Below are 57,671 nucleotides of genomic sequence, written 5' to 3' on the forward strand. Positions count from 1 at the left end.
AAGGGGTCGACATAATAATGGGCGACCAATACTGCATTATGCGCTTTTAATAGCTGTTTAATGTTTTCCTCGACTATGAGACGTTCAGCACGCGGCAAGTCTGCTGGCATTTTAGCTTTGGCATATTCAATATTCATTTGAGTGGCAATGCGATTGTCATTACTCATGATGGGCGCGTCGTAAGGATAAGTTTTCATAGATGCAAACCTTTTAGGCAGTAACGACAAGCAATATGCCGCTAAAAATAAGTCAATTAATACCGCTGGCTAATCAGAAGTTTTAATTATGCTCATTTTGAGCATAAATACAAGTATTTTTTATACATTTATGATTTGTACATTTATGATTTATAAAGACTCATTTTATATAATTACAACCACGAACTATGATAATCGTTGATTCAAGCTATACTGAGCAAATGGTTAACAGCTTAGCAGTTGAGCTTTATTTAATAATTAAAATAAAAGGTAATCACTAAAGTCATGACGTTGTCTTATTCACACGCGCATCAGCAAGGTAGTGGCACCACAGAAGTCGTGGCCGTGCTAGTCGCCATTACTGAGCATACCGCTAGGGTCTTAACCGTTGATCAAGGAAAGCTGTTACCCAATGGTCCATTGATGCCGTTGCATCGTTCCTTGCAAGCTGGCGTGCGCCAATGGGTTGAGGAGCAAACACAGCAACCACTTGGTTATTTGGAGCAGCTCTATACCTTTGTCGATACCAATAGGCGCAACGTTGATGGTCATGCACTGGTCTACGTGAGCTATTTGGGACTGGTGCAAGAGACACAAACGCCGCAGCTACAAAGCCAAGCATTGTGGCGCGATTGGTATGATTACTTTCCTTGGGAAAATCATTTGGATGGCATACCTAGCATCATTATGAATAATATTGTGCCAGCATTATTGAGCTGGGCAGATAGCGCTAAAGATTCAGGCATTCAGCAGCGCCGCCGTCAGCGTATTGGTTTATGTTGGGGTGTAAGTGAAGCGCTCTTAGTGGGTGATATGCCCACAAGTGAAAATCCGGATAATGAGTACACAGCCTATGAGCATTATGAAAATAGAGAGTGGGTCGCTGAGCATGTGTTACTGCGCTATGAGATGCTGTATGAAGCGGGACTGATACCGGAAGCGCCAAACTATCCACCCAGCTATTCAATGAATCATCAAAGCGTTCATCAAAGTGCTCACCAACCGAGCCATCAGAATAAGCTACCTGAAAACTGGTCACAGCTCATTGGTGTGCCGATGTATTATGATCATCGCCGAGTGATTGCAACGGCTATTTCACGGCTGCGTGCCAAGATTGAATACCGACCGCTTATTTTTGGCTTGATGCCAGATGTATTTACCTTGTCACAATTACAACAAAGCGTAGAAGCGCTTTCAGGAGTGCGATTGCACAAGCAAAATTTCCGTCGTTTGCTAGATTCACAAAAACTTGTGATGGAAACAGGACAGAGTAGTAGCGCTCAACGTGGTCGTCCTGCCAAGCTTTATCGCTTTCGTCATGATATTGAACTACAAAGCTTATTGATGGATAGTAAGTTGCCTAAGCGTAAATAGGCGTTAATAGACTACCTTGCCATCTTTATTTTGATGATTATAAAACCCTATCAGCTGCACAAAATGATTATGGTTCCTTGCGAGGCTGTTAACTTTACGCTATATTTATGCTCATTTTGAGTTTAATTGCATAAGCATATATGAACGCCACGTTTATTTAAGGGTTAAAAATGACAGTTAAAAAAGAACCAGCATTGGATGATGTATTGCTTAAACCTTTGGTCGAAGCTGCGCTAACTGAGGATTTGGGCAGACGCGGAGATGTCACATCACAAGCCACCATTCCAGCCGATATGCAAGCGAAGTTAGAGATTAAAGCGCGGCAAGCAGGCGTGATATGTGGTATGGATTTGGCACGTTTATCGTTTGCCATGGTTGATCCTCAGATTGAGTTTGTGGCTCAAGTTGCTGATGGTGAATGGGTTGACGCGGGTACAGTCTTGGCTAGTGTGCGTGGTAATGCGTGCCATTTACTGACAGCAGAACGTACCGCGCTCAATTTTATGACCCACTTGAGTGGCATTGCGACAGATACCAGAAAAATTGTAGATAGTGTGGCAGAGTATCCTGCGCAAATTACTTGTACACGTAAGACTATTCCAGGCTTGCGCATTGTACAAAAGTACGCGGTACGCTGCGGCGGCGGGCGCAACCATCGTCTGGGACTGGATGATGCTATTTTAATCAAAGACAATCATATTGCCATCGCTGGTGATATAAAGACTGCGATTAAACAAGCCCAAGATTTCGCTGGGCATTTAATTCCTATCGAAGTAGAAGTCGATACTTTAGCGCAATTAGCGCAGGCACTAGACGCTGGCGTGAGCTTGGTGCTATTAGATAATATGTCCCCTGAAATACTAGCGCAGGCAGTAACGATGTGTAAAGGTCGCGCTAGAACAGAAGCTTCAGGTGGTATTACTCCTGAAACGGTGCAAGCAGCAGCAAAAACGGGTGTTGATTTTATTGCCATGGGTTATTTGACGCACAGTACCACGGCATTAGATATCGGTCTTGATTTTAGCGCATGATTTTCAACATGCCTGTCTCCACATACCTGTTTTAGCGATTAGGCTTGATGAGGTTATTTACCCGCTAAATAGTGGCTGATAGGTCAATGTTTAGCCTCTATTTTCGTTGATAGTCTGCTGCCAGAGAGGTAAGCAAAGTTAATGATTTAATTAGCTTATCTGCCTATGATACAATATAAGCTACAAAGTTATTGTTAACCATCTATTGGGTCATCGTTGCACTCGCACGATGACCTTATCTTTTTGCCCGATTTGACTAATAGACAAGCGAGCGCTCAGTGAATACTGAAATCATCAAGATAATCTTAGCCTTTATGGTACTGATTAATCCCTTTAGCGCTTTGACGTTATTTTTGGATTTGACCCGTGGTTATTCGATGAATAATCGACGCAAAGTGGCGCGTGTTGCTTGTTTGACGATTTTTATCACTATTAGTTTCTTTACGGTAGCAGGCGAGACATTGCTAAAGGCACTTGGTATTTCTATCGGCTCGTTTCAGCTGGCAGGTGGTATCTTGGTGTTTTTGATTGCTCTTAATATGATGAATGGCGACGGTAATCCCGTGAAGCCGGATCAAGAAAACTTCGATGTTGACCATGTACAAGACGCGCCGCCCACCATGGCAGCAGCGGTTGTGCCTATCGCTATTCCAATGATGATTGGACCGGGCGGTATCTCGACGGTGATTATTTATTCTTCACAAGTCTCTGGTATTTTGCAAGTATCTGCCATATTGATTGCTGGTTTATTTATCAGTCTGTTTTGTTATCTAGCACTGATGGCGGCAGGTCGTATCAGTCGCTTGCTGGGTGATACTGGATTGAACATCATGAGCCGAATTATGGGGATGTTATTGGCGGCAGTTTCTATCGAAATTATCGTTAATGGCTTACGCACTTTATTTCCTGATTTAGTGTAATGACTCTGCTACCTTATGTTTGTCCGTCAATTTTTTGATTTATTCCTCAAAGGACGTGTTGAGTATTCAACCCTAGCACTGACAGTGCCGATTTATGCATGTTTAATACGCCCTAATGAAAAGCATGTGCCAACTCATATCAAATTTAAAAACCAAAGATTCGGTTAGAAGCCCTTTTTGGAGAATAGTCATGTCTTAAGCTATGGCTAATTAATCACCAAAAGTATTCGAAAAAACACCATTCATAAAAATATGTTACAGTGGACAGACAACTATTATCATAGGAGTTAGTCTTGAGTAATAAAAGAATTGCTATTTTAGGTGCAGGTCCAAGTGGTTTAGCACAATTACGCGCTTTTGAAGCAGCTCGTTTGGCTGGCGCAAAAAACTTACCTGAGATAGTTTGTTATGAAAAGCAAAACGCTATTGGTGGCATGTGGAACTATAGCTGGCGCACAGGGTTAGACAGAAATGGTGAGCCTGTTCACGGTAGTATGTACCGTTATTTGTGGTCTAATGGTCCCAAAGAGTGCTTAGAATTTGCTGATTATTCGTTTGACGAGCATTTTGGTGAAGCGATCCCCTCATACCCACCGCGTGAAGTCCTAAAAGACTACATTATGGGGCGTATCGATAAACAAGATATCCAAAAATACATTCGCTTTGAATGCCCAGTACGTTGGGTTTCATTTGATGATGACACGCAAAAATTCACTGTGACGGTGATGAATCATAAAACCAATGAGCAAGAAGTGGAAGAATTTGATTATGTCGTGGTAGCGACGGGTCATTTTTCCACGCCCAACATGCCTTACTTTGAAGGGTTAGAAGCTTTCCCCGGTCGTATTCTGCACGCGCATGATTTTCGTGACGCCTTAGAGTTCAAAGACGAAGATATTTTGCTCATCGGCAGTAGTTATTCAGCCGAAGACATTGGCACGCAGTGCTATAAGTATGGCACCAAATCAGTCACTATCAGCTATCGCACGCAAGCACTCGGCTATGACTGGCCAGAGGGTATCAAAGAAGTGCCTTTGGTCACCCATTTTGAAGAAGATGTGGCGCATTTTGCCGATGGTAGCAGCCAAAAATTTGATGCCATTATTATGTGTACTGGTTATCTGTTTCATTTCCCCTTTATGCCCGATGAGTTACGTCTGCAAACGCATAACTGCTTATATCCAGCCAACTTGCACAAAGGGATTTTCTGGCAGCCAAACCCAAAGCTCATTTATTTAGGTATGCAGGATCAGTACTTCACCTTTAATATGTTTGACGCTCAAGCCTGGTATGCACGTGATGTGATGATGGGCGATATCGAATTGCCTGAATTGGTACACCGTGAAGCAGATGAGAAAAAGTGGTTGGCAACTTATGCGAAGTGCGTGACGGTCAGTGATTCAATCGACTTTCAAGCCGCTTATATTCGTGATTTAACCAATGCGACCGATTATCCAGAATTTGCAGTTGAAAAACAGGGTGAAATCTTAAAAGAGTGGCAAAAAGACAAAGCCGATAATATTATGACCTTTAGAGAAAAGGCGTATCGCTCTACGTTAACAGGCACGCTATCGCCTGAGTTGCCAGAGCCTTGGTTGGACGTCCTTGATGACTCGCTTGAGCATTTTTTGAACTTAACCTTCGTTAAGCCTAAAAAGCGTAAAAAAGTATCGTAAATAGTAAAAGTTCAGATTCCAAAAAGCCAAACGCATTTATACAATGTGTTTGGCTTTTTTATACTTATACTTATACTTATACTTATACTTATACTTATACTTATACTTATATGTAGAAGCTGTGTTAACGGTTTAGCCTATCACCTATTTTTGCCTTTATCGCTGTTTTTAACTTCGGTAAAGGTGCCAAGCCAAATACAACATGAGTATCCCTACCAAAGCATCGAGTATATTCCACGCTTTTGGTTTGGCAAATAATGGTTTGAGTAATCGAGCCCCATAACCTAACGCAAAAAAGAAAAAGAATGAGGCGCTGACTGCACCGACTGCAAATGCCAGCTTACTACTAGCACCCGTTGAAACCATGCCAACGAGTACCAATGTATCTAAGTAAACGTGTGGGTTGAGCCAAGTAAAGCCAAAACATAATAGCAGGGCTTTTTTTAAGCTGGTGACGACTTGTCCCTCGACGGTGAGTGCATGTGTGACGCGCACACTGGCATATAAGCTCTGCAATCCATAGCCTAGCAAGAATACGACGCCAGCGAATTTTGCGATATTGACCACTTGCGGATATTGCGCCGTAACCGCGCCAAAACCGCCAACGCCAGCAGAGATTAACAGCGCATCACTGACCGCGCAAAATAAGCAGACAAAAAATATGTGCTCGCGTTTGAGTCCTTGTTTGAGTACAAAGGCGTTTTGTGAGCCAATCGCGATGATGAGCGATAGCCCAAGTAAGAATCCAGAGGTGTAGTCGGTCGCATTCATAATAGTGTGCTTAGCAGGGGGCGGATGAGAGGTGTTGACATTTTGCTTACTGGCAGAGCGGTAAAAAGCTGTTAAGATACGCTATTGGATAAATCTATGCAATACGAGCGCAATAAGCGTGCACGGGACGAGGGGCAAGGTAGGTCATGGTGGTAAGTCTGACAAGAATGCTAAAGTCATTTGGGCAAGCTCAAGATGACCTGCCAACGCTAGCAGCCAAAAATGCTCAGGAGATGGCTATCAGTCAAGATATAGAGGTGACTGATAACAATGATGAGAACGATCAAACTGTCAATCAGCGTTCTGTGCTGACGCCTCCTGAGCGTGCAGGTCGTATTTGTGATGCTTTAGCACAAGTGAGTGATATCAGAACGCCGACGCCATTGACTGATCGCTATCTGTCCAATCGTGCTCAGATGCGCCCGACCAATAGACCGCCTTTTGACCCCGATACCTTGTGGTATCTCAAACATGGACGCTGCCCGATTATGACTGAGCTTGTTGATGTGGTTGATGAAGCCACCCTAAATGCCATGCCCATTGAGGCGGTTGCGATACTAGACCGTATCAATGGTAAGTTAAAACGCTATCGTGAGTGGAGCAGTGAGCTCAATGAGCAGCAACAACAGCAGCATAATGAACGCCAATTTGTCATCGATAAGCTGGTGTCAGAGAGCATTCCAGAAGCCCTACATCATTACGAGCAATTACAGCGTTTTAGCCCGCACCGTACCAAAAACAGTATGGTGCAAGGAAAAATGACGGCAGGTGACATGCTGACGGATTTGTTTTTAGAGATTGATTATGAGCTTGATGAATTGTTAGATGAGCTGCACCAAACAGTGATGAATCGTTTGGCTTCAACGCACCGTTATGTCAAAAGCCGGACAAAAAGTTAATTACTAATAGATAATAGCTGTTAATTGGCATTATAAAATTAACATAATCCAGAGCTTTGATTAAATTGGGGACACGCCCTAACATGGTTTTCACACAAGCGACGCAATGCATAACAATATAGGGCTTTAATAGAGCCTTATTTTTTTGTTTAATAATAACTATCTATCTTATTTAGAATAATAAGAAATTTAAAATAACAAGAAGTTTACCAAGCCATTTTATTCAAAAATTAGGATACTCTAATGACTCAAGTTACTGCGATGTTTGTCATGTTCATTTTATATGGAGTGTTACCAGTCGCTGGGCTATATCTGGGGTATCGTGGTGTCAAAAAAATGACTGCGCCTAAAATGCTTGAGTACAAAGCGATGCCGCAATTGGGTTATATCCCAGAAAAAAGCTTGCCTGTTGAAGTCAAAACAGCACTTGACCAAATCAATGAAAAAGGGGAGAAGCTGCGGGTCATTTATGGCGATACCAATAATGATGGCAAGATAGACGATAAAGACACGGTCAATGAAACCTATATCATAATTCAAAATTTAATGGACAGGCATGTGCCACTTGCTGTGACTGACTATCGCCGCTTGCACGACTTAGATGTGGGGGATGGCGCGCGCGCTGACACGACCAAAATTAAGCACTCTAATGTGACTGGAAAAGAAGCGCTATTAGATGTATTACGTACCATTAATACTCAGTTTGATGATTTACTGAATGCCTCTTATCATCAAGATGGTCAAAAGCTGCTGGCGACCAACCGCTATCTACAAAAACGCTTTAATAATCCTGCTACTACGACAGATATGCAAAAGCTCGATAGCAATGTTAGTAGTGCTAATGCTAATACCGATATAGAAATTAAAGCGATTGAAAATCCAACTGGCGCAACTGGTAAGAATGTGAGTGCTGAGAATATTAAACTGTAAAGGCAAAGTGGTGTGATTAAACGATGAAGAGTAAGGGTATATGAGCATCTTAATAGGCATTGGCATTGTAACGACCGTCACCACCTTTTATTTGGGTAAAAAAGGCTGGCATGCGCTACACAAAGCGGTCGGTATTTCGCCAGGTGTACTCACTTATCAGGATTATGATACACCGTTGTCATTGTCCAAACTCAGTTGGCAGCAACTAAATTTAAATAAAAAATACCTGAAAGATTTGTCAGAGCCACAGCTGCGCCAATTAAAACGTATCGATGAAAAAGTAACCCGCTATCAAGCGTATCAAAAATCACTACAAGCTCAGCATAAAACGCCTGCCGTAACCGAGCAGCAGTTTGTATTGAATAAGATGTTGCACACTAGGCTGCCTGAAATGCTTGCCAGTCATCATCATCTAGCGAATGTCAATATAAGCGCTGACAATGCAGATAATGAAAAAAAGGCGGAAGCCAATCAGTTATTACAGCAGGTATTTAATAATATTGAGCAGCGTCTAGATAGATTATTAGAACAAATGGAAAGTCAGCAGTTGCAAGAGCTACGAGTAATGAAGAATTATATTAATAGCCACGATAGCTAAATATAAGTCGTCAGGTTGACAGCTACTTTTTATATTATTTCTATAAAAAAAGCTGCCAATGATAAATAATCATTGGCAGCTTTTTTGTGGTCTACTTTAAAACTATTGAAGATTCAAAGTCACACTACATTTTACATTCAGGCGATTAACGCTTGTCGTTGCGGTCACGAGTATTGCGCGTACCACTGCTGGCAGGGCTAGCACTACTTTTAGGCTTTGCGCTGCTGTTGCGATTGTCGCTACCACTGCGGCTATCGCTACGACTGTCAGTAGCGCGACGCGCTTTAAGCGGTTTGCTTCTGATACGCTCTTGCTTCTCTTTCGCTGCACCATGCAGACCAGTACCATAACGAGGACGCAAGCTCACTAGATCGGTCAACGTATTGATGTCTTTTCTGTCGAGTTCTAAGAAACGACCAGTACGTAGCTCTTTTGGTAGGGCAATCGTACCGTAACGCGTGCGTAGTAGACGGCTTACTTTCAGGCCTTGTGATTCAAACAAACGACGCACTTCGCGATTACGACCTTCTTTTAGTTGGACGTGATACCACTTGTTGACGCCTTCACCACCGCCTTCTTTGATATCTTCAAACTTTGCAAGGCCATCTTCTAGCATAACGCCAGCCGTTAGCGCACGAGCGATCTCAGGCGTGACTTCACCCAATACACGTACCGCATATTCGCGCGTGACTTCGCCAGATGGATGCATCAAGCGATGCGCCATCTCACCATCATTGGTAAACAATAATAGCCCAGTTGAATTGATGTCCAAGCGACCAACCATCACCCAGCGATCATGAGTCAATTTTGGTAAACGCTCAAAAACGGTTGGACGGCCTTCTGGATCTTTAGCAGAGCAGACTTCGCCTTCAGGTTTGTAGTAAGCGATAACACGGCGACGCTTCTCGTTTTCAGAGGTGTATTTAATCTGACGACCATCAACGCGAATCTCATCGCCTTGCTCGACGCGATCACCAATGGTCGCAGGTCCGTTATTAACAGTAACACGCCCTGATTTTATGACTTCTTCCATTTGACGACGTGAGCCAAGACCCATACGGGCGAGGGCTTTCTGTAATTTTTCATCTTTCATAATCATGTCCTTGAGTCGGTGGGTTTACATTTCTCAATGTAAAAAATTGGATTGACTATTCTACGCTATTTTGATGACTTTAGCACGCAAACCAGTATCTACAAACGGTATTAATTTATCGTTTTATATTAATAAAATAAAGTTTGCTAAATTAAAAGAGATTTCTAAAATAAAAGTTGATTAAGTTGTGATAAAAGTAGGGTATTTGCACACAAATGCTTATATTTATTTTTTAATAAAACAGTAAGTTCTCTAAGTATTATTAAGATAAGTTAAGCAACATAACCAATACTAAATTTCTATTTTCGACAGCATGAACCCTAAAAAATACTGCTAACTCCTTTGAATATGTCTTTAGATTTAGATTTTTCTGTCTTTTTGTTTTTATCGATATATGTTATATGCCTTTTGTGAAAAGGGTTTACGTAAAATACATTAACTAAGAAAATTGTTCTTACATCAATGTTTATAAATATTGCGTTATGTATAGTTTAGGTGTATATTCAATAAATACATCCTTTTTTATGAATATATTGATAGCAGCAAGACACTTATTTTTGATTCACGAATATAAATATGAGTAACTGTTATGGTTTATAAATATTTCATTTCTGTACAAAAGCGCTCCTTAATAATAAGTGCGTCTTGCTTATTGCTGACAGTATTGCTCAGCAGTTGCACAATAAATTCAGGACTTCAGTCTGGAAAATTACCCGAGTCAGGGACATTCACTGCAGAAAACGGTCTACAATTCTATATTCAACCTTTGAGTTTGGCTAATCTACCAGCTAAAGAAGCCGTCATCCTTGATCGAGATTTATATCATTTAGTAAAAACATCTGGGCGTGTCAGCTATGGCATTGCTAAAGGGGATGTTCTCAATATTATCCTGACCAGTTATCCAGATATTAATGCCTCAACGTCTAGTCTGACCGTTGACCAGCAAGGGTTTATACAATTTCCCTTAGTAGGGAGAGTCAAAGCCAGCGGTCTCAGTGTGCCGCAGTTCACTGCCACTTTGCAAAGTAAGCTTCAACGCTATCTCAAATACTCAGATCCTCAGGTCAAAATCATCAACTACCGTGGTAGTAAGTTTTTTGTGGATGGTGAGGTCAAGCAGTCTGGTGAGTTTGTTATCGCAGATGTGCCCATCTCAGTATATGGTGCTATTTCTATGGCGGGTGGTACGACTGATACGGGTGATTCAAACCATATCGTATTAAATCGTCAAGGCAAAATTTACAAGCTCGGTATCCAATCATTGAATCAAGTGGGGCTGTCTGCCAATCAAATATACTTACAAGACGGCGATGCTATTCATGTCAATAGCCAAAGCCGCAATAAGGTCTATGTATTGGGAGAATTTGGCAAAATTGAGCCCGTTGCTATTCCTGAGCAAGGGCTGAGCCTAGCGCATGTATTAGGTGAGTCAAATGGATTGAATTCTAATACGGCCAATGCGGCCAAAGTATATATCGTTCGGGATAATCCAAAGTATCAATACACCAATATTTATTATGTCGACATGCAGAGCATCACAAGTTTTGCCTTGGCCAGTCGTTTTGACATGCAAGCCAATGACATTCTTTATGTTGATCCAACTGGCTTGGCGCGCTGGAATCGTATTATCAGCGCCATACTGCCTTCAACATCAGCAATCAATGTGATTTCAGGGATATAGGAGTCAGTGATGGGAGCGTTTGATCAGATCTTGGTTGTTTGTGTTGGCAATATATGCCGCAGCCCGATGGCCGCTGCCATATTAACGGCATATTACCCAGAAAAACACATCGACTCTGCTGGTTTGTCAGCGCTCGTAGGTCACGCAGCTGATGCCAAAGCGGTTGCATTGATGGCCACTCATAATATAGACATCAGTGCTCATATCGCCAAGCAAATTGATGAAGCATTAGTCAGTCAGTCAGATTTAATTTTGACGATGACAACCAGCCAAACCAAATGGATTGAAAATCAGTGGCCGCACTGTCGCGGAAAAACCTTTCGAATAGGGCATTGGCTTGATAAAGATATTGCTGACCCTTATCAGCAGGATGACTCAGCATTTGAGAAGAGTAGACAAGATATTATCGATAGTCTTGAACAATGGACTGACAAGATTAGCGACGCGACATCGATTAGAGCGTTGAAGTTCAGCGAATGCTATTAAACGATCAACATTGAGCGATGAGTATATGGTTATGAATAATATGGATTCAAAAGACCTATCAACGTCTACGGGCGAAAAAAACAATGACGACATCGATTTAATGGCGCTGGTTTTAGTATTGTTACGCGGTTGGAAAATCATTGCTCTCATGGCGATATTGGGGCTTTTACTAGGGCTTTTGTATACCCGCTATGTGAATCCCATCTATAAATCAGATGCGCTGATACAGATTGAAGAAAATACTCAAGGAATAGAGGCGCTTGGTGAGAGTATCTCAGAGTTGGTTGGTGCAGAAGTCAGCAAAGCGGAGACAGAAGCAGAGCTGATACGATCACGTATGATATTGGAGCCAGTGGTTGAGCTATTGCACCTGCGCATTAAGCTAACAGATACCAATATTGGTCATCTTGATAGAATAAAAAGCAATCGTACTTACACGCAATTAAACACACCGGATGATGTGTCACTTGATACCAAAAATGGCATAGTGAAAGTCCGCCAATTTGATGTATCACCAGCGTACTTAAACCAACCTTTCACACTAAAAAAATCTGCTACAGGGTTTGTTTTGAGCAATGGTTTTGATGAATTCAAAGGTCAGCTTGGTCAGGCGCATCAGTTCAAAGGGTTGGACGGTCAGATTAATATCACTGTCACAGAGTTACCTGCTGATGGTTACCCAATTAATATTAGTAAGCAGACGATAAAGGCCACGACTGACGCTATCAACAGCGCCTTATCCGTTGAAGAAAAAGGTCAAAAAACGGGTATTATTCAGCTGTCGATGACGGGTCCCAACCAAGAGCAAATCACGACTATACTCAATCAGATCGTCCGATCTTACGTCGATCAAAACCAATCTCGCGGTTCTGAAGAAACGACCAAAACACTTGCCTTTATGGAAACGCAGATCCCTCTATTAAAAGAAAAATTAGAGACTTCTGAGGCACTGTTTAATGACTTTCGTAAAAAATATGGCACGATTGATGTGGGTAAAGAAGCCGAGTTGTTATTGAATGAGAAGTCCCGCATCGATGAGCAGCTCAATGAGCTTAAACTCAAAAAAGCAGACCTAACCACTTATTATACCGAAGAACATCCACTGGTCATCCAAATTAATGAACAGCTCAAAGTGCTCAATAATAGAACAAGAGAGATAGATAATACCATTGCAGGTCTACCTGAAATACAGCGAGAGTTTCTAAAGCTATCAGAAGATACGGCAATCAATCGAGAAATCTATCTGACGCTGCTCAAAAATTATGAGCAACTTAAAATCGTCAAGGCTGGTCAAATCGGCTATGCCCGTATTATCGATTCACCGACCAGTACCTTTAATGCCATTGCACCAAATAAACTACAAATCCTGATGCTGATCACATTGATAGGCATGATGTTTGGGGTGATGCTGGTGCTCTTGAAGAACCTTATTAGAAATGTCGTAAAAGATCCAGAGCATTTAGAGGTCACAACGGGCATCCCTGTCATTGCAACGATTCCACGCTCACCCTTACTGTCGAGGTTGAGTAAAAAGAAGAATACCACCCCTCGCATGCTCGCTCATGTTGATCACAGTAGTTTGAGTTATGAGGCGATCAAAAGTTTAAGAACCAATTTGATGTTTGGTATGCCAATGGGGACAGCGGTCGGACAGCCCGCGCAAGTCATATTGATTACTGGGGAGAGCCCTGGTGTGGGCAAGTCGTTTATCGCTGCTAATTTATCAGAGGTATTTGCCCAGCTCAACAAAAAAGTCTTGGTCATCGATGGTGACATGCGTTTAGGTGAGCTGCATAAAATGTTTAATATGAGCCAACATGATGGTCTTGCCGATTATTTGTTGCAGGATAAAAAGCATTTTTCTCCGATTGATGGTACTCGATCAGACAGTGAAGTTTCTAGCCTAGGGGTCGAAAGCTTTATTCATCCCACTGGTATGGAATTGATTGATTTCATACCGCGCGGACGGCAGCCGCATAATCCTACCTCCTTATTGATGGGCGAAAAATTCAATCATTTGATGGCAGTATTAAAAACTCAATACGATTATATTGTCATCGACTCACCCCCGATATTGGCGGCGTCAGATGCTATGGTACTTGCGCAACATGCAGACAAAGTGCTTATCGTTACGAAGTTTAATCATTCAATAGAAGGGCAGCTGGTTTATGCGATCAAGCAAATGAATAAAGCCAATGTACAAGTAGATGGCATTATTCTCAATGATGTACAGCAGGGTCTTATGGATAAATATAGCTACCATTATCATTATGCCTATGGAGATAACCGCTAGTTTGCGTGGTTGTCGCTCATAAGCAAACCAACTTAATTGGGTGGATATTATGTTTATAAAAACAGAGTCAAACAATGCTTATCAATCGTCCAGTGGTTTTAATCAATGGTCGAAGCGTGTGGCTCTGTATTTATTGTCATTACCACGCCTGACGAAAAGCACCCTCTTATTTAGTATAGATTTTGCCATGTCGATCTTTTGCCTATTATTGGCATTGATGCTACGACAAGGGTATGTGGCCTCTCATATCAGTCTTGCAGCATTGGCTTTTTATGCATTCGTGCCGGTTGCTAGCTTATATCTTATTGGTTTTTATCGAAGCGCCTCTCGAGGGTTTTTTGATGCAGTGATGGGTCGTGTGCTGCAACTGTTTTTTTTACTTATTATTGTTTATCAAGTCATCATTTATTTGAGTCCATCAGCGACGATACCGCGCTCAGCCCCCGTTATATTTTTATTTCTATTTTTTATTTGGCTGTGGAATAGTAGGCTCATGATCCGTGCGTTACTGAAACGTCTACAGGGTGCAGGTCAAAGCCGTCGTCCAGATGCCTGTTGTGACAACGTGATTATCTATGGTGCAGGAGAAGCTGGTAGAGAGTTGCTAGAAAGTTTGAGGCATTCTTATCAGTACAATGTGGTGGCGTATATCGATGACGACCCGCAGCTTACTGGGGCTTATTTGCATGGCAAACAAATATATGCAGCTCACGCGCTTCCGTGGTTGATAGAAAAACTCAATGTGGCGCAGGTGATTTTAGCCATGCCCTCTATGAGCCGTGGTCGTAAAAAACAAATTATGGACAGTCTGTCAGGTATCTCCGTTAAGATAAAAGACTTGCCAAGCTTACGTGAGCTTGCTGATGAGATAGTAACTGTCAGTCATATACGACCCGTTGACATATTAGATGTGCTCGAACGAGAAACAGTCGAACCTGTTGCGGAGTTGCTACAAAAAAACATCACGGGTAAAAACGTTCTCGTTACAGGGGCAGGTGGCTCAATCGGTAGTGAGCTGTGTCGGCAAATCATCAAAAATAAGCCTAAATGCTTAGTGCTATATGAACAGTCTGAGTATGCTTTATACACCATAGATCAAGAACTTAGTAACCTCAAAAAAGCGGATGCTGATTATCAAAATATTGAGATTATTAGCATTATCGGCAGTGTCAGTAACGAAAAAAAATTAATCAATATATTCGAAAAAAACCATATAAAAACGATTTATCACGCTGCAGCCTATAAGCATGTGCCTATTGTTGAGTCCAATCCCTTTGAGGGCACCATCAATAATACCAAAGGCACCTACCATTGTGCCCGTGCTGCGATACAGGCGCGCGTTGAGACTTTTGTGCTGATTTCTACTGACAAAGCCGTGCGACCTACCAATGTCATGGGGGCGTCCAAACGCTTGGCTGAGCTGGTCTGCCAAGGATTGAGCCAAAGTAACAGTCAGACTTGTTTTAGCATGGTGCGTTTTGGCAATGTTTTAGGGTCATCAGGCTCTGTGGTGCCGTTATTTACCAAACAGATTGAGCAAGGCGGTCCGATCACCATCACCCATCCAGACATCACACGCTATTTTATGACGATTCCAGAAGCGGCCAGTTTGGTTATTCAGGCAGGTGCGATGGCATTCGGTGGTGAAGTGTTTGTGCTTGATATGGGCGCACCCGTCAAAATTGTTGATCTGGCAAAACGTATGATTCGTTTGACAGGTTGTGAGCTAAAAGATGATAGCAATCCCAATGGCGATATCGAAATCGTATTTACTGGCTTGAGACCGGGTGAAAAGCTCTACGAGGAGTTAATCATTGGTGAAGACAATATCGAACCTACTTTTCATCCATTGATTATGCAAGCAATGGAGCACAGCTTTCCTTTACAAGATATCGAAAATATTTTATTTGAATTTGCAGAAAAAGCAAAGCAGCAGGATGTGGTCTGGCTGAAAACCCAGTTTAAGTTTTTTGTCGAAGGTTACCGAGAAGGATCTGATAAAGATGTCGAGGTAGAGAAAGTAGATACCACACTGACCAATGAAATGGGTTAATAGAGAGAGGCGCGCTGTCATAAATTCCTTACAAGTTCTGTGAGTCACTAAATTGGACAATATGTCATGAGCTCTGGAGTATTTTCATCGATACAGAGCACAATAAGCAGGTTGAAAACCAGTCATTTTGTGCGAGATGTGGTCATGGTCGGTGGCGGGATTGCTGCTGGACAGGCCATCGCCATGATTTTTATGCCATTTCTCACCAGACTGTACAGACCTGAGGATTTCGGTATTGCTGCTGCCTTTACTGCTATCGTCAGCATTATTACCCCGATTGCCACTATGGGCTATGCAAATGCAATCGTGATGCCAGACAGTGACGAGGATGCTGCGGCCATTGCCCGATTGTCTATATTGCTCAGTGTGGTTATAGCTGTCTTCTCATTCATTGTTGTCTATGTCGGTAAGTTTCATTTGGCAAGTTGGATGGGTATGGAAAGCACGCCAAACATGTTATATCTCATACCATTAACGCTATTAGTCGGTGCTTTTCTTTCTGTCGCTGATCAGTCTGCTATTAGGGTGGGCTTATTTAAAGCGAAAGCTCGAGCTTATGTGGAAAGCAAGCTTGTGACAGATAGCAGTAAGCTGATAGGCGGTATGCTAGCACCTTCAGGGATGTTACTTATTTTATTGACGATAGCAGGGCAGCTCACAAACTTTATCATGCAGATGCTTCGTGTACCTAGAGTAGGTGTATTAAATGTCCGTCATTGGTTTGGTACTAAGGGTGTTCGACATGCCGCCATATCGCAGCGTGATTTTGCGATATATCGTATGCCACAAAGTATCCTGAATGCGGCTTCAGTGGGGTTGCCAACTATCTTGTTAGCGTCATTATTTAGTGCCTCTTCTGCAGGGCAGTATTCATTAGCTGTTCTTGTGCTTGGTGCACCCGCGATGCTGTTAGGTCAGGCGGTTGGAGAGGTCTTCTATCCTAAAATTACGCGTGCCATCACAGCAAATTCATCTGAGGCTTATCAATTTTTATTAAAAGTGACGTTGATTCTATTGGTAGTTGGTATTGTGCCATTCGGTACGGTGTTCGTTTTTGGCGATTATCTTTTTTCTTTAGTGTTCGGTGCAGAGTGGGCATTAGCAGGTAGTTATTCGCAGTGGCTGTCTATTTGGCTTTTGACCAGCTTAGTGTCTGGTGCGAGTACTGCGGCATTGCCAGCATTACGTTTACAGCGATTCCTTTTGATTAGAGAAGTGTTTGCAGTGGTATTTCGTGCTGCAGCGCTGTATGTAGGTTTTTACGTTTTTGAGTCAGATATGATAGCCATTGCCCTTTTCTCATTTGTTGGGGTTTTGCTCAGTTTATCTATCATTTATGTCGCTTTTCGGCGTCTTGTTCATATCGATGAAGTGGAGCAGTAGGTATGTTTTTTGACTGCTTTGAATGTCACAAAGGATATGTATGAGAAGTCTCAACTTGAGAGGCTCACTATGATTTCAGTTATTATCGCCGCATTTAATGCCGCTGCTATTATTGATCGTTGCATCAACAGTATTGACGTTGCGAAAAAGAGTCACGACATTGAGCTGATAGTCATTGACGATGGCTCTAAAGATCATACTGCTAGCCTATTGCATAGCTGGTCAAATGCTAGGTCATGGATTACGGTGAAATATCAAAAAAATGCAGGCGTGGCAGAGGCTCGTAATACTGGGCTCGATATAGCAACCGGCAATTACATCGTTTTTATAGACGCGGATGACACCATTGATGATTGGTATTTTGATTTTGTCTTTGATCAAGCTGTAGATCGAAATGTCGAGATGTTGGCATTTGGTCATAAACGCATGATGCTGGATGGCTCTGTTATTGAGCGTCCTAATAGTGCGGCAGAATACTCACGGCAAGATATTGAAACGCTACAACTGAGAGTGACAGAGAATAGACATATATATTGGTACGCCTGCACCAAGGTGTATAGCAAAAACTTAATCGCAGAGCTGCGTTTCGATAGCGACGTCAAATTTGGTGAGGATGGTATTTTTAATATCGCATGTCTAAGCAAAGCGAATCGTTTGTCGGTGCTGCCAGACTGTCCATACAACTACTATGAAAATGCGACCTCTATAACAAGCTCACAATACAAATCAGGGCTTTTGGAGTCCATTGAAGCGGACTATACAGCCAGAGTCAGGATACATGATTGGTCGATCAGTGCTACTGAGAAGCAAGTGCTATTATCGGACTTTGCTCGTAGTTATGTCGAGCATATGCTGCCATATTTACTTAACAATTTGGCACATATCGATATGAAAAAGCGTCGTGCAGAGCTGGTTAAAATACGCCAGTCTTTTGTTTATCAGAACTGTTTGCCGCATTATTATCAACGACATCCAGCACGCGGCATTCGTGTATTGATTTTATGTTTTTCACGGCGTTGGTATGTTATGACGCTGGTTTTTCTTCAACTGTCTTGGTCTAAAGAAAAGGTGAAAAAATATGCTTAATATTGATTTGTTGCCTCAGCCTTTACGCAGTGATGAAAAGGGTCAAAAGCGCTGTTGTTTGCTGCAACAGACAACAGCTAGCGGGCAAATGACTGAGAAGGCATTGTGGTTTGTATATCCAGCGAACTTGCCAATGCCAGAAGACGATGATTGTGATGCTTATTTACTGGCCACATTGTTGCCCGCGATGCAGATGCGAGCAGCCATTCATGTGCATGGTAGCGTGTCGCATGAGCTATTAGCCAACCTGACAGAGCTACAGTATGTTTGGAATAAGTGGTTACCAGAGCGTTATTTTTTGATTGATATACAAGTTGATCGTATTAGAGAGAGCGACGTACAAGTAGATGGTGCGATTGCTGCATTTTCTGGTGGCGTTGATGCTCAGTTTACCGCTTATCGTCATGCGACAGGCAGAGCAGGATACGCCACACGAAATATTAAAGCAGGGGTTTTTGTGCATGGCTTTGATATACCTTTAGAGGATACAAAAGGCTTTGCCAGTGCAGCAAAAATAGCGGCAAACACACTCGCAGATATCAATATCGAGCTATTGCCAGTTGAGACAAATATTCGCACGCTTTGGTCTATCAACTGGGAAGACTATCATGCTGCTGCTATTGCCTCAGTATTATGCGGCTTGAAACGATATGCAGGAATTGGGCTCATTGGTAGTGGTGATTCTTATGATGTATTAATTAGTCCTTGGGGCTCACACCCAATCACTGACCCGCTGCTAAGTTCTGGCGACTTTAGACTCATTCATGATGGTGCAGGTTTTAGTCGGTCAGAGAAGCTCCAAGCACTTGCAGAATGGCCATTGGGTATAGAGAATTTACGTGTCTGTTGGGCTGGAGATAAGCATGATAGCAACTGCGGTCGCTGTGAAAAATGTGTTAGGACGCGTCTCAATTTTTTGGTTGCAGGTATAGATAACCCTCAATGTTTTAGCGAGCCCATGGACTCATCACTTTTTAAATCAATGGCTCTAAAGGGCAGGGCTGTCAGCATAGATTGGAAGTTAATTCGTCATGAGATGATTAAAACGGGTAGAGGTCTTGAATGGCTGCCATACATTGAAAAAGCACTCAAACGTAAACCGCCTCCTAACTTGAATAGATTGTTTCCTGTTGGCTCAAGGCGTCGTATGTGGGTGAAGAAGCTGTTAATGAGAAACAAATAAGGGAGCATTAAAAATGAATATTGCTGCTATAAAAAAGCTCATACCACTCAAACTAAAGAAACATTTAGCCGCTTATATGGGGGCGAGAGGTTTACCGTTACCAACTGGTAAACGGTGCTTTATTTTTCTTGCCGCCGACTATGGCAATATTGGTGATATTGCTATTTCTCACGCGCAAAAGCAGTATTTGCAACGTGTGCTGACGGATTATGATGTTGTTAGTGTTGCTATCAGTCAAACCAGATTTGTACTCAATTCCATTAAACAGCAAATAAAAGAGACGGATATCGTCACTATCATCGGCGGCGGTAATATGGGTGGCACGTATCCTGATATTGAGGAGCTGCGCCAATTAGTCATCAAGTCATTTCCTGCCAATCGTATCGTTTGTTTTCCTCAGACACTAGATTGGAATGATTATATTCAATCTAAACGTGCCTTGCAGCGTATTGTAAACGTCTACGCCAAGCATCCAGATATACATGTTTTTGCCAGAGAGTCGATAACAGCGGCAAAACTCATCGAGCTTTTTGCTGAGTACAGTAATGTGCATATTGGTCTCGTACCAGATATTGTGATGAGCGCTAATGCAACAGTGCTGGGTACGACAGATTGCTTAGCGCCTTCAGGTATTTTGCGCTGCTTACGAGATGACAAAGAAGCCGCACTATCAGCTGAGCAATACGCCATGATAGACAAAGCCTTGGCAGATACTGGCTATCAGATTGAAAAGACCGATACACATGCTGGTGGTTCGCAACTCGATGAGGCACATTGCACAAAATTACTGACTGACAAGCTTAGTCAGTTTCGTGCTGCAAAATTGGTCGTGACTGACCGGCTGCATGGCATGATTTTATGTCTGCTATCGGGTACGCCGTGCTTGGTACTCCCGAACTCCAATCATAAAATAAGACAGACGCAGTTGGACTGGTTAGGCAGTCATCCAAGGCTGGTGTTTTTAGAATTGGAAGAGATTGCTGATATTGCAACATTCATCGATAGCCTTTTGTCCCTGCCTCACGGTACGATGGATGAGTCTCCAGTTAATATAGCTGAGTACGATGACCTAAAAAAAGCGCTAGTAGCGATATGACGACTATCGAAACGCCATTAGTAAGTATCATCGTACCAGTGTATAACGTTGCGTCATATATCGATGCTTGCTTGGCATCCATTAAGCAGCAGACTTATCAGAATATTGAAATTATCGTTGTAGAAGATTGCTCCACTGATGATTCAAAACAAGCACTTGCGTCACATCTCATAGATGAGCGCATCAAAGTCATTCCGCATCATGAAAACAGCGGTCTTTCTGCGGCTCGCAATACTGGTATCAAGTCTGCGATAGGCAAATACATGATGTTCGTTGATTCTGATGACATTATAGACACTCGCTTGGTGGCAGCGTGTGTGGATTGTGCGCTCACCACGAATGCAGAGGTTGTAACATATGGCTTTACACCGTTCAAAGATGGCATCACAAAGACAGATCTGCCGTATCCCGCTAGAAATTTAGCATTTGAGGCAACCAAAATAGACGGCTCATATTTTAGCTTACCGCATTTTGCATGGCTCAAATTTATTAAATCTAGCGTAGTGCGGTCGGCCTCGTTACAGTTCCCAGTGGGTCTGTACTACGAAGACTGGCCTTTTCATTGGCATCTTGGCTTAGCTACTAATATTAAGTATCACCTGCCCATTGATTTTTATCTATACAGACAGCGTGGCACGTCGATCACAGGGTCAACAGATAAAAAACTATTAGACCTTTTCGTTATCCACGCAGAAGTCATGAGTTTAGTAGAGGACTATCAAGCGGATGAGGTTAAAAAAACACTCGCCAATAAAATTAAACAAAGTCATTGGAGTATCCTTACTCGTATAGATAATGACTATTTAGCAGCTGCAGTAGCACAAGCTAAAAAAGCAGATAAAACGTTACGACTAAAGGGTTATAAGAGCGATTTGACTGTAAGAAATATAATGATTAGTAATATATTACGTATGCCGACGCAAGTTGCCTTGCTGATGTTACAGGTGCTTCGTCAAGCGCTAGGCAAAAGAGCAAGGGTTAAAGATTAAGAGCAAACAGACTCAGAATAGTTTTGAAAAATACGTTTGGTTTTATGGCTTCTTAATAGGTAAAGAGATGACTGTTCAGAGAGTGCTACACATCGTGGGGAAAATGGATCGGGCTGGGGCAGAGACCATGCTCATGAATCTATATCGTCATATAGATCATAGCCAGATTCAGTTTGATTTTATCACTTTTACCGACGAGGTCGGTGACTATGATGCTGAAATAATAGCGCTGGGCGGTAGGATTATACCGATTTTAGCGGATCATTCATTAGCGCGTATGTGGAAGCTTAAAAACTTCCTTAAACAACATCCTGACTATCAAATCATTCATGCTCATATGCTATTAAACAATGCTTTTCATCTGCTGGCTGCTAAAGGTGCTGGCGTGCCGCATCGCATTTCACATTCTCATAGCACCAGTAATGGTAAAACCAATATTGTTAAAAAAATATATGAACAGTGGGCATTAATCAGCAATCGTAAATTGGCCACGGATAAAATGAGTTGCGGTGAACAAGCGGCAAATTACCTATTTGGCAGCATAAAAGATGTGTGGCTATTGCCCAATGCTGTTGACATACAGCAGATGATGACAGTCGCTAACCAATCAAGACAGTATATCGACCAAGAATTTGGCGATGAGGGGCTAAAAATCATCCAAGTTGGTCGTCTAAATGAGGTTAAAAACCATCAGTTTTCTTTAGAGGTCGCTGAGCAGTTAAAAAAACGTCAAATCGCTTTTACCTTATATATTGTTGGGCAAGGTTCATTGGATATGAGGCTCAGGCAACAAGTAGCAGATAAGTCACTCCTAGATACGGTCAAGTTTTTGGGGATGCGTACGGATATCACAGAATTAATGGCCAGCGCCGACTATATGATCATGCCTTCGTTACACGAGGGTTTCCCTGTCGTCTTGGTCGAGAGCCAAACAGTGGGGTTAAAGGCGTTGGTTTCTGACCAAGTATCACCTGAGGTAGATTTAGGACTTGGATTAGTACAGTTTTTACCGATTCACTCAGCCAAGGATTGGGTTGATTGCTTATTAGCGCCTAAACAGCCAAAGCCCAATGAAAAAGACATAACCACAGCGCTGAATTTATATGGATTTAGTGCTGCTACCAACGCGCAAATACTAATGCAAAAGTACTTGAGTATGTGACGGAGTGGTTGCTTCTTATTTATAGTCGTTTCAAGGTAGTTTGGACGGAATTAGAAAAAAAGCGAGGTGGCTAGGAAGGCTATAGTTATATAGGTACTGGACGGTACAAAAGATACTAGACGGTGTAAACCTGCCACCATATCCGATTTATATAGGATTGACGACATCTACTTTTATAGAGGGTTAAATGCTTCCATACCTGCTGGTTCTTAGCCTTGTTATTTTTTGGATCGTACTGGAGAAAAAATCTCTCAATCGTACGTCTTTTTGGCTGCCTCTAATTATATTGACATTGTTTGCAGGCCTTCGTAGCTACCGAGTCGGTACGGATACAGGAAACTATACGAGAAATTTCAACAGTCAATTGAATGCCGAGTACTTTAGGTTCAATGAAGATATTGAGTTCGGTTATCAGTTATTAGAGTATGCGTTGTTACGTATGACCACTCATTATTTTTGGCTGCTTGTCATTACCAGTTTAATTATTGTCTATTGCTATCTTAGAGTGATTAAAAAGTACAGCGTAAATTATTGGTTTTCCGTATTTTTATTTATTACGTTGGGCGTTTATACTTTTTCTTTTAATGGACTGCGTCAAGGATTGGCAATGGCGATCTTTACCTTGGCCATTCCTTATCTGTTAGAAAAACGATTTATTCCATACCTGCTGATTTGTGCAATTGCTTCATTGTTCCATGTAACCGCATTATTTATGATTCCATTTTATTTCATCGTTAATTTAAGAGTAAAGCCCTTATATAAAATTTTGGCAACATTCTTAGGGTCGCTATTAGTGAGTGGGGTGTTGGTCGCTTATATATCTTCTACTAATGATAGATATGAGGGTTATGCGAAAGCATCCGATGAAGCAGGCGGATTTTTAACGCTTGGTTTTTATACAGCTATCATGGTTTTAATTATCTTGGTCAGTTATCTGTATAAAATTAAAGACAAAGATTTTCAAAAATTAATAACATTTTATGCATCAGGCGTGGTTTTTATCATACCGTTAGCGATGTTGGGCACCAGTCCTTCAGGTCCTCAAAGGCTGCTTGCGTATTTTACATGGATATTGGTTTTGATACTGCCTATAGTTTTAAAAAGAATTAATAATATTTATTTATATATAGCGAGTATCGTTATTTTTCTCATGTATTTTGTCTTGACGACATCGAGATTTAGTAACTTGAGTCCGTATATTATCAATCCGATATTTGAGGTTTTCTAATGAAAAATCAGACATATATATCCATTGGTATTCCCATTTATAATGCTGAAGCGTACTTGGAAGATGCTATCAAATCCATATTGGCTCAAACGCATGAGTTATGGGAGCTTATATTGATCGACGATGGTTCTACTGATGCGTCGTTGGCCATCGCCAAGCGTTTTGAAGAGTCTGACCATAGAATAAAGGTCATTGCTGATGGCATAAACAAAAAACTGCCTGCTCGATTAAATCAGCTTATTGAAGAAGCGAACTATGATTATATAGCGCGCATGGATGCCGATGATCTCATTCATCCAGATAGACTAGCGATTCAATTAAGTTTTTTAGAAAAAAATCCAGATTATGATTTGGTTTCTACAGGTGTCGTGTCTATTGATAATTTTAATAAAGTTTATGGTTGCCGTCATGTCGATCAAATTTATACAGAATTTAAAGAAATAGCCGCGGCTTATCCTATTGTACATGCTGCTGTTTTAGCAAAAAAGAGTTGGTACGAACGAAATAAATACAATGAAAATTATCCAAGGTCTGAAGATTACGATTTGTGGTGTAGAGCTATCTCAAATCAAGATTTAAATTTAGCGGTATTGCCTGATTTATTATACTATTATAGAGAAGAAGGGAATTTATCATTATCTAAAATAACCAGATCATACAAAGACAGTTTTAAAACGTACTGTGAATATAAAGGAAACAGTTATTTAGGTTCTTTGAAATTATCAGCAAAACTGATAACAGTTACTTTTTTAGATTCGATAGGATTATTACAAAAAATAGCCAATAAAAGAAATAAATTAACAATATCTGACACGCTAAGAAATCGTCATCAGTCAGTGGTAAATAGTATTTGTGCTAAATGACATTGTTTATAAAACGTCACTGATAAAATAATATATAAAAAATACTGAGGTGCTGAAATGACATTAAAGATATGCTTTCTAATGACAGATGCGGTGTCATTTAATGTGCTATATCGTGATCAGCTTGAATACATTAGAGATCACGCGGATGTTGAGATCACCTTAATCTGCGGTGGCGATAAACAGCAGTTAGATATTTTACGTGAGCGCAAAATAGGCAAGGTGATTAATTTAAATTTTCAGCGTAAGCCTTCTTTGTTTAAAGATGCTCAGTCACTCGCGCTTTTAACCCGTTATATGCTATCGAATCGTTTTGATGTGGTGGTTTATTTAACGCCTAAAGCCTTGTTGTTAGGGAGTATCGCAAGTGCTGTTACATTGCAAAAGAGACGAATTGCTTTTAGCGTGGGTAGAGCCTATGAGAATTTCTCAGGTTTAAAAAAGAGGGTGTTTCAGGGTCTGGATATATTAAGCTTTGGCTTATCTCACGAGGTTTTATTTGTTTCTGAGTCTTTGCTCAGCGTATGCTTAGCAGAAAATATCCTCAAAAAAAGCAAGGCAACTGTCATTGATAATGGCTCATTTAACGGCATCGATACTGATTTGCTGCAACCTGTAGTTCAGCTAGAACAAGAAGCATTAAAAAAGAAGTACAAGATACCTGATAATACCTTTGTGATTTGCGTGGTAGGACGAGTTTGTGATGATAAAGGCTTCAAAGATATTGAGTATATATCCGAAAAACTAAGAGAAGAAAACGTCTACTTTATGTTCATAGGAGACTGTGAAGACGACGTAGGAAAAGTAGTTGTTGAGAAAGTTGTCAAAGATAATAGAGGTGTGTATATACCAGCCAATCCAAATGTACACGAGGTTTTTCAGTGTGCTGATTTACATTTATTTTTGAGCTATCGTGAAGGGTTTGGCAGTGTTGCTATTGAAGCCGCAAGTTGCGCCGTTCCAACCTTTGCCTATGATGTCGTTGGTGTAAAAGATAGTGTCAAAGAAGGTGTCAGTGGTAGAAAATTCAATTTTAAGGATATGTCGTCTGTCGCCGAATCAATCCGCGATGCCGTTACTGATAAGGAATTTGAAAAGAGATATCCTGATGCAAGAGACTGGGCCATTGCAAATTTTGAACGCAAGCAATTGTGGCAAAGTTATTTAAGTTTTTATTTACGTAATAGGGATGACCGCGTAAACGACAAAAGGCGGGCTACAAAATGATAAAGCGACTATTTGACATTACGGCGGCCACGGCGGCCTTGGTAATATTATCTCCTGTTTATGCTATTACGGCTTATAAAGTCAAAAAAAACTTAGGATCACCAGTGATATTTAAACAAACTCGCCCTGGTCTAAATGGCAAGCCGTTTGAGATGATTAAGTTTCGCTCGATGAAAGATGCTATCGATACAGAGGGTAATCCTTTAGAAGATGATGAGCGTTTGACGGCATTTGGTAAGACCTTGCGTAATAGCAGTCTCGATGAGCTGCCTGAACTATGGAATGTGATTAAAGGCGATATGAGTTTGGTGGGGCCGCGACCACTATTAATGGAATATCTGCCCCTATATAATGATGAGCAAGCGCGTCGCCACCGTGTACGTCCGGGTATTACGGGATACGCACAAGTTAATGGTCGCAATGCGATTGGTTGGCATGAAAAATTTACGCTCGACACATGGTATGTCGATCATCAGTCATTATGGTTAGACATTATGATCTTGGTTAAAACAGTAAAAAAAGTCATTATCAAAGATGGCATTAGTGCTGATGGTGAAGCGACCATGAGCAAATTCACAGGTAATAGCGTCGATAAAAACACGCTTTGATGAGGAACGCATGCTAAATACTCCTTTTTCACCTTGGCCTAGTTTTACTCAGCAAGAAGCGGATGCGGTCAGTCAAGTATTGTTATCCAACAAGGTCAATTATTGGACAGGGCAAGAATGCCGTCAGTTTGAAGGGGAATTCGCTGATTGGGCGGGTAGCAAATACGCGATTGCATTGGGCAACGGAACTTTGGCATTGGACGCGGCATTGCAGGCACTTGGTATAGGTGTGGGTGATGAAGTTATCGTGACGCCACGTACTTTTATTGCCAGTATCTCCTCAGTGATTAATGCAGGCGCGACGCCCATTTTTGCGGATGTTGATGAGGCGACAGGGAATATCACTCCAGAGTCGATAGCGGCGGTATTGACGGACAAAACCAAAGGCATCGTCTGTGTGCATTTGGCAGGTTGGCCCTGTGATATGGATGGCATCATGGCACTGGCAGATCGGCATAACTTATATGTCATTGAAGACTGTGCCCAAGCGCATGGTGCACGCTACAAAGGTCGTAGCGTTGGCAGTATAGGTCATATTGGCGCGTGGAGTTTTTGCCAAGATAAGATTATGACCACAGGCGGCGAGGGCGGCATGGTCACCACCGATGACGAGCAGCTATGGCGAAAAATGTGGGCGTATAAAGATCATGGCAAAAGCTATGCGGCGGTCTATGAGACCGAGCAGCAGCCCGGCTATAACTGGCTACATGAGAGCTTTGGCACCAACTGGCGTATGACCGAGATTCAAGGCGTGATTGGGCGTATTCAATTGGCACATATGAGTGATTGGATAGCGAAGCGCCGTGCTAATGCTCAAGCGATATTAGAGGCATGTGCTAAATGGGAAGAAAAAGGCTATCTATCGGTGCCGACATTAGAGCAAGATTATCAGTTTCAAAACTCTACCCATGCCTATTATAAATTGTATGTTTATGTGCAACCAAATAACCTAGCTGAGGGCTGGACACGTGATCGCATCATTGAAGAAATAAATGCGCTAGGCGTGCCTTGCTATTCAGGGTCTGCCTCAGAGGTATATTTAGAAAAAGCATTCGATGATACAGGCTTGCGTCCAGAAAACAGACTGCCAATAGCAAAACAATTGGGAGAGACCAGCTTAATGTTTTTGGTTCATCCTACCTTAACCACTGCCGAAATCGCGCAAACGGTAGATGCAATCGATCGCGTGTTTGTTTCAATGATTCAGTAATGTGAGAATATCGCTTATTAAGGCGTGTTGATTATTTATAAGGTGTTGCAGCTATTAACTTTTATTTTTGATTGGACTTTCTTTCAAAACAGTAAAGGTTGTCAAGGTTGCATCGGTAATGACATGAGATTGCTAGATTGGCGAGTGATAGAAATTTATAAGTATCCAAGTCTTATCTCACGCTAGGATTTTTTAGCCCAGACAGGTACAATATCAGTCTTAATCATACATTGATCAAGCATAAGACAGGCATGCAAATAGTTGCGGGCGCTGTCTTTCTTTTTTTTATCGCACCCTCTATTGGAGTTACTATGTCAACTGCCCAAGGATCTGCTACCGTTTTGGACGGTAAAGCACTTGCTAAACAAATAGAACAGCAACTGAGTACGCGTGTAGACGCTATCAAGAATAAAACAGGACGCACCCCAAGCTTAGCGACGATATTGGTCGGCGACGATCCCGCTTCTGCGACTTATGTACGTATGAAAGGTAATGCTTGTAAACGTGTTGGCATGGATTCTATACGCGTTGAGATGCCAAGTGCGACAACCACTGAAGAGCTGATGGCAAAAATAGATGAGCTTAATAGCAATCCAGACGTCCATGGTATCTTGCTACAACATCCAGTGCCTGCACATATCGATGAGCGTGCTTGCTTTGAGCAGATTGACTTAGCAAAAGACGTTGATGGTGTGACCTGTCTTGGCTTTGGTCGTATGGCGATGCAGCAGAGCGCTTATGGTTCATGTACCCCGCAAGGCATCATGCACTTATTAGCGCATCATAATATCGAGCTTGCTGGTAAGGAAGCCGTAGTTGTAGGTCGCAGTGCCATTTTGGGTAAACCAATGGCGATGATGCTATTGAATGCCAACTGCACCGTAACGATTTGCCATTCAAGAACGCAGGATTTAGAGTCTCATATTAAGCGTGCGGATATCGTGGTTGGGGCAGTGGGCGTGCCTGAACTGATCAAAGCTAGTTGGATCAAAGCGGGCGCTGTGGTTATCGATGCAGGTTTCCATCCGACTGACAATGGCGGCGTTGGTGATATCGAATTGCAAGGTGTTGAAAACATCGCCAGTGCTTATACGCCTGTACCGGGCGGCGTGGGTCCAATGACCATTAATACCCTCATTCGCCAAACCGTTGATGCGGCTGAAAAATCTGCCGGTTTGAATATCGGCTAAAAAGAGAGTCATACGAATACTGATTGCCGATAAATAAGGGGCCTGAGGTAATATATACTCAGGCTAAATCAACCACATCTCAGTTGATAGGACCTAAACATGGCTAAAAAAAACGTAGGTGTTCATGAGCGACTACAAGGTATCGGTAGAGAGTTTGTCGATGTCTGTCATTACGTTATTTTATTTCTAATCAGTGTGGTTGTTGTTTGGACCGCTGGCAAAGAGTTCGTTGGTATTGTTCAAAAAGGCTCAGCGGATTTAAAAGACATATTGATGTTGTTTATTTACCTTGAGCTGCTGGCTATGATAGGTATTTATTTTAAAACACACCGTCTGCCGGTACAGTTTTTAATATTTATCGCGATTACTGCTTTGTCCCGACATTTGGTGGTTGATGTACAGGCGGTCTCAGACTATTTCCATTTATGGCTGCTGGCGACAATTTCTGTGGCCATTATGCTATTGAGCGGTTCTATCGTAGTACTAACTTGGACAGCAAAAACGTTTGGCCGTCCAGAGGACAATCTAGATAAACAGCATGCAAACTTAACGATTAAAGCGCTGTTACCTGATAATGCTCAAGCGCCTGATAGTCATACCAAGCATCGCCGTGAATAACTATTGAATAGCAGCAAAAAAAAGGGTTACCACTGGTAGCCCTTTTTTTTGCCTTCTTAACTCTCATATTTTATTGTTTGAGCGTTAAATGCCCTTTAAGAAGGTCATTAATGTTTGTTTTTGCGTAGCGGATAACTGTGTAAAGCGCGTCTTTGTACCTTCTGCTTCACCACCATGCCAGAGTATCGCTTCAGTCAAGCTGCTGGCACGACCATCATGCAAAAACCGCGCTTCTGGATCACGTGCCACAATGCCAATTCCCCACAATGGCGGTGTACGCCACTCAAAGCTTTCTGCATTTTTCTCTTTCACGCTATCATCTAGTCCAGCGCCCATATCATGCAGTAATAAATCAGTATAAGGATAAATGTTTTGCTGTGATAGGAGCGGGAAGCGATCACTATTGCCTGTTTTTTGCTTGGGTGTGTGACAGCCAGCACAGCCGACTTGTGCAAACAGTTGCGCTCCTTTATTAAAATCTGATAAATCGTCTATTCGTCTTTCAGGTACGGCAAGGGCGGTCATAAAATCAGTCACAGCGTCTAGACTGCTGTCTGAGACTTCTGGAGAGCCGCCATTCGCTGCTGTCCAACAAATAGGCTGATTTACCGTACAGTTAGGATCCATAAATACCGAGGTGGTCAAACCCATATCTTGCGACATGGCATTGGCGTTTTGGGTACGCAGGCTTGAGTTAATCGCCTTCCATCCAAAGCGGCCAATGCGCTGCTGTTTGCCATCTTGTACCCAATGTACGCGGCCACTGATACCGTCTTGATTGTTATCATCAGGGTCAGCTGCCGCAATGATATTCGCTTCAGGAATCAGGTCGAGCAAGCCCATGCCGACCAATTGCGGTGAGATACGTCCGCTAATCGCTGTATTTCCTAAGGGTTGATTAGGGTCAGTTGGAGTAAAGCTAAACTGTATGCCAGCAGGCTTGTCATTTTGACTGGGCATTGCTGCGTAGCGCATGCTCCCTTCGGGATTGATACTTGTGGCAATACTTTGATGCTGCATCTGTTCACCGTAATAAGCATGTGCCAAGCCTTGCTTATCACCCAACCGGAATAAAATCGCATCACTCAGCTGACCATTGGCTGCATAAATAGGTTTGCGACCTTCAGCGCTATGGCATTGGGTACAGGCATTAGCATTTAACAGTGGCCCCACACCATCGAACAGTACGCGACCCTCATTTGCTGGTGTCCACTCGGTGATAAATAACTCACGTCCAGGCGACACCCCGCCTAAAGCGCTGCTCGGTAGGTTGGGCATGATTTGTAAAAAAGGCTGTGATCCATTGGCGGCAATCGTAGCACTGCCACCTGCTGGCTGCCAGTTGGTATCGATTTCTGGAGTGTCAGGAGTAGTGGGTACGTTAGTATCGCCATCATTACTGGAATTATTTGAATCATCTGAGCCACCACAAGCAGTGAGCAGCAGCGCGATACTTACACTGAGTAGTGTGTTACGTATGATGGGAGGTAATGTATACAATGAAGAATTTGATATGGTTGACGAGTTTGATCGTAAAAACATGGGCTGACCTGAAATGGCTAAAATATAAGGGGTTAGGGTGTATCTTCATCGTCAGCCTATTTAGAGAGCTGTCGATTTAATTGAGGATATCCTGAGGATTGTGCGATAAGCTACCGCGCAATAGTTAGGCGTATTGACTCAAACAAGCAGCATAAACGAGGCTGCTTGTTTGAGAATTTTATGATAGGAAATTCAACCAACTATGCACTGTTCGCTTCGTCATACTTAAAACACTTATAGCTGACTAGGTAAAGCAACTGGGATAGGGTTGTTGTACATCCAAATATGAGTGGTGTCTTTGTTGCCGAGTGAGCCTTCAAAGCTCCAGCCCCACGTAAATAAATGACCAGCGTTCAGCGTATTATTATCTTGGTCAAACGATTTTTCATGAGCAATCAGATGCATGGCACCCATGGCCATATTATCGATATTCTTTAGATTCGGCAGCTTATTGGTTGGTTCATCTAGGTCGTTGTAAATGGTCTTGCCTGCGCCATTTGTCTCCCCAAACATGCCCCATGCATAGAGAATACCATCTGTTTCTGATGAGCCATTATTAGTGGCGACATTATCCAGTAACGCATAGCTGGCATTGCCATTGGCATAGACGCGGCGAACTTCTTTATCTGTAAACCAAGGCAGTTTGGTCGGTGAGGTAATGACATCTGCCCATGCCTTTTCGCTGCCATTAAATGTCTCACCATTGTAGCCCAATTGACTAGTGGCATTTAAGCCCCAGCCATACACTGCGTCTTTATTGGTCAATGCTAAGATATGGTCTTTGCCAGCCGTCAATTGGGTCACTTTTTCTACATCTATAGCGGGTTGGTCGTCAGCTTTTAGAGTGGCGTCATCTGTCTTAGCATTAATGGCGTTATTAATCGTTTCATTAATGACATGAATACGTACAGGGGTTGCATTGACGTTGATACAGTTGGTTGTAGTGTTACAGACTTTGCCTTTGCCAAGGTTGGCGTAAGCATCGCTGCCCCAACCCCAAACCTGACCTTTGTCATCTAAGGCATAAGAGCTATTGCCACTGACAACCACCTGCACGATATGTCCTGTCTCTGTGGCTGCTGAAAAGTCAACTTTGACAGGGGTGCTGCTATCGGTGCTGGTATTATTACCAAGCTGACCGTACCCATTGGCACCAAAGGCCCAAACCGTACCCTCTTCGGTCAATACCAAGTTATGGCTATAGCCGGGTGCGACCATGACGGCATTTTCGATACCTTCGATCGCGCTGATATCCAAACGACAGTCTGCAGTCTTGCTACAGTCATTACGACCCCCATCACCGCGACCCAGCTGCCCGTATTTGTCTTCGCCCCAACTATAAACTTGACCATTTTGAGCAATAGCGAGTGAATGATTTTGATTAAAGCCAATAGATAACAAATCTTTTGGTGCGCTGTTCATTAGCATCGGCGTGTCTGGATGTCCCATAATATCGCTGATTTTTGTGGTCAGACCGAGTCCTGTCTGACCATAGTTGTTGCGACCCCAACCATATAGCTGACCATCACGCAGGGCAGCGGTATGCGAACCACCTGCCGCTATGGTATCGCCTACGTAGATGGTTTTGGTTGAGCGCATGATATTACCAGCATTGTCTGTGGCTTCTAAGACAATGGTATTGCTACCTAGCGTTAATAAAATACGATCATCAAAATAACCATCAGTATCTAGCGTTAGCGCTTGGGCTGATTCGTTATTATGCATATAAGTCAATGATTTGACGCCGCTGCTATCTTGTACTTGTCCTGAGACAAATACCGCTGCAACCGCGCTATAGCCATCAGTAAAGTTGCTATCAGTGGTTAGTAGTGGCGGTGTCCCATCTATGATAGCAGTGGCTGTGTCGGAATCACTGCCACAAGCAGTAAGAATCAAGGCTGCGGTAACGACCGCGACAGCTTGAGTAAGACGGGATAAACGCATAAAAACCTCGATAGATGCAAATTGACAATATGTCAGTATGCCAGCCGTAAAATAACAAAACCGTCCCATACAAATCCGACGGTTGTAGGATTTGTGATATTGACCGAGTCAATCGTATATGATGGCGTTGGAATAGTAGAAATGGCGGCAAGAGTTTAGCAAGAATAAATGTGAATAGTATTACAAATAAGAATTATTATCAATAATAAAGTAAAAAACAGCACCACCAAGGATGCTGTTTTTAAAAGCTGAACGCTGACTATCAATGAAACATCAACTATAAATTTTAGTTATAACCATTTAAGTCTTTTAAAATTGTAATATAAATAGCCACATAATGATCCAATGATGAGCATGATGACAAAGTAGGAATATTGCCAATGCAGCTCGGGCATGAAGTCAAAGTTCATCCCATAGATACCTGCAATGGCCGTCGGTACAGCTAAAATACCTGCCCAAGCAGCAAGCTTACGCACCACCTCGTTCTGTCCCATATTAACCATGGCCATATAGGTATTCATGACCACACTCAGCATCTCATTTAGACCATTAATGGCGTCTAATGAGTGTAGTAAATGGTCATTGACGTCGCGGAAGTAGGGCTTAGCGGCTTGAGAAAACCCAGAGACCATCTCGCTTTTTTTATGATTGATAAAAAAACTACAGATATCCTGTACCGGTAAAATAATCGCCCGCATGTGTACGAGTTGCGATTTGAGCTCATAAAGGTTTTTTAATGTACCTTTATCAAACTCATAGGTAAACACGTAACGTTCTTGCTCACGCAAATAGCGACCTAAACGATCGGTAATCGGCATATAATTATCCACGATAAAATCGAGAATAGCATGCAGTACAAATATCGGTCCCATACGCAGCTTTTCAGGTCGACGATGACAATGCTCACGGACAGGTGCATAGGAGTTGGATGGACCATTACGGATGGTAATCAGGTAGTTTTTGCCCATAAATATCGCGGTGGTGCCATAGCGAATGACATTGTCCTCAAGCTTAGCGGTACGCAATACCACAAACACCATGTCATTGTCATAGTTCTCGACTTTGGCACGCTGGTGATCGGCAAATGCATCCTCAATCGCCAGTTCATGTAGCCCAAAGGCTTCTTTGACTTTGACCATGGTTTCTAGGCTTGGATCATAGAGACCAAGCCAAATAAACTGACCATTATTATTTAAGGCACGACTAACATCGTTTAGCGCCAATTTATCGAGATTTTCACCCGTTTTACGTGAGTAAGCATAGCAATTGACGACTTCATCGGCACTGGAAGAGTCAATATCTTCATAGCGTTCAGAGTCAGGATCGTAGACCGTCATGGTCTCGATGGTGTCCTCAGTGGTGGTATCAGCATCGCCATAGATATAGCTGTCGTCATTGTCTAGATAGAGATGTTCATCATTCATATCGGCGTAAATACGATTGATATTAGAGTTAGGTGCAATACGCGCGGTTTTTTTTATCAACTGGTCGTTATTGTTTTCCATACACCCTCCCTTTATAAAGTAAAAAACGTGTCACAATCAGAACTTATAATGATTGTTGTTAATAATGATCGTTATTAAAGGGCGTAACTTTTCAAAGTATCAATATCGACCAAGCTCAATAAGCTTTCGTGGCAAGCTTCTAGTTTGATTTGCGGGGCAATATCAAAGTCCAAAGCTTCAACCCAGCGTAACGCACAAATGCACCAATAATCACCAGGCTTGAGGCCAGAAAATCCATACTCAGGTAGCGGCGTAATCAAATCATTGCCGCGACTGGCAGAAAAGTTCAAAAACTCGCTGGTCATCTTGGCGCATACGGTGTGCTGACCAACGTCATGGTTGCCAGTATGACAAAAGCCGTTGCGGTAATAACCGGTAATAGGGTCAAAGCAGCAGCTGGCAAGTGCCGTACCTAAGACATTGGCTTGATTGTTGGCAGGGTTTGGGTGGTAATCAAATGACATAAGGCTTCCGAGATAAAAATATGGCTTAGTGTACCATGAGTCGGTATCGAAGGCGTTGTTCTCACTTTGCTCATTATTTTCTTTGTGATATAAAATGATGGTAACCATTTTTGAGTCAACGATTACTTATATAGTCTATAGATAACCTTCATAGATTAAGTGCTAATAAGACGTAATTAGATAGTAATTGTGGCTAATTGTCACTAGGCGAACCTTGGCTGCTATGCTAAACTAAAGCATAAAGTGCCTTGATTATTTAACGCCGTTTATTAGCGCATAAAGATACTCGTCTTATCATTCTAAATTATACTTATTACTCACCCTTTTGCGGCTACCTAGTTTGTTTATTAATAATTGGGTCAATGATGTTGCGCGTTAAAAATAAAAATGCATGGCGTCAATGCAATTGTAAATATAACCTTTAAGTACCGCATCAGTACCGCGTTTTTGGTAAGCGATACGCCAAACAAGGATTTATTGTGTCTGTCAGTTCTGATTCTGCAAAACTTGCCCAGTTAAATACGACTAATGAAGCGGCGGCTCAGCCTGCTGAAAACACTGCTACCTCTACTAGCATGCCATATTTAAACAACCTTGCCAGCGACGTTGCCAATAGCTGGTTGTTGCCTGATGGGGTGGTGGATGTGCTGTTCGAAGATGCGCGTAAGCAAGAAGTGCTTAGGTATCAGCTGACTCAGCAGCTTATTGCTCATGGTTATCAGTTGGTCAATCCACCAATGATTGAATTTACTGAATCATTGTTGAGTGGCGCCTCAGAAGATTTAAAGCGTCAAACTTTCAAGATTATCGATCAGCTAACGGGTCGCTTGATGGGTCTGCGTGCGGATATTACCCCGCAGATTTTGCGTATTGATGCGCATTGGGGCGGTACAGGTATTGCACGTTATTGCTATGCAGGTGATGTGATTCATACCTTGCCATCAGGATTGTTTGGCTCACGTACGCCTTTGCAGCTCGGCGCTGAAATATTTGGCTGTGCTTCACTTGCCGCAGATATTGAGCTGATAGATGTGTTGTTTGGCATGATAAATAAGCTAAATATGAGTGCTGCACTACATATAGACTTGGGTCATGTGGCGATATTCAAACGCTTGGCTGAGTTGGCAGCGTTGTCTGATAATGACACTGAGCAACTCATGCATTTATATGCCAATAAAAATCTACCAGAGCTAAAGCGTGTCTGCCAGTTATTGTCAATGGGTGATGATTTTTATGCATTGGCACGTTTTGGTCATGATATTACCAATCTATTGGCGAGATTGTCAGAGACTGCACAGCAGGACACGCAAGTCGCGACTGCTATCAATGAATTACAACGTCTAAAAACACATCTACAAGACCAGTGGCAATGCCCTGTGAGTATCGATGTGACGGAATTATCAGGCTATCATTACCACACGGGTATTGTGTTCAACGGCTATATCAATAGTGAGACGCAACCTCTGGTACGTGGCGGTCGTTTCGATGGTATGCAAAGCGGCAATCAGTTAGCAGTCAATCAGCCACGTGAAGCCACTGGTTTTAGTATGGATGTCAGTCGTTTGCTTGCACACACTCAGCTTGAGGCGCCAATCATCGTATTGGTCGACTATGAAGCATTGAGCAGTGCGAACCAAGAACAGAGACAGATACTGCTACAGCAGGTTGAGAGTTTACGTGAGCAAGGCTATCGCGTCACCATGCCATTGAATGCAGAAGATAGTCCCTCTGATATGACGCATCGTTTGAGCTTTATAGATAATCATTGGCAGTTACAGAGTATTTAAGCATTAGTTTTTAATATTAATATTATTACCATTTTTTAACGTCTTTAAAATCAAGATAACGAAAGTTATCACAGGCTTTAAACCGTTATTGCACACACCTCAATACATAAAGGTAAGGATTGATCATGGGTAAGAATGTCGTAGTTTTGGGTAGCCAATGGGGCGATGAAGGTAAAGGTAAAATCGTCGATTTACTAACCGAAAAAGCTTCAGCAGTTGCACGTTTTCAAGGCGGACATAACGCTGGTCACACGTTAGTTGTCGATGGCAAAACCACCATCCTACATTTAATCCCATCAGGTATTTTACGTGAAGGCGTTACCTGCTTTATCGGTAACGGCGTGGTGTTAGCACCTGACGCATTATTAAAAGAGATGAAAGAGCTAGAAGACAACAACGTGCCGGTACGTGAGCGTCTGCGCATATCACCGAATTGCCCACTTATCATGCCGTATCATGTGGCACTTGACCAAGCACGCGAAGCTAAGCGCGGTACTGGAAAAATCGGTACGACAGGTCGTGGTATTGGACCTGCTTATGAAGACAAAGTGGCGCGCCGTGCCATCAAGCTTGCTGACTTGTTCCGTGATGATTTAGAAGAAAAACTCCGCAACTTAATCGAATATCATAACTTCCAATTGACTCAATATTATAAAGTTGAAGCGATTGATTTTGATGAGACACTTAAGCTTTGCCAAGAGTGGAAAGAAGAAATTAAAGGTATGGTTACTGATGTAACCGAAGACCTTAATCAATTGCGTTTGGCTGGTAAGAACCTGATGTTTGAAGGCGCGCAAGGTACATTGCTTGATATCGATCATGGTACATATCCGTTTGTGACCAGCTCAAGCGTAACCGCTGGCGGCGTATCGACTGGTACAGGTATCGGTCCATTGTACTTAGATTACGTACTTGGTATCACTAAAGCTTATACTACCCGTGTCGGTAGTGGTCCATTCCCAACTGAGCTATTTGATGATGTTGGTGCGCATTTGGCAAAAGTCGGTCATGAATTTGGTGCCACCACTGGTCGTGCGCGTCGCTGTGGTTGGTTCGATGCGGAAGCATTACGCCGTGCCGTGGTACTGAACTCTATGTCAGGTATCTGCTTGACTAAGCTTGACGTATTAGATGGTCTTGAAGAGCTACTAATCGGTGTGGGTTATAACTTGCCTGAAACTGAATGTGCAGGTGCACATGATGCTGAATTCTATGAGTCAGTCACGCCTAAGTATGAGACGATGCAAGGGTGGAGTGAGTCAACCGTTGGTATCACTAACTATGATGAACTTCCAGAAAATGCGAAAAAATATATCAAACGTATCGAAGCGTTGATTGGTTGCCCAGTTGATATTATCTCAACCGGTCCTGACCGCGAAGAGACGATTGTATTGCGCGACCCGTATGATGCTTAGTTTCTTATCATAAAACTTAATTAGTTTGAGCGTTCATAAAAAATCCCAGTGCTGAGCATTGGGATTTTTTTTATGAGTAATGTCTCATCATTTTTTATTATGCTAACTACTATTAATGCCAAGTGATAAAAAATGTCAATCACTATTAGTTTCTAACGATAAAAAATCAAGATATCTGGTAATTGAATAAATTGAGATAAGAAAAAATAGCATAAAGGAGAGAATTGCTAACATTATTCTGGTTTAATTGGTATATTATGTCATAAATGAATGTAATTTTATCAATATATAAAAAGGAAAACGTGATGAAAGCGACTATTATCAAGCACTCTATAGGAAAAACAGCTTTAGCGCTGCTAACGTCTGCGGCTTTTATGTTTCCTATGCTGTCATGGGGCGCGCAAAACTGTGATAAACCCAACAATGATTTTGATGATTTATATTGCTTAACGAAAGTATATTTGGAGGCAGATAAAGAGCTGAATAGTTCTTATGCAAAATTGGCTAAGCAGTTAAATAGCCAGCAAAAATCCAAATTAAAGCGCGGACAACTGGCGTGGATACGCGAGCGTAATGACCAATGTAGTTATAATAATGATGAAGGATTTTTTGTCAATATGGGCTGTGCGACTCGGGTGACAACTGAGCGAGTGAACTTCTTAAATGATCGTGTGCGTGAATGTAGCGCTGGCAGTTGCCGCGACAGCCGCTTAGGTGAGTAGTTGTTTTCTAGTATTGCTTGAAAGCAGTGACCTTCATAGCTGCGTATTAACAAAATCCCTTAGCATTATATGCTGAGGGGTTTTTTTTGGTAACACTTACATAGAGTTTTCGCCAAGTTGGTTTTATGCTTATTAATGACAAAGATAATTAGTGATGAGATACGTAGGGTAAGAATCTGCTATTGATGAATGCTCACTTTGTCTTAAGATACGCTGCGGTAATAAATTTACTTTTATGCAAGGTGCGGTCATAAATTAACCCTATCATTTATAGCGCTAATCATTATAATAGGCAGCAATCCTGTGTTGGCGCTCATATTATCGCATTGATAGACCATGAGTTATTTAAATCTGCCCAAGTCAACATTGCGGCCAAAGATAAAACAAAGTATTTACCATCTCATTTTTATCGAATTCATTATTTATTAGGAGCTTTTCATGGCTAACGAACGTACTTTATCTATCATCAAACCTGACGCAGTCGCTGGCAACAACATCGGCGCTATCTACGATCGTTTTGAAAAATCAGGTCTAAAAATTGTTGCCGCTAAAATGATGCAACTTGATGATAAAAAAGCGGGCGGTTTTTACTCTGAGCACGCTGAGCGTCCATTCTACAACGATCTAGTATCATTTATGACTTCAGGCCCAGTATTGGTATCTGTATTAGAAGGCGAAAATGCGATCGCTAAGCATCGCGACATCATGGGCGCTACTAACCCAAAAGACGCCGCTGAAGGCACTATTCGTGCTGACTTCGCTAGCAGCATCGATGAAAACGCGGTTCATGGTTCAGATTCAGCTGAATCAGCAGCACGTGAAATCAGCTACTTCTTCAATGAAGAAGAAGTGTGTGCACGTACGCGTTAGTAGCAGTATTTATTGATAGCCACTGTTATAAATAATAGTGCTGATTAATAATTAGTGTGGTAAAACGGCTTATATCTTTTGGTATAAGCCGTTTTAGCTATTATAATAGTCTGACTATGCATTGAAATTTTAGTGTTGAAATTTTAACTTTTCTCCCTCATTATTGATTTTATATAGCGTTATCAATCCTTTATCAGCATATTACTTTCGGTTTTTGGTAAAAAATGCGCTCATAACGGATTGCTCATGCACTCATATATTGAGTACGACTAGCAACACCCATCTCAACAATTGTATCGCCTATACCAGTAGATGCAAAAAGGTTATTTATTATGTCAACTGCTCAAACTCCTATTCAAACTGACGTCCAACACGTACCTGCTAAGACTACTAAGAGTATAAAATTAGTAGACGAGGCGCAGGCGAAAACCAATCTACTAGGTATGACACAAGCGCAGCTGGCGGAATACTTTAAGAGTATTGGCGAAAAGCCGTTTCGCTCGACGCAAGTCATCAAGTGGATATATCAGCAGGGTGTCACTGATTTTGAGCAAATGACCAATCTGAGTAAATCTTTGCGTGATAAATTATCAGCCAATGCCTGCGTCATTCCGCCAAAAGTGATTCATCGTCAATATAGTGATGACGGCACGCGTAAATGGGTATTTGAAGTCACGGGTGGCTCGTTGGTCGAGACCGTATTAATTCCCGCAGATGACAGCAAATTAAACGGTCGTAAAACCTTGTGTGTCTCTTCGCAAGTGGGCTGTGCGCTCGACTGTAGCTTTTGTAGTACGGGTAAGCAAGGCTTTGAGCGCGATTTGACGGCGGCTGAGATTCTTGGACAGTTATGGGTGGCAAATGCCTCTTATATGACCGATGAAAACGACAGTTTAGAAAATGTTGACCATAGTTTATGGGAAAACAACGTCACCAACGTCGTCATGATGGGCATGGGCGAGCCGTTATTAAACTATCGTCCCGTTGTCAGCTCGATGGAATTGATGCTCAGTGACCATGCTTATGGTTTATCAAAACGCCGTGTTACTTTGTCGACTTCAGGTGTGGTGCCAAAAATGTATGAGTTGGCACAGGAGCTTGACGTGGCTTTAGCGATTTCATTGCACGCACCAAATGACGAGCTGCGTAATGAATTAGTGCCGATCAATAAAAAATATCCGCTAGAGCAGTTGATGGCAGCTGCAAGAAATTACGTTTTTGAAGTAAATCCGCGCCACAAAAAACACGTGACTATTGAATATGTGATGCTAGATGGTGTCAATGATAGTAATGAGCATGCTGAGCAATTGGTCGCATTATTGGGCGATTTACCAAGTAAGATTAACCTGATACCGTTTAACCCATTCCCACATGCAAACTATGACAAATCGAGTAATAATCGTATTCATGCCTTTAGTAATATATTAAGTGAAGCAGGTTTTGTTTGTACCATACGTCAAACACGCGGTGATGATATTGATGCGGCATGTGGTCAATTGGTTGGGCAAGTTGCTGATAGAACGCGTCGTTCAGCCGCGTGGCAGCAAAGCATCAAGGATCGTGAAAGTGTTTAGTATGATGGTCATGTAAATGGTGAATAGACATTTTCGATGTAGCATCGTATTTGTCTTTTATCTGTCGCAATGGTAATAAAAATGTAGCAACAACGATTAGTTTGGATGTGCACAGCAATTAATGACAACTAAATTGTACTTATGCGGGCTAAATCTATTAAACTGATGCCTCGAGGATCGAACGCATTGAATCACAGTTTTATGATGGCAGCTATGATGACTTCTAGAAATTCTTGTCAGTTCAATTATCAAAAAATATTTTCTCAGACTTATAAGCGATTGAGTACAGCGAATGGACAAGTGGCTATTGACCCAATAGCGATGTCGAAGCGTACGGTATTAGTGACGGCATTGATAGGGTTGCTGCTCACTGGTTGTCAAAGCACGCCGACCAATGATTTGACAAACATCGCGGCTTATCAAACGTCTACGCGACCCAATGACAATCGTAACTTAGATCAACAAGAAATTGCTCGCGTGCGCACTTCACTTGCCGCGCAATATATCCGCAAAAATGAGCTTGATACTGCTCAGCGTCAACTCGAAAAAGCCTTTGCTGCCGATAGCCGTTACGCGCCAGCCTATGATATGATGGGCGTTTTGCTGCAGCAAGAGGGCAGTCGACTCAATCTCGAAAAAGCCGATCAGTATTTTAAAAAAGCGATCGCGCTTGATAAAGATTTTGAGCAAGCCCACAATAACTATGGCGTTTATTTGTCACAAATGAAGCGCTATCGTGAGGCGGCAGAGCAGTTTGAGATTGCGGGTTCAGCATTAGGTTACGAAGGTCGTATTGGTGCGCTAGAGAATCTAGGACGCACTTACTTACAGCTAGGGGATCGCAGTGCGGCTGCTAAAGCATTTTTACGGGCACTTGATGGCAATCGTAATAGTATTATTGCCCATATCGAGTTGGTCGACTTACTGCTTGAGCAGCAACGTGTTCCACAGGCTCAAAGGCTTTATGATGAAACCTTGATACTGGTGCAAGGGCAGGGCATTAGCCCGCGCTTGCTATTACAAGGTATCAAATTGGCCGCTGCACAAAATAACATAACGACGCGCCAGCAATTGGCACAGCAGCTTTTATCTGCTTATCCTTTAAGTGATGAAGCAAAACAACTTAAGACTTGGCTTAACAATCCAGAGGCACCATGGAAATGACCACCCCATCATTAAACACTCAATCTAACGCTCAGGGATCATTTGGTGCCGTGTTGCAGCAAGCCCGTAAAAATAAGCAAGTCAGCTTAGACGAGGTAGCTGCCGAGTTATTTATTTTAAAGCGTCATTTGCAAGCGCTTGAGAATGAAAATTTTTCGGAGATGCCGCAAGCTGCTTTTGCCCGTGGGTTTGCCATCAATTATGCTAAGTTTTTGGGTTTGGATCCTGTAAAAATAGCAACCAGCTTTGATGCCGCTTATCCTACGGAGCTGAAAGCCAAGTCAGTGAATAACACGGATACGCCACTGCGTCCAATGGGCACGTTGCAACGTGATACGCACAATCGAATTCGTTTTAACCCACTACTGATCATCGCCGTTATTGGTGTCATTGTTTTAGCGATTTTTTTATTTCGCATGGTGAGTAATGCAAGTAAAGAGAATATCGAGCGGCCAGTATCGACGGTCGAAGACGTCTCAGCGATAGAGCAAGCGCAAGGGGCGGCAATCAATACTGATGAGATGGGCGTTGGTGCCTCTGGCTCTGCTCTAAACTTGGGCGGCGATGCAAGTCCAGCGTCTTTAGATGTCAAACTGACGGATACCGCCGTCGTGAGTATTACTGATGCCTCTGGTAGCAGCCTAATGAGTGGCTCGCAGACATCTGGGGATTATAAACTGTCAGGTACGCCGCCGTTTAATGTACAAATTGATAATGTCGATAATGTCAGCATAATGCTTAACCAAGAAGCGGTTGCGCTAAATACTTATGCAACGGATAAGCAAGCCAATTTTGAGTTAGCGCCTTAACTTTTTAAGCGGCTAATTTTGAATGCTAGTCTTATCGACTGCTGTACAAGATTTATTTTTAAAAGTTGCTATCTGCAAGCTATTATAAGTGTATTTTTTCTGCGTTTTTTCGCTCTAACTGAAGGGTTTGTCTATGTCAACGTCAGCGCCTATTAACCGTCGCCTTACCAAAAAAATATATGTCGGTGATGTCGCGATTGGTGGTGATGCGCCGATTAGTGTGCAGAGTATGACCAATACAGATACTTGCGATGTGGCAGCAACTGTCGCTCAAATCGAACGCTGCATTGAAGCTGGTGCGGATTTGATGCGGGTGTCGACGCCAACGATGGATACGGTCAAAGCTTTTGGCGAAATTCGTAAGCTGGTCAGCGTGCCTTTGATTGCAGATGTGCATTTCGACCACAAGATTGCGTTAGCAGTTGCCGAAGCAGGGGCTGACTGTCTGCGTATTAATCCAGGTAACATCGGTAGCGATGCAAAAGTACGTGAAGTGGTCGCCTGTGCCAAACATTACAACATCCCTATTCGTATCGGTGTCAATGCAGGCTCGCTCGAAAAAGACATTCAGCGCAAATATACCGAGCCAACTGGCGAGGCGATGCTTGAATCAGCCATGCGCCATATTGATATATTAGAGCGTCTAAATTTTGATCAATATAAAGTATCGGTTAAAGCCAGTAATGTGTTTTTGACCTTGGATGCGTATCGCCTGATTTCTGCCCAAATTGATAATCCGCTGCATTTAGGCGTCACCGAGGCGGGCGTTTATCGTACGGGCGCGGTTAAATCCGCGATTGCACTTGGCGGTTTATTGTTAGATGGCATCGGTGATACCATTCGTATCTCACTGGCGGCAGAGCCTGAAGAAGAAATTAAAATCGGCTTTGATATTTTAAAATCGCTCAATATACGTTCTAATGGTGTCAACTTTATTGCGTGCCCAAGCTGTTCGCGCCAAGAGTTTGATGTGATTCGAGTTATGACCGCTTTAGAGTCGCGCTTAGAAGACATTCGTGAACCAATGAACCTGTCTGTGATCGGCTGTAAAGTAAATGGTCCTGGTGAAGCGAAAGAGGCCGATATTGGCATTGTTGGTGCCGCCCCAAGATCCTTGGTATATCGTATGGGTGAAAAAAGCCATCTTATCGATACCGACAATTTGGTCGATGAAATAGAAGGTATGGTACGCGCACATGCCGAAGATTTGGCTAAAAAACGCGAAAATGAGATTATCCGCGTAAAATAAAACACTATTATGAGCAAAAAATAAAAGAGACACTTGTTAAAATTTTTAAGGATACGACCGTACCATGATTAAAGCTATCAAAGGGTTCAATGATATTTTGCCTGATCAGTCCGCAAAATGGCTGCATTTAGAAGCGATATTGGCTGAAGTACTGGGCAGATACGGCTTTGAGCATATTCGCTTGCCAATCGTTGAGCAAACCGATTTGTTTGCGCGTGCCATTGGCGGCGCGACTGATATTGTCGAAAAAGAGATGTATAGCTTTACCGATAAGTCTGAGCCACCAACGCCGTTGGCTCTACGCCCTGAAGGTACAGCAGGTGCAGTACGTGCTGTGATTGAGCATAACTTGCTGCGCGGTGATACGCCAAAGTTATGGTATATCGGTCCAATGTTTCGCTATGAGCGTCCACAAAAAGGTCGTTATCGTCAGTTTCATCAAATAGGTGTTGAAAGCTTTGGTAGTGCCTTACCAGACGCTGACGCTGAGCTGATCGCCATGACCCATTTGATGTGGCAAGAGCTGGGTTTAAAAGATGAGATGCATTTAGAGCTAAACAGTCTGGGCGAAATTGATGAGCGTTATGCTTATCGCGAAGCATTGGTTGCTTATTTAACCGATAAAAAAGATCAGCTGGATGAAGACAGCAAGCGCCGCTTGACCACCAATCCGCTACGTATTTTAGACAGCAAAGAAGTAAGCACCCAAGCTCTATTGGTAGACGCGCCTAAGCTTGCTGACTTTTTAGGTGAAGAGAGCGTGGCACACTTTGAACAAGTGCAAACGTATCTGACTGAGCTTGGTATTAATTTTGAGATCAATCCGCACTTAGTACGCGGTCTTGATTATTATAACAAAACGGTTTTTGAGTGGGTGACCGACAAGCTTGGTAGCCAAGCGACCGTTTGTGCGGGCGGCCGTTATGATGGTTTGATCGGGCAACTAAAATCCATCGGTACTGATGGCAATAAGCCAGTAAAATCTGAGCCTGCTGTTGGATTTGCCATGGGGCTTGAGCGTTTATTACTGTTAATGGAAGCGGTTGCGCCGATTGCTGATGTTCCCGCTTGCGATGTTTTCGTGGTTGCGCATCCAGAAGTTTATAGTGCTGGTATTGGCTATGCTCAAAGCCTACGCTATAGTCGCCCAGATATTCGGGTGAAAATGGCGAGTGCGACGGGCCTAAAAGCGCAAATGAAGAAAGCCGATAAGTCAGGTGCTGCATTGACCGTTATTATTGCGCAGCAAGAGCTGGATGATAATACCCTCAGCGTTAAAGACATGCAGACGGGCGAACAACAGACGGTTGCGACAGACTGGCTGTCGAACAAAGAAAATTTTATCCGTCAGTAATCGATTGCGGTTTTAGCATTAGCAATTTCATAACACTTTTATCAGGTAAACATATATGGCTCTGACACCCAATTCGCCGAATGCAGACAACTCAATGCAAGCGTTAAAGCAGTATGGCAGCTATATTGTCACTGCGATTTTGTTGGCACTGGCCGCTTATTTTGGTTGGACATATTGGCAGGACAACCATGCGCGCGTAGACACCGTTGCAGCAGATCATTATGCAGACATTCAGCGGTTGAATGAAGAAGTCAGTTTGGCCTCACAAAACCCTGATTTGGAAGCAGAAGCACAAGCAGCACTTGCCCAAAGTCGCACCCAGCTAAATAAAGATATTGATGCGCTAGTTAGCAAGCATGGTGAGTCGGTTTACGCTTGGCAGGCACTGATGATTAAAGCGCGTCAGCAAGTAGATAATAATGAATTTGCCGAGGCAAGTGAAACCCTCAAAAAAGCATTGGCTATTGACTTAGGTGATGCAGGTTTACAGGCAATTACTCGTTTGCGCTATGCGACAACGTTACTGGCGGCGGGCGATGCGGATGCTGCATTAGCAGAAGCCAATAATGATATGCCAAGCTCATTTGAAGCCAGCCAACAAGAGTTGTTAGGGGATATTTATTTGGCAAAAGATAATAAAGACTCAGCGATCAAGTCTTATAATAATGCTTGGGAGTTGTTACGCAACCGTCAAGAGACGCGTGCAGTATTGGCATTAAAGATGGAGAGTCTAGGCATCGTACCTGAGCCTATCGACGAACCAGTCAGTCTGATTCAAGAGTCAAGTAGTGCTGCACAGCCCTTAGTGGAAGAAAATGCTGCTGCCGAGGTTGCGCAATAATTGTACAGTAACAAGTGCTGTTAACCAATAATAGCGTTTGCGTTCTACCTAATGCCTGATAATTGCTAGTCAATAGCGCGTATCTATAACCGTTCTACAAGCTAAGTGGTGCAGTAAAACAGCATCGGACAGACCACCAGTACTCATTGAATGTGCTTGGTGAGTACTAAGCGCCGATCCTATACTTACTGATAACCAATTTACTAATTAATAATAATTTATTTGTAGTGAGAACTCATAATGACTCAATCTATTCGCTCTAGCAAGATATCAAAAGCTAAAACCATCAAATCGACGGTGATGCATGTGGCAGTATTGGCAGTGATGAGCACTGCGGTGATTGGGTGTAATCGCGGTATTAAACCCGTCGTCAATGATCCAGTCAAACTGGTACAGATTGCTGAGCCCATCAGTGTGTTACAACCGGTTTTTAGCACAGATATTGGCAATAAAAAAGCCAGTAAAAAAGATCCATTAGATTTGCAAGTAGGTTATGTCAATGGACAAATCGTCACTGCATCGCGCGGTGGGGATTTGACCGGTTTTAACAGTGCAGGCGAACGTTTATGGTCTATCAACGTTGGCGATCAAATCACGGGCGGTGTTGCTTTAGATGCTTTAAGCCAAACAGCGATTATTAGCACACGCGGTGGTCAAGTAATGGCATTTGATAGTGTAACTGGTGCAAAACGCTGGCAGAAGCAGCTATCAGGATCAGTATTGACACCCGCTTTAATTACCAATAACCGTGTCATTCTATCAGCGAACGATGGCTTTTTACATGGCTTGTCACTACAGACAGGTCAGTCTGTCTGGCAGTTTGCCACACAAGTTCCAGCCATCAGTGTGCGCGGTAGTGCGGCGCCAACGTTATTAGACAGCAAAACGGCGTTATTAGCGACTGCTGATGGTCGTTTACATGCGGTGACGACTGATAGTGGTTTACCGCAGTGGTCAAGACGTGTTGGCGTTGGCACTGGTAGTAGTGAAGTTGAGCGCATGAGTGATGTCGATGGTACGCCGATCGTCGATAAAAACCAGCTATTTGCCATCAGTTATAGCGGTCAGTTATTAGGTATTGATTTGGCTTCGCGTCAAGTCATGTTTGTCAACGAGCTTGCCAGCTTAAAGTCACTTGCTGTAAATAACCAGCAAGTGATTGGTACCAGCTTAGAGGGCAAAGTGGTTGCCTATAATCGCAGTAATGGTGAGGTTCTTTGGGAAAGTGAAGAGCTGGCTTATCGTCATTTAACCAATCCTGTAATGATTGGCAACTATATTGCCGTGGGTGATTTTGACGGCATGGTACACTTATTTGATCCAGCTAGCGGTAAAATCGTTAGCCGTGTACAAACCAAGGGCGCTTTGAGTAGCTTGCAAGTACAAGGCAGCCGCTTAATGACGCAGAGCACATCAGGACAGGTTGCTATTTGGCAATTAGCCCGCTAAGCTTTTTATCGGTTAATGCTTACTTAGATAGTATGTTTGATATTGTCGTTAAGCCAACGGGTTGATTACAATTTTAGAGAACACAAACGCTGCTTCGTCAGCGTTTAGTGCCTTGTGTAAATTGCTTGTTTAAATACAGGCTTTCGCGTACTCTATGCGACCGATGCGCCGTAGGTGTTATCCATATATATATTATTTATTTATCATTTAGTCATCCTATGTACCACTTGCTAATTGTAAAATAGCTGACTATTATTTTTGCTATTGTTCTATCATTCATTTTAATTTGCGGTCAAGAGCAGCTTATTCACGACTACTGTTATATCACTGGTTATAAGAATAACTGTACTGCCCGCCATTGTGCCTTTCACTGAGAGTAACCCATGAGTATCAAGCCTGTGGTCGCCTTAATTGGTCGTCCAAACGTCGGTAAATCTACCTTATTTAATCAGTTCACAAAAAGTCGGCAGGCATTGGTTGCTGATTTGTCAGGACTGACTCGTGACCGTCAGTACGGTGATGCGACCTATGAAGACAAATCTTTTATCGTTGTCGACACTGGTGGTATTGGTGAGGCGGATGACGGTAGCGGCAACATTGATGACTATATGTCTGAGCAATCGCATACAGCGATTCATGAAGCAGACATCATCGTATTTGTGGTGGATGCTCGTGCTGGTATGATCGGTGCAGATGCTGAGATTGGTAAGTTTTTGCACACCCTTGGCAAACCAGTCTATGTGGTTGCCAATAAAGTCGATGGTGCTCACGACGCTGCACCTGCCGAGTTTTATGCATTAGGATTGGGTGAGCCATATCCGATGGCGGCAAGTCATGGTCGCGGTGTCGGTAATTTGCTTGAAATATTGACAGCTGATATGCCTGAGCAAGAGAATGTTGTAGAGCCAAAAGGTTTGAAGTTAGCGATCATAGGTCGTCCAAACGTTGGTAAATCGACGCTAGTCAATCGTCTATTGGGTGAAGACCGAGTAGTGGTTTTTGATATGCCCGGTACCACGCGTGACAGTATTTATATTCCTTATACACGCGAAGGTAAAGACTACGTCTTAATCGATACTGCTGGTGTGCGCCGCCGCGGCAGAATTGATGAAAAAGTAGAAAAATTCTCGGTCATTAAAACCCTACAAGCAATCGAAGACTCTAACGTCACCGTTATTGTTATTGATGCGCATGAAGGTATCGTTGATCAAGATTTGCATATGATTGGCTATGCGCTTGATGCGGGTCGTGCTTTAGTTGTTGCGATTAATAAGTGGGATGGTCTGACAGCTGATCAGAAAAATTATATCAAGATTGAGATGGATCGCCGCTTTAACTTTATCCCTTATGTAAAAGTGCATCTAATCTCAGCACTACATGGTACGGGTGTGGGTAATCTATACCCGTCTATCTTGCGTGCTTATAAATCTTCGATGTTTGAAGTGTCAACCAATCGTTTGACTCAGATTCTGCAAGATGCGGTGACAGCCAATCCACCACCAACAGTTGCTGGTCGCCGTATTAAACTGCGTTTTGCTCACATCGGTGGCCACAATCCGCCCGTGATTGTCATTCATGGTAACCAAACTAGCGCGCTACCTAAGAGCTATCAGCGTTATCTTGAAAACCAATTTCGTCAAGTATTTAAGCTCGAAGGCACGCCGCTCAACGTTGTTCTTAAACAAAATGACAACCCATATGCCAACAAGAGCGATACGCCAACCAAAGCGAAGACGCAACAGTTGCGCCAACGCGAGCGTAATCGGGCACAGAAATTTACTACCAAAGATAAGCAGAAATTCACCAATAAAGATAAAAAGCGTTAATTTAGCCAAATGATGATGGTCTTTATATTGTTGTAGTAAATAAAGACTATTTGATTCTATTGTTCATGCTTCTCTGTAATGTGCTATATCATGATGATTATATCGGTCATCATGATATATTAATACGTTGTTAAGTTTTATTAACATGTGATATTTCCCTCACTACTCCTACAAAATACCTGTACTATAATCAAAAGTTTTCTTAACTCAGTTAAGTAATATGAACAACCGTCCCTCTCAAAACATCTCTACGCTTATTTGGCGTTCTGTCGTACAAGCCATTATTTTGGCTGTGTTGGCAGGTTTCTTGATGTCTATCGTTTATGGTTTTTTATACCACTATAAAGAAAAGCGTCAGCATATCCAGCAATTGGCTACCATGTTGACCACCAGCGCATCGACAGCCGATGGTGCTGATATCGTGGCTGAGCAAGTGAGATTCTTGTTAGAAAGTGAACCCAGCATTAGAAGTATTTTATTTTATTCAACACCCAAACCTATTGATGAAGTTAATCAATCCAGAGATGATTGGAAGAATGCTTTATTTGCAGATACTGTCAGCTTCAATTATCCCGTTACCAGTGACGATATCGGTGATGATAGCGCGCTAGATACGTTAAACAGCAGTCAGCAATCGTCTACGACTTTATCAAATGGTGGGCAAGAATCGTCAGCGTCTAGTGAGGCCAATAAAAATAGCGCGTTAGTTGGATATATTAATCTCACTTTAGATGTGAACACCCTGCGTTCACATTGGTTTCGAAGCAATATATTGCTATGGCTTATTACCACGATATTGACGGTACTTTGGGTATTGTACATTCTGCGCAAACTCAAATGGCCAATCAGAGATATTGAAGCTTTGAAAGAAGTCTGTCACATCGTTGTGAAAAACCCAGAGCTTGAGCAGTTACCAGTGATTCCACAGCTTTTTGAATTTCAGGAACTGGTGCAAATCAAGAAAACTTTGGCTGTATTGTTTGATCGTTTACAGAAAGTCCAACAAGATTATGAGGCGCTTGCGATTTTTGAGCAGCAATTACACAACAAAGACGTAGCCCTCGATGTGCAGCTGCATAACTTTCAAAGCATGATCACCCATGAGCTGAAAACTTCGCTAAATGCTATCGTAGGCGGTTTACAGCTGTTAGATTACGATACCCTCAATAGAGAACAAAAAGATGCGGTTGAAATTATCAGTGACGGTAGTGATAAATTGGTGTCGTCGCTTGATCATATTATCCAGTTGAATCAAATACAAAAAGGTCAGATGAGTATTAATTGTATTGCATTCAATCCACTGCAGTTAATCGCTGATCTGTTGGCAGAATATGAGCCTATTGCTCGGCAAAAAAGGCTAGAGTTGATTAGCCGTATTCATCATATAGACTATGGTCTGGAAGGGGATGCGGAAAAAATAAAAAAAATATTATCGATATTACTGAGCAATGCGATTAAGTTTACTCCAGCGGGGCAGGTGACTATTACGTCGCAATTGACCCATTTTGATAAAAGCAATCGTTGGCAAATCAGTGTGAAAGACACAGGTATTGGTATCGATAGTACTCATATCGATGATATTTTTAATCCGTTTTTCCAAGTAGATTCATCACAAACTCGCCAATATGAAGGCTCAGGTGTTGGTTTACCAGTCGTCAAGCAAATGGCTCAGCTGATGGGCGCTACTATAGAAGTAGATAGTACGTTAGGGTCAGGCACCCAATTCATGCTGACCATATCGATGACCAATAAACAGCAGTCTCGGCAGCAGCATTTGTTGGCTGGATTGACTGTTATTTACTATTATTATCATGAAGTCGGGTTTTTAGCGAAGGAGCTAGAGCGTTTAGGCGCGACTGTCATTCATCGTCAGCATGAAGCACTGGTTATAGAGGAGATGAGTATAAGACAGGTGAATATGGTGATGTTTGCGGAAGATATTTTTCCAAGTAAAGCTGAGTCGTTAGCCAAGCGTATTCGTCAATTTGAAAGTGAACATCGGGCTTTATTGGTATATTGGTATCCACCACATCGAGCGAAGCAGTTAGATAGCTTTGAGCATGGTTTAAAAGCAGCTGGTGTCGATTACTGTTATAGCGCCACTTATAAAGATAAAGCATTAAGCGACTTGCTCAAGCGCTGGTTGGTATGGACGTAATAGGACTAAAGGATTTGTCACGTTTACTGTACTACCCTCGTTTAATGTACTCGATTGCCTTTCATTTACTTATTTACTGTAAATAGTTTCGAACATCGTATTTTCGACAAGGGTGTTTGCTTTTAATATTGAAAAATATGATGAACGGTGTCAAACCTTCTTAGTCTACTAAATACCGTGTTTACACCTGTTTTCTCATCATAACGCTGTTTTATAGGAATAATACAATTTCTCTGGTTAATGAGGACATAAAAAAGACGCCCCGTTTTGAGGCGTCTTTTTTGTCAGTAATGTTCTTGAAAAATAGCTTTTACTAATATTCTCTAAAACAGATTTTGTGCCCAACGTACGACACGCTGCCAAGTGCGGCTCATAAAGCCTGATTGCTCGATATCACTGGTCGCTATAATAGGCACTGAAGCCACCGCTTTACCATCAATAACCGCCATCATTTTGCCAATTTCTTGACCTTTTTTGATGGGTGCTTCTAGGCTCTCAGGAATATCTACCACAGTCGTGATTTTATTTTTTTGCGTTTTGCTGGTTAGAATTTGCAAATTATCCGCAGTGACTAGCTCGACTTCATCAGCTTCACCGAACCAGACCGGAACTTTGCTGACGAATTGTCCAGCAGGTGCTTTGGTGACAGTAGTGAAGTGGCCAAAGCCCCAGTTGAGCAGCTCACGTGATTGATCGGCACGTGCTTGCTGGCTCTCTGTTCCCATAATAACAGAAATCAAGCGCATGCCATCACGATTGCTTGAAGCCGCTAAGCAATAGCCTGCAGCATCAGTGTGGCCAGTTTTTAAACCATCAACGGTTGGGTCGGTTGCAAGTAGAGCATTACGGTTACCTTGAGTAATACCGTTATAGGTGAACTCTTTTTCTGCATAAATACCATAATAGTCGCCGCTATTCTTGATAATAGCACGTGACAATTTGGCTAAATCTAGTGCTGATGCCTCATGCCCTTCGTCAGGCATACCCGTAGAGTTGACGAAATGGGTATTTTTCATACCAAGCTTTTCTGCTTGCTCATTCATCAAGATAGCAAATGAGGCTTCGCTACCAGCGATATGCTCCGCCATAGCTTTTGAGGCGTCATTACCTGATTGAATAATAATACCGCGTAGCATGTCGATAACGCTCGCAGATTTATTTACCGGTACATACATACAAGACTGGCTGCTACTACCGCGGCACCAAGCATTTGGACTCATTATGACTTGGTCATCTTCTTTGAGGTCGCCTGATGCTAAGCGCTGCTCAATGATGTAACTGGTCATCATTTTTGTCAAAGACGCTGGCGGTAGCGACTCATTGGCGTTCTTTTGTGCCAAAATCTCACCAGTATTATAGTCCATCAATACATAGGCGGTATTATCCATCTCAGGCGGCTGGATGGCTGCGTTTGCCATCACTGCACTCATAGAGATACTCACACCGGCTACCAGCTGCACCAGCTGATTTTTTACACGCTTTACTGTCATATATCGTTACACCGCATCATGAAACCAAATGTATCTACCGCTTGTACCTTGCACTAAATCTTATGCATCATTTTAAGTAGCCTGTCTTAAACATTCTGTTTAAAAACAATGTATTAATAAGAGTGGTGATGGCTGAGCGACAGACATAAAATTAACGCCTTATCTTAGCAAAATGCCAACCGATGGGGAATCGATAAATGCAAAAAAAGACCCGATTAAAAAGAAAGAGTAGTAAGAAGTAAACGTTTGCTCAGACTAATACTGCCACAGTGCCTTGAATAGAAATAATTCGACTGTCATAAAAAAGCTTACGGTCATTCTGTTTATACCAACAGAATGACCGTAAGCTTTTTTGTTACTTATAAGCCTGATGAACAAGCTTACAAGTTGTCGCTAAATAGCCCATATTCAATGTTCCAAGACAGATAATGCCATGATTTATTGTCATTAATTATAGCTGACTTTATCAATTTAGAATCAATACTGGGGCATATTTATTGTAGGGGAGACGATAGGATGTATGATAAGTAAGCCAATTATAATGTTGTAATTGTTGAGCTTAATTATGATGATCCACTACTGGTATTCAGCATTCGCCAAATCTTCGCATAGAGCTTTGTTGTCTTGTTTAGAGAAGCCCATTGTCCAGCTACGAATGCCTTGTAATATCTGGCGATAATCTTGCTGAGTGGATAGATATTGAATCGCTGCTTTTGGATCTTCTAAAGACGGCATCAACTCGTGAAGCTGCACGTTATAAGATTTATAAAAGCGCTGTTTTTGTTTGCCATTGAGCATGGGTGGACATATCTCTGATAGCACTTGCATGACCGCAATTTCATGCTTAGTAACATTGATGCCAGACATATCTAGAGGTATAGTTGTAGCAGAATTATTCGCCGCAAAGGATGCTTGAGACAGCATGGCAACGGACGTTACCAGTCCTGCAAGACTAATTTTGGACGCCGTCTTTGCTATCACAGAAGCTATAGATAATATCGATTGATTTTTCATGCAGTATTACACTCGCTTATCTTTAATTAATGGTGATATGTTAATGGGTAAAAAAACAAAAGTCACATAAAATATTGATTTATGTGTAGATATCTTGTGAGCCAAAGCTCTTTTTGAGCAACATATCAGCAGCATAGACTCATAAGTTACGTCAGCATAAAAATATAAGTTTGTATTGTTGTAAGGTGTTGCCTATTGTAACGTCACGCCAAGTTTTTTTGCTATTATTGATGCAGATATCATAGAGATAAAAGTATAAATTGGATAGATTCTGCGCAAAGACTGGGTTCGTGTCAGCGTATTATTAGGGTATAATCGCCCAAAATTCTGGTGGCATCCGCGTTTTGCTCTATCAATTTTTTTATATCCATGCTGTGATATAAACACAGTGTCATTTTACTTTGATAGCGGTATGGCTTTTTTAACTTTTGTAGTAAATTCAGCTACCATTTGACGCTCGTTAAATGCTGTGTATAAATACTATTTATGCAGAAAAAGCCAATGTGGATGTTAGCGTCAACAGTATGATCACACAATCTAACCACCATTTTCGGGTCTGATTATAGCAATTTTATGCGGCTAAAGTTCATAAGTGGACAGGCGGTCATTAATGAGTATATTGAGTGAAAATGAAATTTTTAATTAGTAATGATGATGGGGTTTATGCACCAGGGTTATTGGCATTATATCAAGCCCTGTCTGCTATTGCAGAGGTGGTAGTGGTTGCGCCAAATAGTGAGCAAAGTGGCTGCGCGAGTGCTTTGAGCCTATCGATGCCATTATATACTCATCAATTGGATTCTGGTTTTATAGCGGTAAATGGTTCGCCCGCGGACTGTGTACATTTGGCATTGCATGAGTTGTATCCTAATACGCGTTTTGATTGTGTGATTACTGGTATTAATTCTGGTGCCAATCTTGGTCAAGACGTTTTATTTTCGGGTACCTTTGGTGCTGCATTAACCGCACAGCTCTTTGGAATACCTGCCATTGCGACCTCCCTAGTGGGCGGCGGCGTCAAAGGAGAAAAGCAAGAGCAGACCAGTCATTATCAAATGGCGGCAGCTGAAATAGTTAAATTATTGATAGAAACACCGATATTAGATGCTTGCAAAAATTTGCCCTATCATGTATTAAACGTTAATATTCCTGATGTGGATAGTGCCGATGATATCAAAGGTCGGAAAATAACGGCGTTAGGGCACCGTCAGATTGCGCGTCCTGTACATCATGTGGTCGATCCACGCGGGCGTGATGCTTATTGGTTGTCGCTACGTAAACGCCCACATGAGTTGCCATTAGAAACTGAAGATTTGCAGTCCTCCACAACAGATATGACGGATGATCAAGCGGTAGCGGCGGGTTATATCAGTTTATCACCAGTGCGCCTGCATCATACGCCAGCAGACACGCTTAAAACGCTGTCGGCGTTAATGCTATAAATTTACGCTGCCAAAATGCATCAAACAGCTGGTCAATATCTTGATATTATCTGCACTATTTTTCTTATTTGGCTGCCATTTATCTCATTTTTATCACCATTTTCAAAATGAAGACACGTCTTAAAAAATGGTTTACTATCGAGTGATTGATAATGGTATTTGCCAAATACTAAATACTAAACGGTATAAAAGTTAGCAAAATGCTTGTGAGTAACACAAGGAGTTTGTGAGTAACATAAAGAATAGGAAATCTTGTATGAAGAAGCTTATTGCTGGATCGCGCTTTGCAACAGTGGCATTGATAGGTACTTTAACAGCAGCAACGTTAACGATGGTGGGCTGTGCAACCAAGCCTACTTACCAATCAGCCAACCAAGCGGGACCTAAGATTATTACCAATGCACAAGGCGTTCCTAACTACCATCGCGTACAGCGTGGCGATACGGTCAGCCAGATTGCTGAGCGCTATCGTCTCAGTTACCGTCAAATCGGTTCGCTCAATGGTTTGGACAGCAAGTATACAATTTATAGTGGTCAATGGCTCAAACTGTGGCAAGGTACGCCAGCCGATAACAATAGTTATAACGCGCCTACAACGACACAGCCAACGTACACACCACCTGTAACGAGCGTACCTAATAATAGCTCACAAAGCCCTGTATACGAAGTGACGGCTAACGCAACGTCAGGCTATGAATATCCAAGTCGCAATCAAGTGACTCGTAACTTTGATGCGGCAGCGGGTACGATGGGTATGTGGTTTGCTGGTAATATCGGTGATCCCGTACTTGCTAGCCAATCTGGCACGGTACTGTATTCGGGCGATGGTCTGCCAGAGTATGGCAATCTTATTATGATTCGTCATAGTGATAATTACATCACCGCTTATGCGCATAATAGTCAGCTACTGGTCAAAGAAGGCGATGCTGTACAGCGCGGTCAGCGCATTGCAAACATGGGTAACAGTGGCCAGACCAATCAGGTCGGCTTAGAGTTCCAAGTGCGCTTAAATGGCAATCCTATTGATCCACGTGCGGTACTAGGGCGTTAAACGTGATGCCAAGTTGTGACTGATTTGGCAAGTTTAGTGGCTTTATTCAGAGCGCTTGAATTTCAGAGTGTTTGAATAAAGCAACCTTAACTAAATCGGTTTATTTGAGTCACTTTACTTATTCATACTTGAGAATTTTATGATGTTAAAAAAACA

At 42.4% G+C, this 57,671-nt stretch carries 49 protein-coding genes (2 of these 49 cut by a window edge); 40 read left to right on the forward strand and 9 right to left on the reverse strand.

The genetic code is table 11. The features are described 5' to 3' along the window. On the reverse strand, positions 1-197 hold the beginning of the coding sequence (gene nadA / locus I3252_RS07085; protein WP_238034683.1) for a quinolinate synthase NadA. Its footprint begins 943 nt before the window's first position; 197 of the gene's 1,140 nt are visible here — the first part of the coding sequence; its start codon is at positions 195-197; the stop codon falls past the left edge of the window. A gap of 285 nt (positions 198-482) precedes the next feature. On the opposite strand from nadA, the gene I3252_RS07090 reads away from it, so the two are divergent. The 4 genes from I3252_RS07090 (at position 483) to I3252_RS07105 (ending at position 5,198) form a co-directional block, all read left to right on the forward strand. Continuing rightward, complete coding sequence (locus tag I3252_RS07090; protein ID WP_238034684.1) at positions 483-1,571, forward strand: hypothetical protein; 1,089 nt, start codon at positions 483-485, stop codon at positions 1,569-1,571. Between the two features lie 170 nt (positions 1,572-1,741). Beyond that, positions 1,742-2,602, forward strand: a complete 861-nt coding sequence (gene nadC, locus I3252_RS07095) for a carboxylating nicotinate-nucleotide diphosphorylase (protein WP_238034685.1) — start codon at positions 1,742-1,744, stop codon at positions 2,600-2,602. A gap of 278 nt (positions 2,603-2,880) precedes the next feature. Continuing rightward, positions 2,881-3,522 (forward strand): MarC family protein, encoded by a 642-nt coding sequence (locus I3252_RS07100; protein WP_083475671.1) that lies wholly within the window; start codon positions 2,881-2,883, stop codon positions 3,520-3,522. A gap of 293 nt (positions 3,523-3,815) precedes the next feature. Then, a complete protein-coding gene (locus tag I3252_RS07105) occupies positions 3,816-5,198 on the forward strand; it encodes an NAD(P)/FAD-dependent oxidoreductase (RefSeq protein WP_238034686.1) in 1,383 nt (460 codons plus the stop codon). A 168-nt stretch (positions 5,199-5,366) separates the two neighbouring features. Here I3252_RS07105 and I3252_RS07110 read toward each other — a convergent pair whose 3' ends face one another. Further along, positions 5,367-5,969 carry a LysE/ArgO family amino acid transporter gene (locus I3252_RS07110; protein ID WP_198330101.1) on the reverse strand — a complete coding sequence of 201 codons (603 nt, stop codon included), beginning with the start codon at positions 5,967-5,969 and terminating at the stop codon, positions 5,367-5,369. Between the two features lie 167 nt (positions 5,970-6,136). Here I3252_RS07110 and I3252_RS07115 point away from each other — a divergent pair, with 167 nt between their 5' ends. The 3 genes from I3252_RS07115 (at position 6,137) to I3252_RS07125 (ending at position 8,396) form a co-directional block, all read left to right on the forward strand. Beyond that, complete coding sequence (locus tag I3252_RS07115) at positions 6,137-6,868, forward strand: hypothetical protein (protein WP_238034687.1); 732 nt, start codon at positions 6,137-6,139, stop codon at positions 6,866-6,868. A gap of 243 nt (positions 6,869-7,111) precedes the next feature. Continuing rightward, the gene (locus tag I3252_RS07120) at positions 7,112-7,798 is read left to right on the forward strand and encodes a hypothetical protein (protein WP_238034688.1); all 687 of its coding nucleotides are present in this window, start codon (positions 7,112-7,114) and stop codon (positions 7,796-7,798) included. Between the two features lie 40 nt (positions 7,799-7,838). Then, on the forward strand, positions 7,839-8,396 hold the full coding sequence (locus I3252_RS07125) for a hypothetical protein (RefSeq protein ID WP_198330098.1): 558 nt from the start codon (positions 7,839-7,841) through the stop codon (positions 8,394-8,396). A gap of 145 nt (positions 8,397-8,541) precedes the next feature. Here the strand turns inward: I3252_RS07125 and rluB are convergent, their stop codons facing one another. Then, a complete protein-coding gene (gene rluB, locus I3252_RS07130) occupies positions 8,542-9,489 on the reverse strand; it encodes a 23S rRNA pseudouridine(2605) synthase RluB (protein ID WP_238034689.1) in 948 nt (315 codons plus the stop codon). 772 nt (positions 9,490-10,261) lie between these two features. Here rluB and I3252_RS07135 point away from each other — a divergent pair. The 17 genes from I3252_RS07135 to I3252_RS07215 all read left to right on the forward strand — a co-directional run bounded on the left by I3252_RS07135 (position 10,262) and on the right by I3252_RS07215 (position 29,845). Next, positions 10,262-11,170 (forward strand): polysaccharide biosynthesis/export family protein, encoded by a 909-nt coding sequence (locus tag I3252_RS07135; RefSeq protein WP_238034690.1) that lies wholly within the window; start codon positions 10,262-10,264, stop codon positions 11,168-11,170. A gap of 9 nt (positions 11,171-11,179) precedes the next feature. Beyond that, positions 11,180-11,656, forward strand: coding sequence for a low molecular weight protein-tyrosine-phosphatase (locus I3252_RS07140; protein ID WP_238034691.1), 477 nt, complete (start codon positions 11,180-11,182; stop codon positions 11,654-11,656). Between the two features lie 31 nt (positions 11,657-11,687). Continuing rightward, entirely contained in the window at positions 11,688-13,949 is a 2,262-nt protein-coding gene (locus I3252_RS07145; RefSeq protein ID WP_238034692.1) for a polysaccharide biosynthesis tyrosine autokinase, read from the forward strand. A gap of 49 nt (positions 13,950-13,998) precedes the next feature. After that, positions 13,999-16,002, forward strand: coding sequence for a nucleoside-diphosphate sugar epimerase/dehydratase (locus tag I3252_RS07150; protein WP_238034693.1), 2,004 nt, complete (start codon positions 13,999-14,001; stop codon positions 16,000-16,002). A gap of 66 nt (positions 16,003-16,068) precedes the next feature. Then, positions 16,069-17,385 carry an oligosaccharide flippase family protein gene (locus I3252_RS07155; protein ID WP_238034694.1) on the forward strand — a complete coding sequence of 439 codons (1,317 nt, stop codon included), beginning with the start codon at positions 16,069-16,071 and terminating at the stop codon, positions 17,383-17,385. A gap of 69 nt (positions 17,386-17,454) precedes the next feature. Further along, positions 17,455-18,471 (forward strand): glycosyltransferase family A protein, encoded by a 1,017-nt coding sequence (locus I3252_RS07160; RefSeq protein ID WP_238034695.1) that lies wholly within the window; start codon positions 17,455-17,457, stop codon positions 18,469-18,471. Further along, the gene (locus I3252_RS07165; RefSeq protein WP_238034696.1) at positions 18,464-19,654 is read left to right on the forward strand and encodes a hypothetical protein; all 1,191 of its coding nucleotides are present in this window, start codon (positions 18,464-18,466) and stop codon (positions 19,652-19,654) included. Before I3252_RS07160 ends, I3252_RS07165 begins: the two co-directional genes overlap by 8 nt. A 13-nt stretch (positions 19,655-19,667) precedes the next feature. Continuing rightward, entirely contained in the window at positions 19,668-20,750 is a 1,083-nt protein-coding gene (locus tag I3252_RS07170; RefSeq protein ID WP_238034697.1) for a polysaccharide pyruvyl transferase family protein, read from the forward strand. Continuing rightward, complete coding sequence (locus I3252_RS07175; protein ID WP_238034698.1) at positions 20,747-21,739, forward strand: glycosyltransferase family 2 protein; 993 nt, start codon at positions 20,747-20,749, stop codon at positions 21,737-21,739. Before I3252_RS07170 ends, I3252_RS07175 begins: the two co-directional genes overlap by 4 nt. Positions 21,740-21,806: 67 nt before the next feature. Continuing rightward, positions 21,807-22,901, forward strand: a complete 1,095-nt coding sequence (locus I3252_RS07180) for a glycosyltransferase (RefSeq protein WP_238034699.1) — start codon at positions 21,807-21,809, stop codon at positions 22,899-22,901. 187 nt (positions 22,902-23,088) lie between these two features. Continuing rightward, the gene (locus I3252_RS07185) at positions 23,089-24,129 is read left to right on the forward strand and encodes an EpsG family protein (RefSeq protein ID WP_238034700.1); all 1,041 of its coding nucleotides are present in this window, start codon (positions 23,089-23,091) and stop codon (positions 24,127-24,129) included. Beyond that, positions 24,129-24,992 (forward strand): glycosyltransferase family A protein, encoded by an 864-nt coding sequence (locus tag I3252_RS07190; RefSeq protein ID WP_238034701.1) that lies wholly within the window; start codon positions 24,129-24,131, stop codon positions 24,990-24,992. The genes I3252_RS07185 and I3252_RS07190 overlap by 1 nt, the downstream gene beginning before the upstream one ends. A gap of 57 nt (positions 24,993-25,049) precedes the next feature. Next, a complete protein-coding gene (locus I3252_RS07195) occupies positions 25,050-26,219 on the forward strand; it encodes a glycosyltransferase (protein WP_238034702.1) in 1,170 nt (389 codons plus the stop codon). Next, positions 26,216-26,827 (forward strand): sugar transferase, encoded by a 612-nt coding sequence (locus tag I3252_RS07200; RefSeq protein WP_060490613.1) that lies wholly within the window; start codon positions 26,216-26,218, stop codon positions 26,825-26,827. The genes I3252_RS07195 and I3252_RS07200 overlap by 4 nt, the downstream gene beginning before the upstream one ends. Before the next feature lie 10 nt (positions 26,828-26,837). Further along, positions 26,838-28,037 (forward strand): DegT/DnrJ/EryC1/StrS aminotransferase family protein, encoded by a 1,200-nt coding sequence (locus tag I3252_RS07205; protein WP_238034703.1) that lies wholly within the window; start codon positions 26,838-26,840, stop codon positions 28,035-28,037. 311 nt (positions 28,038-28,348) lie between these two features. Then, entirely contained in the window at positions 28,349-29,227 is an 879-nt protein-coding gene (gene folD, locus I3252_RS07210) for a bifunctional methylenetetrahydrofolate dehydrogenase/methenyltetrahydrofolate cyclohydrolase FolD (protein WP_238034704.1), read from the forward strand. 99 nt (positions 29,228-29,326) lie between these two features. Next, a complete protein-coding gene (locus tag I3252_RS07215; RefSeq protein ID WP_045451736.1) occupies positions 29,327-29,845 on the forward strand; it encodes a phosphate-starvation-inducible PsiE family protein in 519 nt (172 codons plus the stop codon). Between the two features lie 84 nt (positions 29,846-29,929). Here the strand turns inward: I3252_RS07215 and I3252_RS07220 are convergent, their stop codons facing one another. From I3252_RS07220 to I3252_RS07235, 4 genes are all read right to left on the reverse strand, one after another. Beyond that, positions 29,930-31,387 carry a di-heme oxidoredictase family protein gene (locus I3252_RS07220; protein ID WP_238034705.1) on the reverse strand — a complete coding sequence of 486 codons (1,458 nt, stop codon included), beginning with the start codon at positions 31,385-31,387 and terminating at the stop codon, positions 29,930-29,932. A 234-nt stretch (positions 31,388-31,621) separates the two neighbouring features. Then, the gene (locus I3252_RS07225; protein WP_238034706.1) at positions 31,622-33,331 is read right to left on the reverse strand and encodes a chromosome condensation regulator RCC1; all 1,710 of its coding nucleotides are present in this window, start codon (positions 33,329-33,331) and stop codon (positions 31,622-31,624) included. 290 nt (positions 33,332-33,621) lie between these two features. Then, positions 33,622-34,836, reverse strand: coding sequence for a magnesium/cobalt transporter CorA (corA, locus tag I3252_RS07230; protein ID WP_201539563.1), 1,215 nt, complete (start codon positions 34,834-34,836; stop codon positions 33,622-33,624). Between the two features lie 74 nt (positions 34,837-34,910). Next, the gene (locus I3252_RS07235; protein ID WP_238034707.1) at positions 34,911-35,300 is read right to left on the reverse strand and encodes a DUF2237 domain-containing protein; all 390 of its coding nucleotides are present in this window, start codon (positions 35,298-35,300) and stop codon (positions 34,911-34,913) included. A 479-nt stretch (positions 35,301-35,779) separates the two neighbouring features. Between I3252_RS07235 and I3252_RS07240 the strand changes: the two genes are divergently transcribed. The 13 genes from I3252_RS07240 to I3252_RS07300 all read left to right on the forward strand — a co-directional run bounded on the left by I3252_RS07240 (position 35,780) and on the right by I3252_RS07300 (position 52,518). Then, positions 35,780-37,087 carry an ATP phosphoribosyltransferase regulatory subunit gene (locus I3252_RS07240; protein WP_238034708.1) on the forward strand — a complete coding sequence of 436 codons (1,308 nt, stop codon included), beginning with the start codon at positions 35,780-35,782 and terminating at the stop codon, positions 37,085-37,087. A gap of 125 nt (positions 37,088-37,212) precedes the next feature. Beyond that, positions 37,213-38,502 (forward strand): adenylosuccinate synthase, encoded by a 1,290-nt coding sequence (locus I3252_RS07245; protein ID WP_045444847.1) that lies wholly within the window; start codon positions 37,213-37,215, stop codon positions 38,500-38,502. Between the two features lie 305 nt (positions 38,503-38,807). After that, positions 38,808-39,224 carry a lysozyme inhibitor LprI family protein gene (locus tag I3252_RS07250; protein WP_055124482.1) on the forward strand — a complete coding sequence of 139 codons (417 nt, stop codon included), beginning with the start codon at positions 38,808-38,810 and terminating at the stop codon, positions 39,222-39,224. 438 nt (positions 39,225-39,662) lie between these two features. After that, entirely contained in the window at positions 39,663-40,094 is a 432-nt protein-coding gene (gene ndk, locus I3252_RS07255) for a nucleoside-diphosphate kinase (protein WP_238034709.1), read from the forward strand. A gap of 332 nt (positions 40,095-40,426) precedes the next feature. Next, on the forward strand, positions 40,427-41,668 hold the full coding sequence (gene rlmN, locus I3252_RS07260) for a 23S rRNA (adenine(2503)-C(2))-methyltransferase RlmN (protein ID WP_060490621.1): 1,242 nt from the start codon (positions 40,427-40,429) through the stop codon (positions 41,666-41,668). A 213-nt stretch (positions 41,669-41,881) separates the two neighbouring features. After that, positions 41,882-42,832 (forward strand): type IV pilus biogenesis/stability protein PilW, encoded by a 951-nt coding sequence (pilW, locus tag I3252_RS07265; protein ID WP_238034710.1) that lies wholly within the window; start codon positions 41,882-41,884, stop codon positions 42,830-42,832. Next, positions 42,829-43,641 (forward strand): helix-turn-helix domain-containing protein, encoded by an 813-nt coding sequence (locus I3252_RS07270; RefSeq protein WP_238034711.1) that lies wholly within the window; start codon positions 42,829-42,831, stop codon positions 43,639-43,641. Before pilW ends, I3252_RS07270 begins: the two co-directional genes overlap by 4 nt. A 133-nt stretch (positions 43,642-43,774) precedes the next feature. Then, the gene (ispG, locus tag I3252_RS07275; protein WP_238034712.1) at positions 43,775-44,890 is read left to right on the forward strand and encodes a flavodoxin-dependent (E)-4-hydroxy-3-methylbut-2-enyl-diphosphate synthase; all 1,116 of its coding nucleotides are present in this window, start codon (positions 43,775-43,777) and stop codon (positions 44,888-44,890) included. A gap of 64 nt (positions 44,891-44,954) precedes the next feature. After that, on the forward strand, positions 44,955-46,244 hold the full coding sequence (gene hisS / locus I3252_RS07280; protein ID WP_238034713.1) for a histidine--tRNA ligase: 1,290 nt from the start codon (positions 44,955-44,957) through the stop codon (positions 46,242-46,244). Between the two features lie 55 nt (positions 46,245-46,299). Beyond that, a complete protein-coding gene (locus tag I3252_RS07285; protein ID WP_238034714.1) occupies positions 46,300-47,085 on the forward strand; it encodes a tetratricopeptide repeat protein in 786 nt (261 codons plus the stop codon). 240 nt (positions 47,086-47,325) lie between these two features. Next, entirely contained in the window at positions 47,326-48,534 is a 1,209-nt protein-coding gene (bamB, locus tag I3252_RS07290; protein WP_045451756.1) for an outer membrane protein assembly factor BamB, read from the forward strand. A gap of 383 nt (positions 48,535-48,917) precedes the next feature. Further along, complete coding sequence (gene der / locus I3252_RS07295) at positions 48,918-50,360, forward strand: ribosome biogenesis GTPase Der (RefSeq protein ID WP_055124475.1); 1,443 nt, start codon at positions 48,918-48,920, stop codon at positions 50,358-50,360. Positions 50,361-50,580: 220 nt separating this feature from the next. Further along, a complete protein-coding gene (locus I3252_RS07300) occupies positions 50,581-52,518 on the forward strand; it encodes a HAMP domain-containing sensor histidine kinase (RefSeq protein ID WP_238034715.1) in 1,938 nt (645 codons plus the stop codon). 323 nt (positions 52,519-52,841) lie between these two features. Here the strand turns inward: I3252_RS07300 and I3252_RS07305 are convergent, their stop codons facing one another. Continuing rightward, positions 52,842-54,008 (reverse strand): D-alanyl-D-alanine carboxypeptidase family protein, encoded by a 1,167-nt coding sequence (locus tag I3252_RS07305; protein ID WP_238034716.1) that lies wholly within the window; start codon positions 54,006-54,008, stop codon positions 52,842-52,844. A gap of 576 nt (positions 54,009-54,584) precedes the next feature. After that, positions 54,585-55,022, reverse strand: coding sequence for a hypothetical protein (locus I3252_RS07310; protein WP_045444876.1), 438 nt, complete (start codon positions 55,020-55,022; stop codon positions 54,585-54,587). A gap of 629 nt (positions 55,023-55,651) precedes the next feature. On the opposite strand from I3252_RS07310, the gene surE reads away from it, so the two are divergent. The 3 genes from surE to I3252_RS07325 all read left to right on the forward strand — a co-directional run. Continuing rightward, positions 55,652-56,464 (forward strand): 5'/3'-nucleotidase SurE, encoded by an 813-nt coding sequence (gene surE / locus I3252_RS07315; protein WP_238034717.1) that lies wholly within the window; start codon positions 55,652-55,654, stop codon positions 56,462-56,464. A gap of 256 nt (positions 56,465-56,720) precedes the next feature. Next, positions 56,721-57,515 (forward strand): M23 family metallopeptidase, encoded by a 795-nt coding sequence (locus I3252_RS07320; protein ID WP_238034718.1) that lies wholly within the window; start codon positions 56,721-56,723, stop codon positions 57,513-57,515. Between the two features lie 139 nt (positions 57,516-57,654). Beyond that, positions 57,655-57,671, forward strand: the 5' portion of a protein-coding gene (locus tag I3252_RS07325; RefSeq protein WP_238034719.1) for a lytic murein transglycosylase. It continues 1,288 nt past the right edge of the window; only the first 17 of its 1,305 coding nucleotides appear in the window; it begins with the start codon at positions 57,655-57,657; its stop codon lies beyond the right edge, outside the window.

Source organism: Psychrobacter sp. Ps4 (genome assembly GCF_022129285.1).
Classification (GTDB): domain Bacteria; phylum Pseudomonadota; class Gammaproteobacteria; order Pseudomonadales; family Moraxellaceae; genus Psychrobacter; species Psychrobacter immobilis_A.

Bases quoted from the DNA above. Each gene is read 5' to 3' on its own strand.
- I3252_RS07200 (WP_060490613.1), top strand. From the start codon at position 26,216: ATGATAAAGCGACTATTTGACATTACGGCGGCCACGGCGGCCTTGGTA.
- I3252_RS07190 (WP_238034701.1), top strand. From the start codon at position 24,129: ATGAAAAATCAGACATATATATCCATTGGTATTCCCATTTATAATGCT.
- hisS (WP_238034713.1), top strand. From the start codon at position 44,955: ATGATTAAAGCTATCAAAGGGTTCAATGATATTTTGCCTGATCAGTCC.
- I3252_RS07310 (WP_045444876.1), bottom strand. From the start codon at position 55,022: ATGAAAAATCAATCGATATTATCTATAGCTTCTGTGATAGCAAAGACG.
- I3252_RS07205 (WP_238034703.1), top strand. From the start codon at position 26,838: ATGCTAAATACTCCTTTTTCACCTTGGCCTAGTTTTACTCAGCAAGAA.
- I3252_RS07140 (WP_238034691.1), top strand. From the start codon at position 11,180: ATGGGAGCGTTTGATCAGATCTTGGTTGTTTGTGTTGGCAATATATGC.
- I3252_RS07195 (WP_238034702.1), top strand. From the start codon at position 25,050: ATGACATTAAAGATATGCTTTCTAATGACAGATGCGGTGTCATTTAAT.
- I3252_RS07165 (WP_238034696.1), top strand. From the start codon at position 18,464: ATGCTTAATATTGATTTGTTGCCTCAGCCTTTACGCAGTGATGAAAAG.
- I3252_RS07220 (WP_238034705.1), bottom strand. From the start codon at position 31,387: ATGTTTTTACGATCAAACTCGTCAACCATATCAAATTCTTCATTGTAT.
- I3252_RS07145 (WP_238034692.1), top strand. From the start codon at position 11,688: ATGAATAATATGGATTCAAAAGACCTATCAACGTCTACGGGCGAAAAA.
- I3252_RS07110 (WP_198330101.1), bottom strand. From the start codon at position 5,969: ATGAATGCGACCGACTACACCTCTGGATTCTTACTTGGGCTATCGCTC.
- ndk (WP_238034709.1), top strand. From the start codon at position 39,663: ATGGCTAACGAACGTACTTTATCTATCATCAAACCTGACGCAGTCGCT.
- I3252_RS07120 (WP_238034688.1), top strand. From the start codon at position 7,112: ATGACTCAAGTTACTGCGATGTTTGTCATGTTCATTTTATATGGAGTG.
- I3252_RS07150 (WP_238034693.1), top strand. From the start codon at position 13,999: ATGTTTATAAAAACAGAGTCAAACAATGCTTATCAATCGTCCAGTGGT.
- surE (WP_238034717.1), top strand. From the start codon at position 55,652: ATGAAATTTTTAATTAGTAATGATGATGGGGTTTATGCACCAGGGTTA.
- I3252_RS07125 (WP_198330098.1), top strand. From the start codon at position 7,839: ATGAGCATCTTAATAGGCATTGGCATTGTAACGACCGTCACCACCTTT.
- folD (WP_238034704.1), top strand. From the start codon at position 28,349: ATGTCAACTGCCCAAGGATCTGCTACCGTTTTGGACGGTAAAGCACTT.
- I3252_RS07180 (WP_238034699.1), top strand. From the start codon at position 21,807: ATGACTGTTCAGAGAGTGCTACACATCGTGGGGAAAATGGATCGGGCT.
- nadC (WP_238034685.1), top strand. From the start codon at position 1,742: ATGACAGTTAAAAAAGAACCAGCATTGGATGATGTATTGCTTAAACCT.
- I3252_RS07250 (WP_055124482.1), top strand. From the start codon at position 38,808: ATGAAAGCGACTATTATCAAGCACTCTATAGGAAAAACAGCTTTAGCG.
- der (WP_055124475.1), top strand. From the start codon at position 48,918: ATGAGTATCAAGCCTGTGGTCGCCTTAATTGGTCGTCCAAACGTCGGT.
- ispG (WP_238034712.1), top strand. From the start codon at position 43,775: ATGTCAACGTCAGCGCCTATTAACCGTCGCCTTACCAAAAAAATATAT.
- I3252_RS07175 (WP_238034698.1), top strand. From the start codon at position 20,747: ATGACGACTATCGAAACGCCATTAGTAAGTATCATCGTACCAGTGTAT.
- I3252_RS07245 (WP_045444847.1), top strand. From the start codon at position 37,213: ATGGGTAAGAATGTCGTAGTTTTGGGTAGCCAATGGGGCGATGAAGGT.
- I3252_RS07215 (WP_045451736.1), top strand. From the start codon at position 29,327: ATGGCTAAAAAAAACGTAGGTGTTCATGAGCGACTACAAGGTATCGGT.
- I3252_RS07305 (WP_238034716.1), bottom strand. From the start codon at position 54,008: ATGACAGTAAAGCGTGTAAAAAATCAGCTGGTGCAGCTGGTAGCCGGT.
- I3252_RS07115 (WP_238034687.1), top strand. From the start codon at position 6,137: ATGCTAAAGTCATTTGGGCAAGCTCAAGATGACCTGCCAACGCTAGCA.
- I3252_RS07285 (WP_238034714.1), top strand. From the start codon at position 46,300: ATGGCTCTGACACCCAATTCGCCGAATGCAGACAACTCAATGCAAGCG.
- I3252_RS07090 (WP_238034684.1), top strand. From the start codon at position 483: ATGACGTTGTCTTATTCACACGCGCATCAGCAAGGTAGTGGCACCACA.
- I3252_RS07160 (WP_238034695.1), top strand. From the start codon at position 17,455: ATGATTTCAGTTATTATCGCCGCATTTAATGCCGCTGCTATTATTGAT.
- I3252_RS07225 (WP_238034706.1), bottom strand. From the start codon at position 33,331: ATGCGTTTATCCCGTCTTACTCAAGCTGTCGCGGTCGTTACCGCAGCC.
- I3252_RS07270 (WP_238034711.1), top strand. From the start codon at position 42,829: ATGACCACCCCATCATTAAACACTCAATCTAACGCTCAGGGATCATTT.
- I3252_RS07235 (WP_238034707.1), bottom strand. From the start codon at position 35,300: ATGTCATTTGATTACCACCCAAACCCTGCCAACAATCAAGCCAATGTC.
- corA (WP_201539563.1), bottom strand. From the start codon at position 34,836: ATGGAAAACAATAACGACCAGTTGATAAAAAAAACCGCGCGTATTGCA.
- I3252_RS07185 (WP_238034700.1), top strand. From the start codon at position 23,089: ATGCTTCCATACCTGCTGGTTCTTAGCCTTGTTATTTTTTGGATCGTA.
- I3252_RS07155 (WP_238034694.1), top strand. From the start codon at position 16,069: ATGAGCTCTGGAGTATTTTCATCGATACAGAGCACAATAAGCAGGTTG.
- I3252_RS07170 (WP_238034697.1), top strand. From the start codon at position 19,668: ATGAATATTGCTGCTATAAAAAAGCTCATACCACTCAAACTAAAGAAA.
- pilW (WP_238034710.1), top strand. From the start codon at position 41,882: ATGATGACTTCTAGAAATTCTTGTCAGTTCAATTATCAAAAAATATTT.
- bamB (WP_045451756.1), top strand. From the start codon at position 47,326: ATGACTCAATCTATTCGCTCTAGCAAGATATCAAAAGCTAAAACCATC.
- I3252_RS07320 (WP_238034718.1), top strand. From the start codon at position 56,721: ATGAAGAAGCTTATTGCTGGATCGCGCTTTGCAACAGTGGCATTGATA.
- rlmN (WP_060490621.1), top strand. From the start codon at position 40,427: ATGTCAACTGCTCAAACTCCTATTCAAACTGACGTCCAACACGTACCT.
- I3252_RS07300 (WP_238034715.1), top strand. From the start codon at position 50,581: ATGAACAACCGTCCCTCTCAAAACATCTCTACGCTTATTTGGCGTTCT.
- rluB (WP_238034689.1), bottom strand. From the start codon at position 9,489: ATGAAAGATGAAAAATTACAGAAAGCCCTCGCCCGTATGGGTCTTGGC.